We start from the raw sequence: 57,491 nt of genomic DNA on the forward strand, positions 1-57,491 counted from the left end.
CGTTCGGCAAAGAAGGCGGACATGGTTCAACCTCATCGTGCGTAATTTGTATATACATATACAGACGTTTGCCTGCCCGGTAAACTCCGGCAAGCTAGCACCCCTCTTTTGCAGAACAAGGAACCGCCGTGCCGACTCCGCCTGCCAAACCGCCGCTGGCCGCAAACATGGGTGACAGTCCGGCGCCCTTGTACGCCCGCGTGAAACAGATGATCACCCAGCAGATCGACAGTGGAAACTGGCCGCCGCATTACCGCGTGCCGTCGGAAAGCGAACTGGTCAGCCAATTGGGTTTCAGCCGCATGACCATCAACCGTGCCCTGCGTGAGATGACCGCCGACGGCTTGTTGGTGCGCATGCAAGGCGTCGGCACCTTCGTGGCCGAGCCCAAGAGCCAGTCGGCGTTGTTTGAAGTGCATAACATTGCCGACGAGATCGCCTCCCGTGGCCATCGCCATACGTGCAAAGTCATCACCCTGGAAGAGGAGGCCGCCGGTTCCGAGCGCGCCCTGGCCCTAGACATGCGCGAAGGCCAGAAGGTGTTCCACTCGCTGATCGTGCATTTCGAAAACGACATCCCCGTGCAAATCGAGGACCGTTTCGTCAATGCCCTGGTGGCCCCGGACTACCTCAAGCAGGACTTCACCCTGCAGACGCCCTACGCCTACCTCAACCAGGTTGCGCCGCTGACCGAAGGCGAGCACGTGGTTGAAGCGATTCTCGCTGAAGCGAGCGAGTGCAAGCTGCTGCAGATCGAGCGGGGCGAGCCGTGCCTGTTGATTCGCCGCCGTACCTGGTCGGGGCGTCAGCCGGTAACCGCCGCGCGCCTGATTCACCCCGGTTCCCGTCATCGTCTGGAAGGTCGGTTTCATAAATGAGTGACTTGAAGGTTTTACGCGCCGCGGATTACCCACGTATGCCGTGGAAAAACGGCGGTGGCAGCACCGAAGAAATTACCCGAGACGCTGGCACCGGCCTGGACGGTTTCGGCTGGCGTCTGTCGATTGCCGATATCGCGGAGTCGGGTGGTTTTTCCACGTTCGCCGGTTACGAACGCGTCATCAGCGTCTTGCAAGGTGACGGCATGAGCCTGAGCGTCGATGGCCAGGTCACGCGGCCTCTGCATCCGCTGGCCCCCTTTGCGTTCAACGGCGAAAGCCATGTGCATTGCACGTTGCTGGGCGGACCGATTCGCGACTTCAACCTGATCTATGCGCCGCAGCGTTACCGCGCACGGGTGCAATGGATGGGGGGCCAGCAGCGGTTTTTCAGCGAGGCGGGGACAGTGCTGGTGTTCAGCGCGGCCCCGGGGTTGGCGATCAAGATCGGTGAGTCCACCGTTGACCTGGGCCTCTACGACTGCTTGCAACTGAGCGGTAACACCGAGCTGCTGGACATCTCCACCCACGGCCAATGCTGCGTGATTGAGCTGACTGCCCATTGATTTCCGGCTAACACACTCTTTGTGGCGAGGGAGCTTGCTCCCGCTCGGGTGCGCAGCGCCCGTCGCTTCTTGGGGGCCGCTTCGCGGCCCAGCGGGAGCAAGCTCCCTCGCCACAAAAAGCCTCGCCCTCGCTGTTCCCTCTTCGCGCACCAACTTGTTACCAAACGCCCCAGTGTGGCGCAGAACCACGCTTTCATGACCTGCCTGCCTCCTTCCAGAATCCCCCCTTCAGAAATTTCATCGGGCTAGAAAACCGCTCAAAATCGGGGCTTTCAGCCATTCCAAACGTCATTCTGAAACATATCCTCAATAAGTTGGCCGCTTGATTGCATATGCTTGTACATACAAGTAAAGACGTATGCGTATGAGTCCCCCATGCTCAACGTAACGTGCCTGGAAATCGCGCCCATTGCCTGGGCTGGTCTGGATTGATCGCTGAGGAGTTCTTGCTGTGACCGACGCTACCCGCAAACCCGAAAAATACCGTGACGTTGAAATCCGTGCCCCACGCGGTAACACCCTGACCGCCAAGAGCTGGCTGACCGAAGCGCCGCTGCGCATGTTGATGAACAACCTCGACCCGGAAGTGGCCGAGAACCCCAAGGAACTGGTGGTTTACGGTGGCATCGGCCGTGCGGCGCGCAATTGGGAGTGCTACGACAAGATCGTCGAGAGCCTCACCCACCTCAATGACGACGAAACCCTGTTGGTGCAATCCGGCAAGCCGGTGGGCGTGTTCAAGACCCACAGCAACGCTCCTCGCGTGTTGATCGCCAACTCCAACCTGGTGCCGCACTGGGCCAGTTGGGAACACTTCAACGAACTGGACGCCAAGGGCCTGGCCATGTACGGCCAGATGACCGCCGGCAGCTGGATCTACATCGGCAGCCAGGGCATCGTCCAAGGCACCTACGAGACCTTCGTCGAGGCTGGTCGCCAGCATTACGACGCCAACCTCAAGGGGCGCTGGGTCCTCACGGCCGGCCTGGGCGGCATGGGCGGTGCGCAGCCGTTGGCCGCGACCCTGGCTGGCGCCTGTTCGCTGAACATCGAATGCCAGCAGGTGAGCATCGATTTCCGCCTCAAGACTCGTTATGTCGACGAACAGGCCACCGATCTGGATGACGCTCTGGCCCGTATCGAGAAATACACCGCAGAAGGCAAGGCGATCTCCATTGCGCTGTGTGGCAACGCCGCCGAAATCCTGCCGGAAATGGTCCGTCGCGGTGTGCGCCCGGACATGGTCACCGACCAGACCAGCGCCCACGACCCGCTCAACGGTTACCTGCCGGCCGGCTGGACCTGGGATGAATACCGCGCCCGCGCCAAGACTGAACCTGCTGTTGTGGTCAAAGCGGCCAAGCAATCGATGGCTGTCCACGTCAAAGCCATGCTGGCCTTCCAGAAAATGGGCGTGCCGACCTTCGACTACGGCAACAATATCCGTCAGATGGCCCAGGAAGAGGGCGTCGAAAATGCCTTCGATTTCCCAGGGTTCGTGCCGGCGTATATCCGTCCGCTGTTCTGCCGTGGCATCGGCCCGTTCCGCTGGGCGGCGCTGTCGGGTGACCCGCAGGACATCTACAAGACCGACGCCAAGGTCAAGGAACTGATCCCCGACGACGCCCACCTGCACAACTGGCTGGACATGGCCCGCGAGCGCATCAGCTTCCAGGGGCTGCCAGCGCGTATCTGCTGGGTCGGCCTGGGCCAGCGTGCCAAGCTGGGCCTGGCGTTCAACGAAATGGTGCGCAGCGGCGAATTGTCGGCGCCTATCGTGATCGGCCGCGACCACCTGGACTCCGGTTCCGTGGCCAGCCCCAACCGCGAAACCGAAGCCATGCAGGACGGTTCCGATGCCGTGTCCGATTGGCCGTTGCTCAACGCCTTGCTCAACACCGCCAGCGGCGCGACCTGGGTGTCGCTGCACCACGGCGGCGGCGTCGGCATGGGCTTCTCCCAGCATTCGGGCATGGTCATTGTCTGCGACGGCACCGACGAAGCGGCCGAGCGCATTGCCCGTGTGCTGCACAACGATCCGGGCACCGGCGTGATGCGCCATGCCGATGCGGGTTACCAGATCGCCATTGATTGCGCGAAAGAGCAGGGGCTGAACCTACCGATGATTACCGGGTAGGAGCTGGCGAAGCCTGCGATCTTGTGATCTTGATCTGTCGCTTGCGACTCAATCGGCCAGGACAAGATCGCAGCCTCGTTGCACTCGGCAGCTCCTACAGGGGCGTTATCCAACACCCAGAACAATCCACAGAGGTTGAACCATGGCCGTCACCCGCACACGCGCAAGTAGCAAGCCGTTGATCGAGAAACGCTCGATCGACTACATCCCGGAAGCGGAGAGACACGGCCGATTGTTGAGCCAGTTCACCCTCTGGATGGGTGCCAACCTGCAAATCACTGCCATTGTCACTGGCGCATTGGCGGTGGTGCTGGGCGGTGATGTGTTCTGGTCGTTGATTGGTTTGCTGATCGGCCAACTGCTCGGCGGTGGTGTCATGGCGTTGCATGCCGCGCAAGGGCCCAAGCTTGGCCTGCCGCAGATGATCTCCAGCCGGGTGCAGTTTGGTGTGTACGGCGCGGCCATCCCGATCGTGCTGGTGTGCCTGATGTACCTGGGTTTCACCGCAACGGGAACCGTGCTTTCCGGCCAGGCGCTGGGCCAGTTGTTTGGCGTCAGCGACAGCGTCGGCATCCTTGTTTTCGCCAGTGCCATCGTGCTGGTCACGGTGCTCGGCTATCGGGTGATTCACTTCATTGGCCGTGTCGCCAGCGTCATTGGTGTGATCGCCTTTGTTTACCTGTTCGCTCGCCTGATGAGCCAGACGGACGTTGGCGCACTCCTGCAAATCCGCCATTTCAGCTGGAGCAGTTTCCTGCTTGCGGTGTCGCTCGCGGCTTCCTGGCAGATCGCCTTCGGCCCCTACGTAGCGGACTATTCGCGTTACCTGCCGAGCAAGACGTCCTCGGTGAAAACCTTTTTTGCCGCAGGCGCAGGTTCAGTCATCGGCGCGCAGGTGGCGATGATCCTCGGCGTGTTTGCCGCCGCCTCGGCCAATGGGCAGTTCGCGGGTCACGAAGTGGCCTACATCGTTGGCCTGGGTGGTACCGGTGCCACCGCTGCGCTGCTGTACTTCAGCATCGCGTTCGGCAAGGTCACTATCTCCACGCTGAACTCCTACGGCAGCTTCATGTGCATTGCCACCATCATCAGCGGCTTTCGTGGTCACCTGAACGTCACGCGCTTGCAGCGTCTAGGCTTCGTGCTGGTCATCGTCGGCGCGGCGACCCTGATCGCGCTGCTCGGTCAGCACTCGTTCCTCGGTGCGTTCAAGTCTTTCATCCTGTTCTTGCTGGCGTTCTTTACGCCTTGGAGCGCGATCAATCTGGTGGACTACTACTGCATCACTCGCGAGCGCTATGACGTGCCGGCGCTGGCCGACCCGAACGGTCGCTACGGTCGTTGGAATGCCCTTGGTATCAGCGTCTATGTCTTCGGTGTACTGGTTCAACTGCCGTTCATCGCCACCAAGTTCTATACCGGTCCGCTGGTGGAAGCCATGGGTGGTGTGGATATTTCCTGGATCATCGGCCTAGTGGTCCCGGCGGGGCTGTATTACGTCGCCGCCAGGAAGTGGCACAGCGCAGTACCCGATCAATTGATCCTGCCGATCGAGCAGGACGCGGTTGACGCACAACCGAGCAGGGCGGGTCGCATCCGAGCGGCCTGATGGGATGTTGACAGGGCTGGATGCCTCTTGACTGCCGTAAGCCAATTCACTGATTAGGAGCGTCACATAATGAAATCGAACAAGACCCTGCTGACCACATTGCTTTGCATGGGCCTGCTGGCCAGTGCCGGCGCCACGCAAGCGGCGGGTTGGTGCGAGTCGGGCAAGCCGGTGAAATTCGCCGGTCTGAACTGGGAAAGCGGCATGTTGCTGACCGACGTCATGCAAGTGGTGCTGGAAAAAGGCTACGGCTGCAAGACCGACAGTCTGCCAGGCAACTCCATCACCATGGAAAACGCCTTGAGCAGCAACGATATTCAGGTGTTCGCCGAAGAATGGGTCGGTCGCAGTGAAGTCTGGAATAAGGCCGAGAAGGCCGGCAAGGTCGTCGGCGTCGGCGCCCCGGTGGTGGGTGCTATCGAAGGCTGGTATGTGCCGCGCTATGTGATCGAGGGCGACGCCAAGCGCAAGCTCGAACCCAAGGCGCCGGGCCTGAAGAACATCGCTGACCTGGGTCAGTACGCCGCTGTGTTCAAGGATCAGGAAGAGCCGTCCAAGGGCCGCTTCTACAACTGCCCGGCCGGCTGGACCTGCGAGCTGGACAACAGCGAAATGCTGAAAAGCTATGGCCTGGAAAAAACCTACACCAACTTCCGCCCCGGTACCGGTCCGGCCCTGGATGCGGCGGTGCTGTCGAGCTACAAGCGCGGCGAGCCGATCCTGTTCTACTACTGGTCGCCAACCCCGCTCATGGGTCAGGTGGACCTGGTGAAACTGGAAGAAAAACCGGGCGTGGACAAAAGCGTGACCATCAAGGTCGGCCTGTCCAAGACCTTCCACGATGAAGCGCCGGAGCTGGTGGCGGTGCTGGAAAAGGTCAACCTGCCCATCGATATCCTGAACCAGAACCTCGGGCGCATGGCCAAGGAGCGGATCGAGTCGCCGAAACTGGCGAAGATCTTCCTGAAGGAACATCCTGAAGTCTGGCACGCCTGGGTCAGTGAAGACGCGGCCAAGAAAATCGACGCGGCTCTGTAGGTCGAATCCCCCCCGGCCAGCCCTAGGGCTGGCCGGGACGTTCACTGCATCCACTTGATCGAGAGTCTCTTATGTTTCCCGAAAGCTTTACCTTCTCCATCGCCGACTGGGTCAACAGTTGGGTCGACTCCCTGGTGACCAACTACGGCGATGTGTTCCGGCACATCTCCGACACCTTGCTGTGGGCCATCGTCAACCTCGAAGGCCTGCTGCGCCTGGCGCCCTGGTGGCTGATGCTGGCCATCGTCGGCTGCATTGCCTGGCACGCCACCCGCAAGGTCGCGACCACGGCGGTGATTGTCGGCCTGTTGTTCCTGGTGGGCGCGGTGGGCCTGTGGGACAAACTGATGCAGACCCTCGCCCTGATGCTGGTGGCGACATTTATTTCGGTGTTGATCGGCATTCCGCTGGGCATTCTCTCGGCCCGCAGCAATCGCCTGCGTTCGGTGTTGATGCCGTTGTTGGACATCATGCAGACCATGCCGAGCTTCGTGTACCTGATTCCGGTATTGATGCTGTTTGGCCTGGGCAAGGTCCCGGCGATTTTCGCCACGGTGATCTACGCCGCGCCACCCTTGATTCGCCTGACCGACCTGGGCATTCGCCAGGTGGACGGTGAAGTGATGGAAGCCATCAATGCCTTCGGGGCCAACCGTTGGCAACAGCTGTTCGGCGTGCAACTGCCTCTGGCCCTGCCAAGCATCATGGCCGGGATCAACCAGACCACCATGATGGCCCTGTCGATGGTCGTCATCGCTTCGATGATCGGCGCCCGTGGCCTGGGCGAAGATGTCCTGGTGGGCATCCAGACCCTCAACGTCGGGCGCGGCCTGGAAGCCGGGCTGGCGATCGTGATTCTCGCCGTGGTCATCGACCGCATTACCCAGGCCTATGGTCGTCCTCGGCATGAGGTGAGCAAATGAACAACGCAGCCATCAGCAAGATCGAAGTCAAGAACGTCTTCAAGATTTTCGGCAATCGCTCCAAGGAGGCTTTGGAGCTGATCCGCCAGAACAAGACCAAGGACCAGGTGCTGGCCGAAACCGGTTGCGTGGTCGGTGTGAACGACCTGTCGCTGAGTATCGGCACTGGCGAGATCTTCGTGATCATGGGCCTGTCCGGCTCCGGCAAATCCACCCTGGTGCGGCACTTCAACCGGCTGATTGACCCTACCAGCGGCGCGATCCTGGTGGACGGCGAAGACATCCTGCAACTGGACATGGACGCCCTGCGCGAATTTCGCCGCCACAAGATCAGCATGGTGTTCCAGAGCTTCGGCCTGCTGCCCCACAAGAGCGTGCTGGACAACGTCGCCTACGGCTTGAAAGTGCGCGGCGAGAGCAAAGAGGTGTGCGCCGAGCGGGCGTTGCACTGGATCAACACCGTGGGCCTCAAGGGCTACGAGAACAAGTACCCGCACCAGCTCTCCGGCGGCATGCGCCAGCGAGTGGGCCTGGCCCGTGCCCTGGCGGCGGACACCGATATCATTCTGATGGACGAAGCCTTCAGCGCTCTTGATCCGCTGATCCGCGCGGAAATGCAGGACCAGTTGCTGGAGCTGCAAAAGACCCTGCACAAGACCATCGTCTTCATCACCCACGACCTCGACGAAGCCGTGCGCATCGGCAACCGCATCGCGATTCTCAAGGATGGCAAGCTGATCCAGGTCGGCACACCCCGAGAGATCCTGCACTCGCCGGCGGATGAGTATGTCGATCGGTTTGTGCAGCGCAGGGCTGCGGTGGTGTAAGGCCGGACGCAGTTGTGGCGAGGGAGCTTGCTCCCGCTGGGTGGCGCAGCCGCCCCAAAAATCTTGTGAGCGCTGCGCACTCAAGCGGGAGCAAGCTCCCTCGCCACGAGGGCCATGCCTTAAGCCAGGTGTGATGCTGAGATGAATTTTTCATGAGGTTGAAGATGTCCCAGGCTGAAAAAATCGTAATCGCCGACGCTCCGTTGCGTTGGCAGGATGTGGTCGCCGTCGCCCGCTTCGGCGCGCCTCTGGAGTTGTCGGCCCAGGCCTGGGCGCGGATCGACAATGCCCAGGCCATCGTCCAGCGCATCGTCGCAAGCGGCGAGCGCGCCTATGGCGTCAACACCGGCCTGGGTGCCTTGTGCAATGTCTCGCTCAAGGACGAACAGCTCAGCCAACTGTCGCGCAACACCTTGCTCAGCCATGCCTGTGGCGTCGGCGCGCCGCTGGCCGATGAACAGACCCGGGCGATTATCTGCGCGGCCATCCTCAACTACAGCCAGGGCAAATCCGGCATTCATCGCCGGGTGGTCGAAGCCCTGCTGGCGCTGCTCAATCGCGGCATCACCCCGCAAGTGCCCTCCCAGGGTTCGGTGGGCTACCTGACCCACATGGCCCATATCAGCATCGCGCTGTTGGGGGTTGGCAATGTCAGCTATCGCGGGCAAATCGTGTCGGCGCAACAGGCTCTGGCCGCAGAGGGCTTGCAACCGGTGCAACTGGGGGCCAAGGACGGTTTGTGCCTGGTCAACGGCACGCCGTGCATGACCGGCCTCAGTTGCCTGGCCCTGGCCGATGCGACGCGGCTGCTGCAATGGGCCGACGTGATCGGCGCCATGAGTTTCGAGGCCCAACGCGGGCAGATCGCGGCGTTCGATGCCCAGATTATCGCCCTCAAGCCGCACCCTGGCATGCAACAGGTCGGCGTCAACTTGCGGGCACTGCTGGACGGCAGCGAAGTCATCGCTTCGAGCCTGGGCATTCGCACCCAGGATGCGTTGAGCATCCGCTCGATTCCTCAGGTCCACGGTGCCGCTCGCGACCAACTGGCGCATGCCCGGCAACAGATTGAAACCGAACTCAACGCCGCCACCGATAACCCGCTGTTGCTGGGCACGCCGGAGAGCTTCCGGGTCATGTCCCAGGCCAACCCCCACGGTCAGTCGGTGGCCTTGGCCGCGGATCTGCTGGCGATTGCCATGGCCGAAATCGGCTCCATCGCCGAACGCCGGCTCGACCGCTTGATCAATCCTCACGTCAGCGGCCTGCCGGCGTTCCTGGTGGCCAACCCCGGGGTGAACTCGGGGATGATGATCGTGCAATACGTCGCCGCGTCGCTGTGTGCGGAAAATCGCCAACTGGCGCAACCGGCGGTGCTCGACAACTTTGTCACCTCGGGCTTGCAGGAAGATCACCTGAGCATGGGCACCAACGCCGCCCTGAAGCTGCACCGGGCGCTGGAAAACTGCACGCAGATCCTCGCCATCGAGTACCTGCTGGCCGCCCAGGCTTTTGAATTCCTCAAGACGCAACGCTTCGGTGCCGGCACCGACGTTGCCTGGAAACTGCTGCGCGAGCATGTGCCGGCCTACGATCAGGACCGTTGGCTGGCGCCGGACATCGCCAGCGCCGCCGCCCTGCTTAAAGATCCAGCCGTGCTGCACAACGCTTTACCGAATTTGAATTGATCAAAAAACCGCCAGCGTGCCAAGGCATCCACCGCCCAAAAGGCCAGGGTGACGGATAACGGAGCATTCCGGAGCGACTGGCGGGTGAAAACAAAACTCTCAAAAGGAGCAATACATGACTGCCTTAAACCTGATTCCCGGCCAATTGAGCCTGGCTCAATTGCGTGACATCTATCAGCAACCCGTGACCCTGAGCCTCGACGCCAGCGCGTCGGCGCAGATCGAGGCCAGCGTCGCCTGCGTTGAGCAGATCCTGGCCGAGAACCGTACCGCCTACGGCATCAACACCGGTTTTGGTCTGCTGGCCTCGACCCGCATCGCCAGTGAAGACCTGGAAAACCTGCAACGCTCCCTGGTGCTGTCCCATGCCGCTGGCGTGGGCGAGCCGATCAGCGATGCGCTGGTGCGGCTGGTCATGGTGCTCAAGGTCAACAGTCTGAGCCGGGGCTTTTCCGGCATCCGTCGGCAGGTGATCGATGCGCTGATTGCGCTGATCAATGCCGAGGTCTATCCGCATATTCCGCTTAAAGGTTCGGTCGGTGCGTCCGGCGATCTGGCGCCGCTGGCCCACATGTCCCTGGTGCTGTTGGGCGAAGGCAAGGCCCGTTACAAAGGTGAATGGTTGCCGGCTGTCGAAGCGCTGAAAGTGGCCGGCCTTGCGCCGCTGACCCTGGCTGCAAAAGAAGGATTGGCGCTGCTCAACGGCACTCAAGTGTCCACCGCGTTTGCCTTGCGTGGTCTGTTCGAAGGCGAAGACCTGTTCGCCGGTGCCCTGGCCCTGGGCAGCTTGACGGTAGAAGCCGTGCTCGGTTCGCGCTCGCCATTCGATGCGCGTATTCACGCCGCGCGCGGCCAGAAAGGCCAGATCGATGCCGCTGCCGCTTATCGCGATCTGCTGGGCGAGCGCAGCGAAGTCTCCGCGTCCCACCAGAACTGCGACAAGGTCCAGGATCCGTATTCCCTGCGCTGCCAGCCACAAGTGATGGGCGCCTGCCTGACCCAGTTCCGCCAGGCCGCTGAGGTGCTGGTGATCGAAGCCAACGCCGTGTCGGATAACCCGCTGGTATTCGCCGCCGAGGGTGATGTGATTTCCGGCGGCAACTTCCACGCCGAACCGGTGGCAATGGCCGCTGACAACATGGCCCTGGCAATCGCCGAAATCGGTTCCCTGAGTGAGCGGCGTATTTCGCTGATGATGGACAAGCACATGTCGCAACTGCCGCCATTTCTGGTGGCCAATGGCGGGGTGAACTCCGGCTTCATGATCGCCCAGGTCACCGCTGCTGCCCTGGCCAGCGAAAACAAGGCGTTGTCCCATCCCCATTCGGTGGACAGCCTGCCGACTTCGGCCAACCAGGAAGACCATGTGTCCATGGCTCCTGCCGCGGGCAAGCGTCTGTGGGAAATGGCCGACAATACCCGTGGGATCCTGGCGGTTGAGTGGCTCGCTGCCTGTCAGGGATTGGACCTGCGGGGAGGCTTGAAGACCTCCGCGAAGCTGGAACAGGCTCGCAGCCTGTTGCGCGCAGAAGTGCCGTTCTATGAAAAAGACCGATTCTTCGCGCCGGACATCAATGCGGCGAGCGAGTTGTTGGCCAGTCGTTGCCTGAATGAACTGGTCACGGCGCAGTTGCTGCCGAGCCTGTAAGAACCTCATCGCGAGCAGGTACAGATGATGTTTGATCAGCTTCGATACCTGTGGGAGCGGGCTTGCTCGCGAAAGCGGTGGGTCAGCTTGCATCAATGTCGAATGTGCCGCCGTCTTCGCGAGCAAGCCCGCTCCCACAGGGGCTGCGCAGTCCTTGTGGGAGCGAGCCTGCTCGCGATTCGATCTTCAATAATTCGAGGAAACCGGGATGAAAACCCTCTGGCAAAACTGCCACGCCGCCACCATGGCCCAGGGCGTCTACTCGATCATCGAAGACGCCGCCATCGTCACCCACGGCGAGCTCATTCAATGGATCGGCCCGCGCGCCGAGCTGCCGGCCGGTGACTACCCGGCCGTCAACAACCTCAACGGCGCCTGGGTCACTCCGGGGCTGATCGACTGCCACACCCACACGGTGTTCGGCGGTAACCGCAGCGGCGAATTCGAACAGCGCCTGCAGGGCGTGAGCTACGCCGAGATTGCAGCGGCCGGCGGAGGTATCGCCAGCACCGTGCGCGCTACCCGGGCGGCCAGCGAAGATGAACTGTTCAGCAGCGCCGCCAAGCGCCTGAAAAGCCTGATGCGCGATGGCGTGACCACGGTGGAAATCAAGTCAGGCTACGGCCTTGACCTCGCCAGCGAACGCAAGATCCTGCGGGTCATCCGTCGTCTCGGTGAACAACTGCCGGTCAGCGTGCGCAGCACGTGCCTGGCGGCCCACGCCTTGCCGCCGGAATACGCTGATCGCGCCGATGACTACATCGAACACATCTGCACCGAAATGCTTCCGGCTCTGGCGGCCGAAGGGTTGGTGGATGCGGTGGATGCCTTTTGCGAGTACCTGGCGTTTTCCCCGGCGCAGGTCGAACGGGTGTTTATCACCGCCCAACAACTGGGTCTGCCGGTGAAGCTGCACGCTGAACAATTGTCGTCGCTGCACGGTTCAAGCCTGGCGGCCCGTTATCAGGCGCTGTCGGCCGATCATCTGGAATTCATGACCGAGGACGACGCCAGGGCCATGGCCGAATCCGGCACGGTGGCGGTGCTGCTGCCGGGGGCATTTTATTTCCTGCGCGAAACCCAGCTGCCGCCCATGGATGCCCTGCGCAAGCACGGCGTGAAGATCGCCGTGGCCAGCGACCTCAACCCCGGCACGTCGCCGGCGCTGTCGTTGCGCTTGATGTTGAACATGGCCTGCACCTGCTTTCGCATGACCCCCGAGGAGGCCCTGGCTGGGGCGACCCTTCATGCGGCCCAGGCCCTGGGCATGGCCCGGACCCACGGTTCGCTGGAAGTGGGCAAAGTGGCGGATTTTGTCGCCTGGCACATCGACCGCCCGGCCGACCTGTCGTACTGGCTCGGTGGCGATCTGGAAAAACGCGTCGTGCGTCACGGCGTGGAAATCGATTAAGGAGAACGGTTGTGGAGAAGGTCCTGAATTTCAAGCAAGGGCGCGTGCCGCTATTGATCAGCATGCCCCACGCCGGCCTGCGTCTGACTCCGGCGGTGCAGGCGGGTTTGATCCCCGAGGCCCAAAGCCTTCCGGACACCGACTGGCACATTCCTAAGCTTTACGAGTTCGCCGTCGAACTGGGCGCCAGCACCCTGGCCGCTGAATATTCACGGTTCGTGATCGATCTGAACCGCCCTGACGATGACAAGCCAATGTACGTTGGCGCTACTACCGGTTTGTATCCTTCGATTCTGTTCGATGGCGTACCGTTGTTTCGCCAGGGGCTGGAGCCGTCCGCCGCGGAGCGGGCGACTTATCTGCAACAGATCTGGGTGCCTTACCATCAGGCCCTGCGGCAGGAACTGGCGCGGCTCAAGGCCGAATTCGGCTATGCCTTGCTGTTTGACGCCCACTCGATCCGCTCGGTGATCCCACACCTGTTCGACGGCAAGTTACCGGACTTCAACCTGGGCACTTTCAACGGCGCCAGTTGCGACCCCGCATTGGCCCACCAGCTCGAAGCCATCTGCGCCCGCCACGGCGAGTTCACCCATGTCCTCAACGGACGCTTCAAGGGTGGGCACATCACCCGGCACTACGGCAACCCTGCCGAGGACATCCACGCGGTGCAACTGGAACTGTGCCAGAGCACCTACATGGAAGAGTTCGAGCCGTTCAACTACCGTGCGGATCTGGCGGAACCGACCCAGGTGGTGCTCAAGGAATTGCTGGAAGGCTTGTTGGCGTGGGGGCGGCAGGCCTACAAACATTAATCTGTGGTGAGGCAGCTTTTGTGGCGAGGGAGCTTGCTCCCGCTCGAGTGCGGAGCGCTCGCAAAATTTTGGGGCCGCTGCGCAGCCCAGCGGGAGCAAGCTCCCTCGCCACAACAGCCTTCATTGCAACAACCCGTCGCCACCGTGCAAAACCGAGTCGCCACAGGTCACCTTTACCCCCTCGACGCTGCGTAATGTTCCGGTCACGGTGCACCAAGACACCGACCTACAATAATCGCTGCCGCACGAGACCTTCCCGATGAAAAGACTGTTCAAACGCTGTCTGTCGATCCTCTGCGGTACCGCCATATTGAGCAGCGGGGCAATGGCCGCTGAGCCTACGTCCTGCCAGACCGTGCGCATGGGCGTGGTCAACTGGACCGACGTGATCGCCACCAGTGGCATGGCTGATGTGTTGCTCACGGGGCTGGGTTATGAAAGCAAACAGACCAGCGCCGTGCAGCAGATCATCTTCGCCGGCATCCGTGACAAGCGCCTCGATATCTTCCTGGGCTACTGGAAACCAGCGATGGACAACAACATCGCTCCGTTCCTGGCGGCCAACCAGGTGAGAGTCCTGGACCAGCCAAGTCTTGCCGATGCCCAGGCCACGCTGGCAGTGCCGGACTACGTGGCCGCAGCGGGCCTCAAGACGTTCGCTGACATCGCCCGGTTCAAGGAGCAGCTCGGCGGAAAAATCTACGGCATCGAGCCGGGCAGCGGTGCCAACACCACCATCAAGACCATGATTGAAACCAATCACTTCGGCCTCAAGGACTTCAAGCTGATCGAGTCTGGTGAGGCCGGGATGCTGGCGGCGGTGCAGCGGGCGGTGAATCGCAAGGAGTTCGTGGTCTTCGTCGGCTGGACCCCGCACCCGATGAACATCAATATGAACATCACCTACCTGACGGGCAGCGACGACGTCTACGGCCCGAACGAAGGCGCCGCGACGGTCTCCACTGTGACCGCGCCGGACTACGCCCAGCGCTGCCCGAATGTGAGCCGGTTGCTGGATAACCTGACATTTACGGCGGCCCAGGAAAGCCAATTGATGGTGCCGATCATGGCGCGCAAGACGCCTCAGGAAGTTGCTCGGCAATGGTTGCGCGAGCATCCTGAGGATTTGCAGCGGTGGCTGGCAGGTGTCACCAGTTTCGACGGCAAGGATGGCGTGGCGGCGGTGCAGGCCAGTCTCAAGAACTGATGCAATCCAGAGGGCAGTGAGTAATTTTGTGGCGAGGGAGCTTGCTCCCGCTCGGTTGCGCAGCAACCGCCAAAAAAAGCGAGGACTGCTTCGCAGCCCAGCGGGAGCAAGCTCCCTCGCCACAAAAGCCTCCAAGCTACACCTTAGCGATCCACGGCAAACCATAATGGCCTACTCACTCTCCCAGGCGATGTCAGCCTTCATCGACAAAACCCTGAGCTTCAACAGCCCGGACAACAGCCTCTCCAGCCAGCGCCAGGCCTACAGCCAAATGTGCCGGGCCTTCACCCCGCCGTGCCCGGAAGCGCTGGCGGTCGAGGATTTCGAGCTGGCCGGCGTGGCCGTGCGGGCTTACTGCCCTCGGAGCGCGCCGCCGGCCGAAGGCTGGTCATGCATCCTTTATCTGCACGGTGGCGGCTGGGTGGTGGGGGATCTGGACTCCCACGACTTCATCTGCATGGAACTGGCCGCAACCCTCGGCGTGCTGGTCATGGCGGTGGATTATCGGTTGGCCCCGGAGCATCCGTTCCCGGCGGGTTTCGAAGATTGCGTCACGGTGTGGCATCACCTGGCAGCCAGCCCCTTTGCCATCGACCCTCGCCGTCGGGTGGTGGCCGGTGACAGCGCCGGGGGCAATCTCGCTGCCGCGTTATGCCTGGCCTTGCGCGATGCCGGGCAAGCGCTGCCACGGGCCCAGGTGCTGATTTATCCCGCCCTCGGTGGCCCGGCCCATCTGCCCTCGCGGCGCGAATGTGCCGATGCACCACTGTTGAGCAGCCGCGATCTGGACAGTTATCACGCCCTCTATCTGAGCGACACTCAACCGTCTTCCCTCGCCATGCCGTTGCTCGCCGATGACCTGAGCGGCCTGCCGCCAGCGCTGGTCGTCGTGGCGCAATGGGACCCGTTGCGCGACGACGGCGTCCTTTATAGCGAGCGACTGAACATCGCCGGGGTGAGCTCTTCCTTGTATGTCGGCGAGGGCCTGGTCCATGGTTGCCTGCGGGGCCGGGGGCTGGTGCCGGAGGTCGATCAGATGTATCGCACACTGCTGGCGTATCTGGCTGACACGCTTTGACTGTGCAGGGGACATGCTCATTCGGGTAATTCGGGTTTATGATGCCGGACGGCAGATTAAATAGAAGTCCCCCCAGGGATGACTCGACCCCTTACGGAGCGCGCAATGCAGACTTTGTACCCGCAGATCAAACCTCATGCCCGGCACGATCTGGCTGTCGATGACACCCACACGCTCTATGTCGATGAAAGCGGTTCCCCGGAAGGCCTGCCGGTGGTGTTCATTCACGGTGGCCCGGGTGCCGGTTGCGATGCGCAGAGCCGCCGCTACTTCGATCCGAACCTGTACCGCATCGTTACCTTCGACCAGCGCGGCTGTGGCCGCTCCACCCCTCATGCCAGCCTTGAAAACAACACCACCTGGGATCTGGTCGAAGACCTGGAACGCATCCGCAAACATCTGGGCATCGAAAAATGGGTGCTGTTTGGCGGCTCCTGGGGCTCGACCCTGGCCTTGGCTTACGCCCAGACTCATCCCGAGCGGGTACACGGCCTGATTCTGCGTGGGATCTTTCTCTGCCGTCCGCAGGAAATCGAGTGGTTCTACCAGGCCGGCGCCAGTCGTCTGTTCCCCGATTACTGGCAGGATTACATCGCGCCGATCCCCCTGGACGAGCGCGACGACCTGCTCGGCGCCTTCCACAAACGCCTGACAGGTAATGACCAGATCGCTCAGATGCACGCGGCCAAGGCTTGGTCGACCTGGGAAGGTCGCACTGCGACTCTGCGCCCGAACCCGCTGGTGGTCGATCGCTTCTCCGAGCCGCAGCGTGCGTTGTCGATTGCCCGGATCGAGTGTCATTACTTCACCAACAACGCTTTTCTCGAACCCAACCAGTTGATCCGTGACATGGGCAAGATCGCCCATCTGCCGGGCGTCATCGTGCACGGTCGCTACGACGTGATCTGCCCGCTGGACAATGCCTGGGAGCTGCACCAGAACTGGCCCAACAGCGAACTGCAGGTGATCCGCGACGCCGGCCACGCTGCCTCGGAGCCAGGTATCACCGATGCGCTGGTGCGTGCCGCTGCGCAGATGGCCCGGCGCCTGCTCGACCTGCCGCCCGAAGAAGCATGAAGGGGCTGTTGCAACGGGTCCGCAGCGCCCGGGTCGAGGTCGCAGGGGAAGTCGTTGGCGCGGTGGACCAAGGCCTGCTGGTCCTGATCGCGGTCGAGCCCGAGGACACCCGGGCCAGCGCCGACAAATTGCTGCACAAACTGCTGAACTACAGGGTGTTCAGCGACGCTGATGGCAAGATGAACCTGTCTCTGGCAGATGTCGGCGGTGGCTTGCTGTTGGTGTCGCAGTTCACCCTGGCGGCGGACACCAAAAGCGGGTTGCGCCCGAGCTTTTCGACGGCCGCACCTCCGGCCTTGGGCGAGGAGCTCTTTGACTATCTGCTCGCCCACGCGAAACAGGTGCATGGCACTGTGGCATCAGGTAGATTCGGCGCCGACATGCAGGTGCATCTGGTTAACGACGGCCCGGTAACCTTCCTGTTACAGGTCTGAAAGCGTTTGAAACATCTTTTCGGTCCTGTTTCGAGGCAAAACAGGGAGTTTTCTCGATAAATACTTTGTTACCCCTGATGCGTTGTCACGCGGGCTACTAGATAATCGCGCGCTACGGGGGACCAGCGTTCGCTGGTCCATTTGACTTAGGTAGAGACTTGTCCTGGGCCGTTTGGGGAATCATTTTGTCCCATCGGAGTCGGAACAATGCTCGCCAACTTGGCAAGAGTGGCCTGCAGGTGCGGTTTTTCAATGCCGATACCTTGCAGATACTTTATCTGGCCGTTGGTTTTTTGATCTGTTTTCGGCGAGGGTTGCTCGTGATTGTTAGTCCCTGTAATGCACCAAAAATGACTGCCAAACGGTTTAGAAACGCTCTGGTAGCGGGCTCGGCCCTGCTGTGCCTGTTTGGCGCGGGCCAACTGTGGGCATTCAGCCTGGATGATGTATCGGCGAAGGCTCAAGAACTGGCCGGGCAAAAATTCGAAGCCCCGCGCAGCAATCTGCCGAACGAATTTCGCGAAATGAAATTCGCTGACTATCAAAAAATCCGTTTCCGCACCGAAAAAGCCGAGTGGGCCGATCAGAAGACGCCGTTCAGGCTGTCCTTCTATCACCAGGGCATGCATTTCGACACGCCGGTGAAGATCAACGAGATCACCGCGACCACCGTCGATGAAATCAAGTATGACCCGACGCGCTTCGATTTCGGTGACGTCAAGTTCGATCCCAAGTCCACGGAGAAACTGGGCTACGCGGGTTTTCGCGTGCTGTACCCGATCAACAAGGCCGACAAGCAAGACGAAATCATGACCATGCTGGGCGCGAGCTACTTCCGCGTCATCGGCAAGGGTCAGGTTTATGGCTTGTCCGCCCGTGGCCTGGCCATCGATACCGCCCTGCCATCGGGTGAAGAATTCCCGCGCTTTCGCGAGTTCTGGATCCAGCGTCCGAAGCCGACCGATAAGCACCTGGTGATCTTCGCCCTGCTGGATTCGCCACGGGCTACCGGCGCCTATCGCATGATCCTGCGTCCGGGTACCGACACTGTTGTCGACGTGAAGTCGCGCGTGTTCCTGCGAGATCGCGTCACCAAGCTGGGCATTGCTCCGTTGACCAGCATGTTCCTGTTCGGCGCCAACCAGCCGTCCAAGATCCTGAACTACCGTCGAGAGCTGCACGACTCCAGCGGCTTGTCGATCCATGCCGGCAACGGCGAGTGGATCTGGCGCCCGTTGAACAACCCGAAACACCTGGCTGTAAGCAACTTCTCGGTAGAAAACCCGCGTGGTTTCGGCCTGCTGCAGCGCGGTCGTGACTTCAGCCACTACGAAGACCTCGATGACCGCTACGACAAGCGTCCAAGTGCCTGGATCGAACCGAAAGGCGATTGGGGCAAGGGCTCCGTCGACCTGGTTGAAATTCCGACCGCTGACGAAACCAACGACAACATCGTTGCGTTCTGGAGCCCGGAAAAGCTGCCTGAGCCAGGTCAGCCGCTGGACTTCGCTTACCGCCTGCACTGGACCCTCGACGAAGCCAACCTGCATTCGCCGGACAGCGCCTGGGTCAAGCAGACCCTGCGTTCGACCGGTGACGTGAAGCAGTCCAACCTGATTCGTCAGCCGGACGGCAGCGTGGCTTATCTGGTGGATTTCGAAGGTCCTTCCCTGCAAGCCCTGCCGGAAGACGCCGAAGTGCGTAGTCAGGTGAGCGTCGGCGAAAACGGCGAGATCGTCGAGAATAATGTGCGTTACAACCCTGAAACCAAGGGCTGGCGCCTGACCCTGCGACTGAAGATCAAAGACCCGAAACAGTCCACTGAAATGCGCGCCGCGCTGGTCCGTCCACTGGTTCCGGTTGAAGCGCCGGCCGCGTCCCATGCGGTGACCACGACCCTTGCCAAAGCTGACAAGGTCGCCAGGCAGCAGAGCGATAAGGAAATCGCGCAAGAAAAAGAGCAGGAAAAAGAAGCCAAGGCCGATAGCGCGTCCACTGCCGCTGAGTCGACCCCAACCCCGCAGGAACCGGAACCGACTGAACAAGTCCTGACCGAGACCTGGAGCTATCAGTTGCCAGCCGATGAGTAATACTCCAGTACAGCCAGAGACGCTCAGCGAGTATCTGGCCCATTTGCCCATGACCGATGCGCAGCGCGCCGAGCTGGCGGGCTGCAAGTCTTTCAGCGAGCTGCACGAGCGCCTTTCGTCGTCGGCCTTCGATGCACCCACCGAAGCGGCGCAAGCCTCGGTGGGCCGTCGGCTGACCCTGAGCACCGCCGAAGAACTCGAAGACGCCGAAATGCTGGCGCTCGACGCCAGCGGGCGTGTCTGTCTCAAAGCCACGCCGCCGATTCGTCGGACCAAGGTGGTACCGGAGCCGTGGCGCACCAATATCCTGGTGCGCGCCTGGCGTCGCCTGACAGGTCGCACCAACCCGCCGAAGCCGCCCAAGGATGAGCGCGTGTTGCCGCACGCACGCTGGCGCACCGTGGGTTCGATCCGTCGCTATATCCTGCTGATCCTGATGCTCGGCCAGACCATCGTCGCCGGTTGGTACATGAAGGGCATCATGCCGTACCAGGGCTGGTCGTTGGTGGACCTGGACGAAGTCCTGCACCAGCCGCTGTTGCAGACCGCCACCCAGGTACTGCCCTATGCATTGCAGACCAGCATCCTGATTCTGTTCGGGATCCTGTTCTGCTGGGTATCGGCCGGTTTCTGGACGGCGCTGATGGGGTTTCTCGAGCTGCTCACCGGTCACGACAAGTACCGCATCTCCGGTGCCAGTGCTGGCAACGAGCCGATTCCCAAGGACGCCCGCACCGCGCTGGTGATGCCGATCTGCAACGAGGATGTGCCGCGAGTGTTCGCCGGTTTGCGTGCCACGTTCGAGTCGGTGGCGGCCACCGGGGACCTGGATCGTTTCGACTTCTTCGTACTCAGCGACAGTAACGAAACCGATATCTGCGTCGCCGAGCAGCAAGCCTGGCTGGATGTCTGCCGTGAAGCCGGGGGTTTTGGCAAGATTTTCTATCGCCGCCGTCGTCGTCGCGTCAAACGCAAGAGCGGTAACCTCGACGACTTCTGCCGTCGCTGGGGCAGTGACTACAAGTACATGGTCGTGCTCGACGCCGACAGCGTCATGAGTGGCGAGTGCCTGACCAGCCTGGTGCGCCTGATGGAAGCCACGCCGGATGCCGGCATCATCCAGACCGCGCCACGCGCCTCGGGCATGGACACGCTGTATGCGCGCATGCAGCAATTCGCCACCCGGGTGTACGGTCCGCTGTTCACCGCCGGTCTGCATTTCTGGCAGTTGGGGGAATCCCACTACTGGGGTCACAACGCGATCATCCGCATGAAGCCGTTCATCGAGCACTGCGCCCTGGCGCCGTTGCCCGGTAAAGGGGCGTTCGCCGGGGCGATCCTGTCCCACGACTTCGTCGAAGCCGCGCTGATGCGCCGTGCCGGCTGGGGCGTCTGGATTGCCTACGATTTGCCGGGCAGCTATGAAGAGTTGCCGCCCAACTTGTTGGACGAACTCAAGCGTGACCGTCGCTGGTGCCACGGTAACCTGATGAACTTCCGGCTGTTCCTGGTCAAGGGCATGCACCCGGTGCATCGCGCGGTATTCCTGACCGGCGTGATGTCCTATCTGTCGGCACCGCTGTGGTTCTTCTTCCTGGTGCTATCCACCGCGCTGCTGGCGGTGAACACGCTGATGGAACCGCAATACTTCCTCGAGCCACGCCAGCTGTACCCGTTGTGGCCGCAGTGGCATCCGGAAAAAGCCATCGCGCTGTTCTCCACCACCATCGTGTTGCTGTTCCTGCCCAAGCTGCTGAGCATCATCCTGATCTGGGCCAAGGGCGCGAAAGAGTTTGGTGGCAAGTTCAAGGTAACGATGTCGATGTTGCTGGAGATGTTGTTCTCCATGCTGCTGGCGCCGGTGCGGATGATTTTCCACACCCGCTTCGTGCTCGCCGCCTTCCTGGGCTGGGCCGCTACCTGGAACTCGCCCAAACGTGACGACGACTCCACGCCCTGGAGCGAAGCCGTCAAGCGCCACGGCCCGCAAACCCTGCTGGGCTTCTTCTGGGCCTTGCTGGTGATCTGGCTGAACCCGAGCTTTTTGTGGTGGCTGGTGCCGATCGTCGGTTCGCTGATGCTGTCGATTCCGGTGTCGGTGATCTCCAGCCGAGTGGGCCTTGGCTTGAAGTCCCGCGATGAAAGCCTGTTCCTGATCCCTGAGGAATACGCACCGCCACAGGAACTGCTGTCGACCGATCAGTACACCCATGAAAACCGTTGGCACGCGCTGAACGACGGTTTCATCCGCGCAGTGGTCGATCCGCAACAGAACGCCCTGGCCTTTGCGCTGGCCACATCGCGTCACGGCCAGGCCGAGCCGATCGAATGGCTGCGGATCGAACGGGTTCGTCACGCCCTCAAGGTTGGCCCGGCGGGCCTGAACAACAGCGAGCGACTGGCGCTGCTGAGCGACCCGGTGACCCTGTCCCGCCTGCATGAGCAGGTCTGGAGCGAGGGGCATAGCGAGTGGTTGGCGGCGTGGCGTGCATCGGTCAAGGCCGATCCCCACGCTCCGCTACTGCCGCTTCAGCCCGTGAGCGCACAGCCTCAACTGGCCTGACACGCAAAAAGCCCCGCTTCTGAAAGGAAGCGGGGCTTTTTGTTGGGGGCTGTTTGAGTATGCGAATACCGCCCGTGGTGAGGTCAGGGTTGTGTATGGACTTTGTCCAGCATCGATTCGCCAGGACCTGTGGGAGCAACGCTTGCTTCCACAGGACTGCGTTCAACCATTACGCCAAGCGTAACGATCCGCCGCTGAGCTTGATTGATGTCCTGATCCTGACGCTCCTAAGGTAGCCCCCACGACAGCGAACCCGTGGAGTGGTCATGACAACAACAATATCCCCCGACTCGCGCTGGACGCGGCGGCGTTGCGAAAAGCAGCGGCGTCTCGAGCTGGTGAAGGGGCTTGCCGACGGTGTGGTGTTGCCCACCGACAAGATCGTTGCGGCGCTGGAGGCGTTGATCCTTCCGGGCGATCACGTGGTGCTGGAAGGCAATAACCAGAAGCAGGCGGATTTTCTATCGCGCTCTCTGGCCAAAGTCGACCCGGCGAAGCTGCACGACCTGCACATGATCATGCCCAGCGTCGGCCGCTCCGAACACCTGGACCTGTTCGAACGCGGCATTGCCCGCAAGCTGGATTTTTCCTTCGCCGGCACCCAGAGCCTGCGCATCAGCCAGTTGCTCGAAGATGGCCTGCTGGAGATCGGCGCGATCCACACCTACATCGAGCTCTATGCCCGGCTGGTGGTGGACCTGATTCCCAACGTGGTGCTCTCGGCCGGGTTCATGGCCGACCGTGCTGGCAATATCTACACCGGCCCCAGTACCGAAGACACCCCTGCGCTGATTGAGCCGGCGGCGTTCAGCGACGGGATTGTCATTGTCCAGGTCAACCAGTTGGTGGACGACGTCAGCGACCTGCCGAGGGTTGATATCCCGGCATCCTGGGTCGATTTTGTGGTGGTGGCCGACAAGCCGTTCTACATCGAACCGCTGTTCACCCGCGACCCGCGCCACATCAAGCCGGTGCATGTGTTGATGGCGATGATGGCGATCCGCGGGATCTACGAGAAGCACAACGTCCAGTCGCTCAATCACGGCATCGGCTTCAACACCGCCGCCATCGAGCTGATCCTGCCAACCTACGGCGAGTCCCTGGGTTTGAAGGGCAAGATCTGCCGTAACTGGACCCTCAATCCCCATCCAACCCTGATCCCGGCCATCGAAAGCGGCTGGGTCGAAAGCGTGCATTGCTTTGGCACCGAACTGGGCATGGAAAACTACATTGCCGCGCGGCCGGACGTGTTCTTCACCGGTCATGACGGTTCGCTGCGCTCCAACCGCATGGTCTGCCAACTGGCCGGGCAATACGCGGTGGACCTATTTATCGGCGCCACTTTGCAGGTGGACGGCGACGGACATTCTTCGACGGTAACCCGTGGCAGACTGGCCGGTTTCGGCGGTGCGCCGAACATGGGCCATGACCCGCGCGGTCGCCGTCACGGCACACCGGCCTGGCTCGACATGCGCCACGGCGATGGCGAGGCGCCGCTGCTTGAGCGGGGCAAGAAACTGGTGGTGCAGATGGTCGAGACCTTCCAGGAGGGTGGCAAACCCACCTTCGTCGAAACCCTCGACGCGGTGGAGGTGGCGAAAAAAGCCGGCATGCCCCTGGCACCGATCATGATCTACGGCGACGACGTCACCCACCTGCTCACCGAGGAGGGCATCGCTTACCTGTACAAGGCCCGCTCTCTGGAGGAGCGCCAGGCAATGATCGCCGCCGTGGCCGGGGTCACAGCAATCGGTTTGCGCCATAACCCGAAAGACACTGCCCGTATGCGCCGCGAAGGCTTGATTGCCTTGCCTGAAGACCTCGGCATTCGTCGCACCGACGCCACCCGCGAGTTGCTCGCCGCCAAGAGCGTGGCTGATCTGGTCGAGTGGTCCGGTGGCCTCTACAACCCGCCCGCCAAGTTCAGGAGTTGGTAAATGCACGCCTTCAACCTGCAACCGAAAAAATTGTCCTTGGCCGAGCGCTTGGCGGATATGGCGGTGGACGCGCTGATCGACGAAGCCGACCTGTCACCCAAACCGGCCTTGGTGGATCGGCGCGGCAATGGCGCCCACACCGATCTGCACCTGGGTCTGATGCACGCTTCGGCATTGTCGCTGTGGCCGGCATTCAAGGAAATGGCCGACGCCGCCCTTGAATACGGCGAGATCGGCCTGCCGTTGCGCGAAGCTCTTGGGCGGATCGGCCGTGAAGGGGAAGCGGCGATGCTCGCTACCACCGACGGTGTGAACACCCACCGTGGCGCGATCTGGGCTTTGGGTCTGTTGGTGGCTGCGGCCGCACTGGAACCTGAGTCCAGCGTCGCCAGCGCCGTCACTTTACGTGCCGCTCGGCTGGCCTTGCTCAACGATCGCTACGCACCCAACCCCTTCAGCCATGGCGCCCAAGTGGCTCAACGCTATGGCGTGCGAGGCGCCCGGGAAGAAGCGCAACTGGCATTCCCGGCCGTCACCGGCCTGGGCCTGCCACAACTCAAGCGCAGTCGCGCGGCGGGGGCGGGCGAACAGAATGCCCGGCTCGATGCTTTGCTGGCGATCATGACAACGTTGGCCGACACCTGCGTGCTCTACCGCGCCGGTGAGCCCGGTTTGCAGGCCATGCAGCACGGCGCCAGAGCGGTGCTCGACGCCGGTGGCAGCGCCAGCCTGGGCGGTCGTCGCCAGTTGCATGCGCTGGACCAACAATTGATTGCCATGAACGCCTCGCCCGGTGGCGCTGCCGATTTGCTCGCCGCCTGCCTGTTCCTCGACCGAATCGAGCGCGGCGATGGCCTCTTCCCAGGAGTGTGCTGATGCAAACCTTATCCTTTGAATTTCCCGCCGGGCAGCCGCCACGGGGCCGGGCGCTGGTGGGCTGCGTCGGCTCGGGTGACCTGGAAGTGCTGATCGAGCCGGGCCTGGCGGGCAAGTTGACCATTCAGGTGCAGACCTCGGTCAACGGCAGTGAACAACGCTGGCAACATCTGTTCGCCCGCATGTTCGACGGCCAGATGCCGCCGGCCCTGGCGATCGACATCCATGATTTCGGTGCCACCCCTGGTGTGGTGCGGTTGCGCCTGGAACAGGGCTTCGAGGAGATCGGCCATGACTGACAGCGCAGCGTTGCTCAACAAACACAGCTTTGTCGAGCTGGGTGCCCGGCAACGGGCCAAAGCCTTGCTGGATAACGGTTCGTTCCGTGAACTGCTCGACCCCTTCCAGCGAATCATGTCGCCCTGGCTGCTGCGTCAGGGCGTGGTGCCGCAAAGCGACGACGGTGTGGTGATCGCCAAGGGCTTGCTCGATGGCCTGCCGGTGGTGATCGCGGCCATCGAAGGCGCGTTCCAGGGCGGCAGTCTTGGCGAAGTCGGCGGGGCGAAGATTGCCGGAGCGCTGGAGCTGGCCGCCGAGGACAACCGCAAAGGCATCCCGACCCGCGCCGTGTTGCTGCTGGAAACCGGCGGCGTGCGTCTGCAGGAGGCCAATCTGGGGCTGGCGGCGATTGCCGAGATTCATTCGGCGATTGTCGACCTGCGCCAGTACCAGCCCGTCATCGGTGTGGTGGCCGGCAGCGTCGGTTGTTTTGGCGGTATGTCCATCGCCGCCGGACTGTGCAGCTATCTGCTGGTGACCCAGGAAGCGCGGCTGGGCCTGAACGGTCCGCAAGTGATCGAGCAGGAGGCCGGGATCGACGAGTACGATTCCCGTGATCGGCCGTTCATCTGGAGCCTGACCGGCGGTGAGCAACGCTTCGCCACCGGGTTGGTGGACCGCTATGTGGCCGATGACGTGGCGCAGATCCGCGAGCACGTCAGCCAGTTGTTGCACTTGGGCGTACCCGCCCAGCATCGCAGCGGTCAGGCCGAGGTGTTCCTGCAACGTTTGGCCCGACTGGACACTGAAGTGCAAATCGAACCGGCCGCGGTTCGCCAGTTGTATCAGGGAGAACGCCCATGAATTCGTATTCGTTGAGAGGCTTGCGCTGGTTCGAGGCCTTGAGTGGCAACGCCACGCCATTGGAAGGCTTGCCGGCTTCGTTGAAAGTTGCTGACGTCACCCTGGGCGAGCAAAACGTGCGCCTGCTGGCGGTGGTGGCGGATCCCGACAGTCGCTTTCCCCGTGCTCGCAACGGCGAAGTCGGTTTGCTCGAAGGTTGGGGCCTGGCCAAAGCCGTGGACGAGGCTATCGATGCCGACCGCGATGCCCCCCACAAGCGCGCGCTGATTGCCATCGTCGATGTGCCGAGCCAGGCCTATGGTCGTCGTGAAGAAGCCCTGGGTATTCATCAGGCCTTGGCCGGTGCGGCGGACAGTTATGCCCGAGCGCGGCTGGCCGGGCATCCGGTGATCGGTTTGCTGGTGGGCAAGGCCATGTCCGGGGCGTTCCTGGCCCACGGTTATCAGGCCAACCGGTTGATCGCTTTGCGCGACCCGGGTGTGATGGTCCACGCCATGGGCAAAGCCTCGGCGGCGCGGGTGACCCTGCGCAGCGTCGAAGAGCTTGAGGCCCTGGCCGCCAGCGTGCCGCCGATGGCCTATGACATCGACAGTTTCGCCAGCCTCGGTTTGCTGTGGGAAACCCTGTCGGTGGAGCAGATCGAGCAGCCAAACGCGGCGGATCTGGCACGGGTCAGAGATTGTCTGCAACAGGCGATCAACGAAGTGGCAGACGCGCCTCGGGACTTGAGCAGCCGCCTCGGGGCGACGCATCGTGCGGCTTCCAGCACTGTTCGCCAATTGTTGAGAGCACAGTGGTGAGCACCTTTCTGGCCCACGACCTGCTGTGGGGGATGACTCCACAGCCGTTGCCTGCGGATGCGCCGGCGTGGGTCATTGACTCCCTCAGCCTTGGGCAACCGGTGGTGGTGCGGCGAGCGATCACCGCGCCGGGACACATTGCCGTGGGTGTGCGGGGAGTTTCGCGGGAACAGCGTTATGCCACGTCGATGCCGGTGGCGGCGATCCAGCGCCGGGTGCGCCCCGAGGAGCTTTGCCATGTCGCATTGCGCCGTGACGTGCCGGCGTTGCAGGCGCTCGCGCAATTGCGGCCGATGCTGGATGCCAGCGGCTGGATCTGGGGTGTCAGCGGCAGCGCCGGATTTGAACTGGCCAGTGGCATCGAGGCGCTGCATGCGCGCAGTGACCTGGATTTGATCCTGCGCACACCGCAGCCGCTGGATCGTATTGAGGCCCGGGATTTGTTGGCGCAACTGGACGGTTCGACGTGCGCCGTGGATATGCAACTGCAAACCCCCTTCGGCGCTGTTGCCCTGCGCGAGTGGGCCGGCTCGGCGCGACGGGTGTTGCTCAAGGATAATCGTCAGGCACGTCTGGTGACCGATCCGTGGCAACCGTCGCTGGAGCAAGTGGCGTGAGCAGCCTCTTGGTATTCCCCGGCCAGGGTGCGCAGCGGGCGGGCATGCTCCAGGGCGTGTCGCCGCAACTGCTGGAACAGGCCGGTGAAGTGCTGGGCGAAAACGTACGACAGTTGGACAGCACCGAGGCGTTGCAATCGACCCGAGCCGTGCAACTGTGTCTGTTGATCGCGGGTGTCGCGGCAGCCCGGCAATTGCTGGAACAGGCACCTGTGCCGGATTACGTTGCGGGCCTGTCCATTGGCGCGTACCCGGCGGCGGTGGTGGCCGGTGCACTGGAGTTTGATGATGCATTGCGGCTGGTCAGCCTGCGGGGCGAACTGATGCAGCAGGCGTATCCGCGAGGCTATGGCATGACGGCGATAATCGGCCTTGAGCTGGCGACAGTGGAGGTGTTGCTCGCGCAGGTGCACAGCGCCATGACGCCGGTTTACCTGGCCAACATCAATGCCGATAACCAGGTGGTCATTGCTGGCAGTGACGAGGCCATGGGCATCGTCGCCGAGAAGGCACGCAGCCAGGGCGCCGCGAAAGCGTGTCGGCTGGCGGTAAGCGTCCCGTCCCACTGTCCGTTGCTGGAGGCCCCGGCCCGGGCACTGGCCCAGGCGTTTGCCGAGGTGCCGTTGAAAGCGCCCGCTTTGGGTTATCTGAGCGGCAGTCGTGCCCGGCCCGTGGTGAACACCGACGCCTTGCGTGAGGACCTGGCTTTCAACATGTGCCGTGTGGTGGATTGGCGCGGCACGGTGCAAAGCGCCTACGAGCGAGGCGTGCGGTTACAGATCGAACTGCCGCCCGGTGCGGTTCTGACGGGACTGGCGCGCCGGGTGTTCGAGCAGGGCACCGTCATCGCTTTCGACGGTGCGCGCCTGGACACCTTGCAGACGCTGCTCAGAGAGGAGGGACGCCGCCGACCCTAAACCACCGACTCAAGCTGGCGAAGCACAAAAACAACAACTTCGACGATGCACTTTGAGGACTACAACAATGATTATTTACGGTGTGGCGTTTTTGGCCTTTTGTACCCTGGCGGGTATTTTCATCGGTGAGCTGCTGGGCAAACTGATCGGCGTGCCGGCCAACGTCGGCGGTGTCGGCATTGCGATGCTGCTGTTGATCGGCCTGGGCAGTTACCTGAGCAAACGCGGCCTGTTCAAGGGCAAGTCCGAAGCCGGCGTGGAATTCTGGAGTGCGATCTACATTCCCATCGTGGTCGCGATGGCCGCTCAGCAAAACGTCTATGGCGCGCTCAAGGGCGGGCCAATGGCGATTCTGGCCGGGACCCTGGCGGTGGTGATTGCCTTTGCGATGGTGCCGGTACTGGTGCGCATCGGCAACAAAGGGCCTGAAACCGATGTTTCCGCTAAGACGGTTGGGTGATTGCCATGTACGAATCATTGATGAAAGTGATCACCGGCTACGGTCTGCTCAGTGGCTTTGCGATTGTCGGCATCACCATGTGGGTGTCGTACTGGATCAGCGACACGTTCACTAAGGGTCGCCTGCACGGTTCGGCCATCGCGATTCTTCTGGGGTTAGTGCTGTCGTATATCGGCGGTGCGATGACCGGCGGGCAGAAGGGTGTAGTCGACATTCCGCTGCTCTCGGGTATCGGCCTGCTGGGCGGCGCCATGCTGCGGGACTTTGCCATTGTCGCCACGGCGTTTGGGGTGAGTGTCGAGGAACTCAAGCGCGCGGGTTACGTCGGGGTACTGGCCCTGTTCGTCGGGGTGGCCACCTCGTTCATCGCCGGTGTCGGCGTGGCGATGGCCTTCGGTTACACCGATGCGGTGAGCCTGACCACCATCGGCGCTGGGGCAGTGACCTACATCGTCGGGCCGGTGACTGGTGCGGCGATCGGTGCCAGTTCCGAGGTGATGGCGCTGTCCATCGCCGCCGGTTTGATCAAAGCGATCCTGGTGATGGTGGCGACGCCGTTCGTGGCACCTTTGATTGGTCTTAACAATCCGCGCAGTGCGGTGATCTTTGGCGGGTTGATGGGCACTTCCAGCGGCGTGGCCGGCGGCCTGGCGGCCACCGATCCGAAACTGGTGCCGTATGGTTGCCTGACGGCGGCGTTCTATACCGCGCTCGGGTGTTTGCTCGGGCCTTCGCTGTTGTATCTGATCATGCGGGGGTTGTTGGGGTAAGGCTTTGAATCTTCGCTGAGCGGGCTGTCCTCATCGCGAGCAGGCTCGCTCCCACATTGGATCGGTGTTCACAATCCCGTGTGGGAGCGAGCCTGCTCGCGATGAAGGGGACTCGGTCTCAAGCCTGGCGATTGGCATACATCCGGCACTCAGCCAAAAGCGCGAGCAAATTCGGATCGCGCTCCTTGGCCTTCAGGAATACCACGCCAATGTGCTGCTGCAGCCGATACTTTTCCTGCAATGGGATCAGTTTCACCCGGTTTTCATACACCGCCGCAATCCGTCCCGGCAGCAACGCATAACCGACCCCGGAGCTGACCATGCTCAGCAGGGTGAAGATGTCGTTGACCTGCATCGCCACCTTCGGCTCGAACCCCGCCTGCTTGAACACCCGATTACCATCCTGATGAGTGGCGAAGCCCTGGGTCAGGGTGATGAAGGTTTCGTTGCACACTTCGGACAGGTCCACTTCACTGCGTTGGGCGAAGGCGGAATCGGCGGGCGTGGCGAGAAAAATGTCGTCTGAAAACAGCTCGATATGCTCACAGTCCGGATCGTTCACGCTGTCGTCCAGGGAGATCAGGATGGCGTCCACCTCCATGTTCTTGAGCTTGTACAGCAGGTCGATGTTCGAGCCCAGGATCAGGTCGATGTTCAGTTCGCTGCGGCGGATCTTCAGGCCCATGATCAACTGCGGTACGGTTTTTACCGTCAGCGAATACAGTGAGCCAAGCTTGAAACGCTCCGCGGAAAACCCGGCGGCCTCACGGGTCAGGCGCACGCTTTCGACCACGTCCTGAATCAGCTTCTGTGTGCGTTCTTCCAGCACGTAAGCGCTTTCCAGGGGCGTGAGGTTGCGGCCCTCGTGCTTGAACAACGGGCAGCGCAAGGCGCTTTCCAACGAGTGAATGGCCCGGTGTACGCTGACGTTGCTGGTCTGTAACTCGGCCGCCGCCCGCGCAAGATTGCCGGTGCGCATGAACGCCAGGAACACCTCGAGTTTTTTCAGGGTCAATTCTTCATCGATCAGCATGGGGTGGACTCTTATTCGTATCGCCCGATTGTGCCCTGTGGGAGCAAAGCTTGCTCGCGAAACAGGCGACTCGGTTTTTCAGAAACTGCGTTATCTTCATCGCGGGCAAACCTTACCCTCACAGAGAGCAAAACATTGCACTTTGTAGCGCCAGGCCTGAGCCTTGGCATCTGTTAGGGAATGTGAGGCGGGACTGGATGTATCACGGAGAGCGACTCAACGCCTGGACCCACCTGGTCGGGGCGGTGGCGGCTTTTATCGGAGCGGTGTGGTTGCTGGTAATTGCCGGGATGACGGGCGATGCGTGGAAAATCGTCAGCGTGGCGATCTACGGTTTCACCTTGCTGGTGCTGTACAGCGCTTCGACGGTTTACCACAGCGTGCGCGGGCGCAAGAAAGCAATCATGCAGAAGGTCGATCACTTTTCGATCTATCTGCTGATTGCTGGCAGCTACACGCCGTTCTGCCTGGTCACCCTGCGCGGGCCGTGGGGCTGGACCTTGTTTGGGATTGTCTGGGGGCTGGCGTTGATCGGGATCTTGCAGGAGATCAAGCCGCGCTCTGAAGCGCGCATCCTGTCGATCGTGATCTACGCGGTGATGGGCTGGATCGTGCTGGTGGCGATCAAACCGTTATTGGCCGCCTTGGGCAGCGCCGGCTTTGCCTGGCTGGCTTCGGGGGGTGTGCTGTACACCGTGGGCATTGTCTTTTTCGCGCTGGACCATCGGTTGCGGCACGCCCATGGCATCTGGCATTTGTTTGTGATCGCCGGCAGCTTGCTGCACTTTGTCGCGATCTTGTTCTATGTGCTCTGACCCATAACGCCGTAGCTCTACTGTGGGAGCGGGCTTGCTCGCGAACGCGGCGGGTCAGTCAACATTGATGTCACTGACAGATTGCATTCGCGAGCAAGCCCGCTCCCACAATGGGTCTTGAGTGCCAGCAGAATCTGCGGGGGTTAGAAATCCCCCCACAACTGCTGTGCCACGGCCAGTGCCACCACCGGTGCGGTTTCAGTGCGCAGCACGCGCGGGCCGAGTCGGGCGGCGTGGTAGCCGGCGGTCTGGGCCTGCTGGACTTCGGCCTCCGACAAACCACCCTCGGGGCCGATCAGGAAGGCCAGGCTCGACGGTCTGGCATGGCTGACCAACGGCTCGGCCACCGGGTGCAGCACCAGTTTCAGTTCGGCGTCGGTTTGCTTCAGCCAGTCGGCCAGCAGCAGCGGCGGGTGAATCACCGGTACGGTGGAGCGCCCGCACTGCTCGCAAGCGCTGATCGCCACCTGACGCCAGTGCAGCAGGCGTTTGTCGGCGCGTTCGTCCTTGAGGCGCACTTCGCAGCGCTCGCTGAAAATCGGTGTGATCTCGTTGACGCCCAGTTCGGTAGCTTTCTGGATCGCCCAGTCCATGCGCTCGCCCCTGGACAGGCCCTGGCCGAGGTGGATGCGCAGGGGCGATTCAACCTGCCCGGCGAATTGTTCGTCCAACTGTACAAGCACGCGTTTCTTGCCGACTTCGGCCAGGCTGCCGCGAAATTCCTGGCCAGAGCCGTCGAACACCTGCACCGCATCGCCCTCGGCCATGCGCAGCACCCGACCGATGTAGTGGGCCTGGGCTTCGGGCAATTCGTGAGCGCCGAGGCTGAGGGGGGCATCGATGAAGAAGCGGGACAGTCTCATTTCAAATCTCTGAAAAAGTTAAACCTGTGGTGAGGGGATTTATCCCCGCTGGGCTGCGAAGCAGCCCTAAAACCGGACATTCCGATACTTCAGGCAAATCGCGTTGTAAGCATTTGGGGCTGCTTCGCAGCCCAGCGGGGATAAATCCCCTCACCACACCAGTATTCCAACAAGAACACCGAGGTTTTAACCCGGATCCCGGAACCCCGGATGAAAGTCCTTCGGCACCGCCACGCTGACCTGGTCCCGGGTGGCGATGTCGATGCCCTCGCTGGCCACTTCAGCCAGGAAGTCGATTTGCTCGGGGGTGATGACATACGGCGGCAGGAAATACACCACGCTGCCCAGCGGTCGCAGCAACGCGCCGCGTTCCAGGGCATGCTGGAACACCGTCAGGCCGCGACGTTCCTGCCAGGGGTAAGCGGTCTTGCTCGCCTTGTCCTTGACCATCTCGATGGCCAGGACCATGCCGGTCTGGCGCACTTCGGCCACGTTCGGGTGATCGGCCAGGTGCGCGGTGGCGCTTGCCATGCGCTGGGCCAGGGCCTTGTTGTTTTCGATGACGTGGTCTTCTTCGAAGATATCCAGCGTCGCCAGGGCCGCCGCGCAGGCCAACGGGTTGCCCGTGTAGCTGTGGGAATGCAGGAAGGCGCGCAGGGTCGGGTAGTCGTCGTAGAACGCGCTGTAGACCTCATCGGTGGTCACGCACGCCGCCAGCGGCAGGTAGCCGCCGGTCAGGGCCTTGGACAGGCAGAGGAAGTCTGGGGTGATACCGGCCTGTTCACAGGCGAACATCGTGCCGGTGCGGCCGAAGCCGACGGCGATTTCGTCGTGGATCAGGTGCACGCCATAGCGATCACACGCCTCGCGCAGCAGCTTCAGGTACACCGGGTGATACATGCGCATGCCACCGGCACCCTGGATCAGCGGCTCGACGATGACGGCGGCCACGGTGTCGTGGTGTTCGGCCAAGGTCTGTTCCATCGCGGCAAACAGGTTGCGCGAATGCTCCTCCCAGCTCATGCCTTCAGGGCGGTGGTAGCAATCGGGGCTCGGCACTTTGATCGTGTCCAGCAGCAACGCCTTGTAGGTTTCGGTGAACAGCGGCACGTCGCCCACCGACATCGCCGCGATGGTTTCGCCGTGGTAGCTGTTGCTCAGGGTGACGAAGCGCTTCTTGGCCGGCTGGCCACGATTGATCCAGTAGTGAAAGCTCATCTTCATCGCCACTTCGATGCAGGACGAGCCGTTATCGGCGTAGAAACACCGGGTCAGACCTTTAGGCGTCATCTTCACCAGGCGCTCGGACAGCTCGATCACCGGCTGGTGACTGAAGCCGGCGAGGATCACATGCTCCAGTTGATCGACCTGGTCCTTGATGCGCTGATTGATCCGCGGGTTGGCATGGCCGAACACGTTGACCCACCAGGAACTGACGGCATCGAGGTAGCGCTTGCCTTCGAAGTCTTCCAGCCACACGCCTTCACCGCGCTTGATCGGGATCAGCGGCAGCTTTTCGTGGTCTTTCATCTGGGTGCAGGGATGCCACAGCACCGCTAGGTCGCGTTGCATCCACTGGTTATTCAGGCCCATATACAGTCTCCTCGAGGCGGCTCGCGGCGGGCGCGGGCAAAACAATCGCGCAAGCCTATGCAATGGCGGCCCTGGGGACAACCCATTGTGTCGTCCCGGCTACTTTGCACGAGTCGATAGACGTCGCTGGCGGCGTTTTGATGGCTGACGTATTCTTCGCCGTTCTCTAGAGCCTGTCTGGCTCAAACTGATTCCTGCGTTTTAATCCGGAGTTCGCTGAATGTCTGCTGGTTGGCTGCGCGCCTGTGCGCTGGTGGTGATGGGGCTGTTCAGCGTTTGTGCGCTGGCCAAGGACAAGCAACCGACGGTGATCGTCATCGGCGGCGGCCTGGCCGGACTCACGGCGGCCTACGAGCTGCAGAACAAAGGCTGGCAGGTAACCCTGCTGGAAGCCAAGCCAAGCCTGGGCGGTCGTTCGGGTATGGCCACCAGTGAATGGATCGGCAACGAAAAAACTCAGCCGGTACTGAACAAGTACATCTCGACCTTCAAGCTGAGCACCACACCGGCCCCGGAGTTCGTGCGCACCCCCAGCTATCTGATCGACGGCACCTACTTCACCGCCGCTGACCTGACGACTAAGCAACCGGCCACGGCCGAAGCCCTCAAACGCTACGAAACCACCCTGGACGACCTGGCGCGTTCCATTGAAGACCCACAGAATCCGTCGGCCAACAACACGTTGCACGCTCTGGACCAGATCAGCGTCTCCAACTGGCTCGACCGTCTGCAATTGCCGGCCACCGCGCGGCAGTTGGTGAACCAGCAGATCCGCACCCGCTATGACGAACCGTCGCGGCTGTCGTTGCTGTATTTTGCCCAGCAGACCCGGGTCTACCGTGGTGTGTCCGACCGTGACCTGCGCGCTGCGCGCCTGCTGGGTGGCAGCCCTGTGTTGGCCCAGGCCTTCGTCAAGCAACTGAAAACCATCAAGACCAGCTCCCCCGTCTCGGCCATCTCCCAAGACAAGGACGGCGTCACCGTCAAGGTTGGCAGCGTCGGCTATCAAGCTGACTACGTGGTGCTGGCCGTGCCGTTGCGAGCCCTGAACAAAATCCAGCTGACCCCGGCCCTGGACGCCCGGCATCAGGGCGCGATCAAGGGCACCAACTACGGCTGGCGCGACCAGATCATGCTCAAGTTCAAGACCCCGGTCTGGGACAGCAAGGCGCGCATGTCGGGTGAGATCTACAGCAACACCGGCCTGGGCATGATGTGGATCGAGCCGGCCATGAAGGGCGGCGCCAATGTGGTCGTCAACCTGTCCGGCGACAACGCCCGGGTGATGCAGGCCTTTGGTGACAAGCAGATGGCCGATCAGGTGCTGATTCGCTTGCACGCGTTTTATCCGCAGGCTCGGGGTGCCTTCACCGGTTATGAAATTCGCCGCTACAGCACCGACCCGTCCATGGGCGGCGCGTACCTGGCCTTTGGGCCGGGCCAGATCAGCAAGTACTGGCGCCTGTGGGAAATGCCGTTGCAGCGCGTAGCCTTTGCCGGCGAACACACCGACACCTTGTATCCGGGCACCCTGGAGGGCGCGTTGCGTAGCGGTCAGCGGGCGGCCAGCCAGGTTCAAGACCTGGCGGCAGGCAAATCGTTTGAACCGGCCAAGGTCGTGCCGGTGGCAGCGGCAGCAGCGGCCGGTGCGGTGGCGGCGAAGAAGGGCAATTTCTTCACCAACCTGTTTGGGGGCGACTCGGATAAGGAGCCGGTCAAGGCCGCCGCGCCGATTGCGCCTGCTCCAGCGCCAGCCCCGGTGCCAGCGCCTGCACCCGTTCAAGCGCCTGCACCGGTCGCCCCGGCCAAGGTTGAGCCGGCGAAGAAAGCAACGGTCAAACCAGTGGCCAAAAAGCCGGTGGCCAAGACACCGGCTAAAAAAACGCCAGTGAAGAAAGCCGCTCCGGTGAAGAAACCGGCGGCAAAGCCCGCTGCGACGCAGACCCAGGCGCAATAAAGGGCGGTGCCAGAAAAAGCGCGGTGAGTCAGCCGCGCTTTTTTTTGCCTGACAGATCGCATTCGCGAGCAAGCCCGCTCCCACAGGGTTATGCGTACGTAGACCAAAATGTGGGAGCGGGCTTGCTCGCGAAAGGGCCCTTTCCCACACCTGGTAAATCCCTGACACCCTGATATAACGCATCGTATTGGCTTTAATCTTTCCTTAACCCATCAAACCCAAACTCTTCATCGTATTTCTCGATATTTCAAAGCAAAAATTTCCGCTTTAAATCGATAGATAACTCGCTAGTCTTGGTCGCAGTTTTCACAGGATATGAGCAATGCAGCTACGCAACTCTTCTTCTCGCTATGGCTGGGTCAGCATCGTTTTGCACTGGGGCATTGCACTGGTGGTGTACGGGCTGTTCGCGCTGGGGCTGTGGATGGTCGGCTTGGATTACTACAGCTCCTGGCGTAAAGACGCGCCGGACTTGCACAAGAGCATTGGCTTGGTGCTGCTGGCGGTCATGTTGCTGCGGGTGGTCTGGCGGTTTGTCAGTCCGCCACCACCGACCTTGCCAACCTATGGCCGCCTGACCCGCGTCGGCGCCAAGCTTGGCCATAGCGCACTGTATCTCGGGTTGTTCGCCGTGATGATTGCCGGTTACCTGATTTCCACCGCAGACGGTGTCGGGATTCCGGTGTTTGGACTGTTTGAAGTACCCGCGCTGGTGTCCGGACTGCCCGATCAGGCAGACGTCGCCGGCCAGATCCACTTCTACCTGGCATGGGCGCTGGTAATTTTTTCCGGCCTTCATGCGTTGGCAGCATTGAAACACCACTTTATCGACCGTGACGCGACCCTCAAGCGCATGCTGGGACGCCAAGCCTGATGTTCAACCTCGACTCCAAAGGAATAGAAAGCATGTTGAAAAAAACGCTCGCCGCCCTGGCAATCGGTTCTGCCCTGCTGTCGGCCGGTCAGGCCATGGCTGCCGACTATGTGGTCGACAAGGAAGGCCAGCACGCCTTTGTCGACTTCAAGATCAGCCACTTGGGTTATAGCTACATCACCGGTACCTTCAAGGACATCGACGGCAAGTTCAGTTTCGACGCCGCCAAGCCTGAAGACAGCAAGATCGAGTTCAACGTGAACACCGCCAGCGTGTTCACCAACCACGCCGAGCGCGACAAGCACATCGCCAGTGCTGACTTCTTGAACGCGAGCAAATTCGCCAAGGCCACCTTCGTGTCCACCAGCGTCAAGTCCACCGGCAAGAACGCTGATGGCAAGGAAACTGCCGACGTGGCCGGTGACCTGACCCTGCTGGGCGTGACCAAGCCTGTCGTGGTCAAGGCCACCTTCCTGGGTGAAGGCAAGGACCCATGGGGCGGCTACCGTGCCGGCTTCGAAGGGACCACCAGCATCAAGCGTTCCGATTTCGGCAAGCAGAAAGACCTGGGCCCAGCGTCCGACGTGGTCGAGCTGTACGTTACGTTTGAAGGTGTTCAAGCGAAGTAACATTCGCGCCTGACAAAAAAACGCCCCTGATCCTGGAATCAGGGGCGTTTTTTATTGCCAATGTCTCAGCCCGAACAGCCAACACAGAACTCTTGTGGGAGCGGGCTTGCTCGCGAAGGCGGTGGGTCAGTCAATTCGATGCTGGCTGATGCACCGTCTTCGCGAGCAAGCCCGCTCCCACATTCAGATTTATAGCGTTCAAAAAAATGCCCCTGATCGCGAGATCAGGGGCATTTTTTACGGGCTGGAGAAACTCAGCGATTGCGGGTCAGCAGTGCCGGCTTCTCGCCCCGTGGACGGCTTGGCAGTTGGTCCAGCTGTTCAGGCGTCGGGAATCGATCGACCTTCGATTCCTTGTGCATGATCTTCGGCTGGTTGCCACGAGGGGCTTGCACGGCGGGTTCCTGACGAGGCTGATCGTCACGCGCCGGGCGGCGAGGGCGGGAGTCTTCGCGGCGGGCCTGACCGTCACGAGGCGCGCCGTTGCGCGGGCCGCTTCGCTTGGCCGGTGGGGTGCCGGTGGACGAGCCGTTGCTGTTGCGCGGGCCGTTCTGACGCCCCTGGGACTGGCCGCGGGGAGCACCTGCGCCCGCACCCTGTGCCGGAGCGCCCGGACGACGTCCGCGACCCTGGGCTGGTTTTTGCTGCGGCACGTAATCGACGCGGTTGCCGAAGTTATCGATATCGTCGTCCAGGAATTCGTCCGGTGCGCGATCGGCAGCGGCACGTGGTGCCGGGCGCTGCTGTTCACGGGCCGGGGTACCTTCGCGAGGCTTGTGCTCGCGGGCCGGGCGTTCGCCGCGACTGGTGCTGGCCGATTTTTCCTTGCCCTTGTCCTTGCCTTTGTCTTTACGGCCGCCGCCGCCACCACCGCCGCCATTTGGACCGTCACCGCGAGGGCCACGGGCATTGCGTGGGTTGCGCACGTCCGGACGTTCACGCACTTCAGGCTTCTCGGCCTCGATGGTACTGGCATCGAAGCCCATCAGGTCGCCATCGGCGATTTTCTGCTTGGTCATGCGCTCGATGCTTTTGAGCAGTTTCTCTTCGTCCGGCGCGACCAGCGAGATCGCTTCGCCCGAACGGCCGGCCCGGCCAGTACGGCCGATACGGTGTACGTAGTCTTCATCGACGTTCGGCAACTCGAAGTTGACCACGTGGGGCAACTGGTCGATGTCCAGGCCGCGGGCGGCGATGTCGGTAGCAACCAGAATGCGCACTTCACCGGCCTTGAAGTCAGCCAGGGCCTTGGTGCGGGCGTTCTGGCTCTTGTTACCGTGGATCGCCACGGCCGGCAGGCCGTGCTTGTCCAGGTACTCGGCCAAGCGGTTGGCGCCGTGCTTGGTGCGGGTGAACACCAGGACCTGTTCCCAGGCGCCGGCGGTAATCAGGTGCGCCAACAGGGCACGCTTGTGGCTGGCCGCCAGGCGAAACACACGTTGTTCGATGCGCTCGACCGTGGTGTTTGGCGGTGTGACTTCAATGCGTTCCGGGTTGTGCAGCAGCTTGCCGGCCAGGTCGGTGATGTCCTTGGAGAACGTCGCCGAGAACAGCAGGTTCTGACGCTTGGCGGGCAGGCGGGCCAGCACTTTCTTCACGTCATGGACGAAGCCCATGTCGAGCATGCGGTCGGCTTCGTCCAGCACGAGGATTTCCACGTGGGACAGATCGACGCTGCCCTGGCCGGCCAGGTCGAGCAAACGACCCGGACAGGCCACCAACACGTCGACGCCACGGGCCATGGCCTGGACCTGAGGGTTCATGCCAACGCCGCCGAAAATGCAGGCACTGACGAATTTCAGGTCGCGAGCATAGATCTTGAAGCTCTCGTGTACCTGGGCCGCCAGTTCGCGGGTTGGGGTCAGGACCAGGACGCGCGGTTGGCGCGGGCCGTGACGCTGGGATTTGTCTGGATGACCGTTGGGGAAAAGCCGCTCCAGAATCGGGAGGGCAAAACCACCGGTTTTACCAGTGCCTGTCTGCGCCGCAACCATCAGATCGCGACCTTGCAACACGGCGGGGATGGCCCGCTGTTGCACCGGGGTAGGCTGGGTGTAGCCGGCAGCCTCGATGGCGCGGACTAAAGCCTCGGAGAGACCGAGGGAAGCAAAGGACATGAGTAATCCTGTTTTAGTGAGGGCCTGGCCCAATGGGATAGTCTTGCCGGGCGCGAATGACGTTCAACAAAAAGACGTCATCCCGTCCGGTCCTGCCGAGTCTGGAAGGCAGGTCCGGACAGGGCTCGCGCGGGCTGGAAGCTGCGCTGTAGCGGTGTCGGGATGCCTTTTGCAAGACCGGGCGTCCGGGCGTGAGCCTGGCGGGAAGGCCGGAGTATAACAGAGCAAACGCCGCGCGCCGCTTTCCTGCTGCTCAACGGTTTATTTCAACGCTGCACCGGGCTGGACGGTTCGGTCCTGGCAGACGGAACGGCGCCATAGCGGGCGATCAGCTCGGCATAGGCCGGTTCGCGCTTGAAACGCTTGAGCTCGGCGCTGAAGCGCTGCACCAGCAGATCCATCCCGGCGTTGCGCCGCACCGCCAGGTATTGGCTTTGACGGCTCACAACCACGGGGTTTTCGGTGATCTGGTCGCCCAGTTGCATTTGCTTGAGTACGTGCCGACCCACCCGACGGTCGGTGATGAGCAGGTCAATCCGGCCCAGTTGCAACTTGCCGAAGTTGGCTTCATGGGTGGGTGCCGTCTCACGTTTGAACAGGGGCGATTCTCTGAAGGCCTGGCTGTACAGATAACCGGGCGACGTGCCCACGGTCAGGCCGCCCAAGTCGTCAAGGGTACGAAACGGATGGGGACGGGCGTTGGCGTAGAACATCACGAACTCCACGTCCGACAGCGGTTCGCTGGGGTAAAGCAGCATGGCGTCGCGTTCGTTGCTGTGGAAAATGTCCAGCGCACCGTCCGCCAGGCCCTGCTCAAGCATTGCCAGGCAACGCTTCCAAGGCAGCAGTTGCCATTGCACATCAATGCCCAGGCGCTTGAACACAATGGCGGTAGTTTCGTAGTCGAGTCCCAGGACCTGGCCGTTCTCTTCGTAGACATAAGGCGCCCAGGGCTCGGTGACAATGCGCAACTTCTCGGCCCGGGCATCCATGCTCAGGTACAGGAGGACAAAGGTGGTCAGTAACCGGGTGATGAAGGGCATGGCCTGAGGTTACGACGAGAGCTCATCAAATAGCTAGAGCCCTCTGGCCCGCGGCTTAATTGCCTTTTGCCTGCATTAGATGCCGATAGATGGCTTCGCGGCGTTCGCCCAGCACCCAGCGAATCAGTGGGTGGTTGAGCCATCGTTTGAGTTCATGGTCTTTCAATGGCTCTTTCAGGCGATCTTCAACGTTCTCCCTGGCCTTTTCCCACCAGACCGGGGCGCAGGCCTGGTCGAACGGGTTGGTGTGACGGTAGCAGCCGTAGAGAATTTCGCGCATGAATTGCCGTTTATGGCTGGGTAGCGCCACGGTAATCATTTTATAAGCCAGACGGCGCAATGTGGGCGGTCGGGGTAACGTTGCGGTGACTTGACGGGTTTCATCCAGGGCCAATTGGCACATGGGCGCGGCATGATGTTTGTCGAGCCAGGCCTTGGTTTTGGCGCGGAACAGCTGTTTGCGGCTCCAGTAATGGTGAATCAGGTCGGGACATTCGCGCACGTGCACCGAGCGATAGGCTGCAACCGAAAGGCAGAACTCTTCCAGCGTGTAGGCGCCGTTCGCCATGGGATAAAACTCGTCCATCAGGGCTATCGAGCGATCCAGAACTGATGCGTCGCTCCAATGAAGACCGATCACGCCTGAGTTCAGCAGCGGCATGTTGTCATCCGCCAGTTGCCGTCGTTGCAGGGCTTGCGCCAGCGCTACGTAAAGTACTGCATCCTTGTTGGCGCCATAGTTCAGATCTACCGCGTTGCAGAGCAGCGTGCCGGGCTGAATGCGCCGGAACAGCTCCAGAGGAGAGCAGTGGAAGAAGGTGTCGGTGTCGATCAGCAGTGCCAGCTCGACTTCCTCAAGCACCTTTTGCATGACGACATGCTTTGCGCGAAAGTGATAGCCGTGCGGCTCGATCCAGGTCTGACGGGTTTCGTTGTCGAGGTGGCGTACGCGCACCGGGAGTCCAGCGTAGGGCATGGGATTGTCGGTAAATACTTGGATGTCCAGTGCCTCACCCGGGCTCTCGCGCAGTCCGGCCAAGGCGCTGGCAATGCTGAACACGGCTTCTTGATGATAGGTCTCGGCCCCATAGACCAGATAAATGAGTTGTGGGGTCGTTAACCTTTGACCAATAGGCATCTACTGCATCCCTCCAGATATTTCAGGTAGAAAAAAGGCCTTGGGTTTTCGCCAAGGCCTCTTTGTACCGCCCAATTAAGACATTAACGCGGCAGTTTGAGGTTATTCCATACGGCGAGGCTGGGCTCGGCCTGATTCAGGGTATAGAAATGCAACCCCGGCGCCCCGCCTTGTAACAAGCGCTCACACATTTGTGTGATGACTTGCTCTCCGAAGCTTTGGATGCTGGATGTGTCGTCGCCGTAGGCTTCCAGCTGCTTGCGGATCCAGCGTGGGATTTCTGCCCCGCAGGCGTCGGAAAAACGCGCGAGTTTGCTGTAGTTGGTGATCGGCATGATCCCCGGCACGACAGGAATGTCGACCCCCATCTTGCGTACGCGGTCGACAAAGTAGAAGTAGCTGTCGGCGTTGAAGAAGTACTGGGTGATCGCGCTGTTGGCGCCGGCGTTGGCTTTGCGTACGAAGTTGAGCAGGTCGTCTTCGAAGTTGCGTGCCTGGGGGTGCATCTCTGGGTAGGCTGCCACTTCGATATGGAAGTGCTCACCGGTTTCTTCACGAATGAATTCAACCAGGTCGTTGGCATGGCGCAGTTCACCGCTCGCCATGCCCATACCCGAGGGCAGGTCACCGCGCAGGGCCACGATACGGGTGATGCCGGCCGCCTTGTACTGGCTCAACAGGCTGCGCAGATCGGCTTTGCTGTCACCCACGCAGGACAGGTGCGGGGCGGCGGGGATTTTGACTTCGCTTTCGAGCTGCAACACGGTGTTGATCGTGCGGTCACGGGTCGAACCGCCAGCACCGTAGGTGCAGGAGAAGAAGTCGGGGTTGTAGCTCGCCAACTGACGGGCAGTGGCGATCAGTTTTTCATGCCCAGCATCGGTCTTCGTCGGGAAGAACTCGAAGCTGTAGCGACGGTCTTGGGACATGGTCATATCCTTGGAAACTCGTAGGCCGGTGAGGCTTGCATAGCCCTTGCGGGAGTGGACTCATGTGGGAGCGAGCCTGCTCGCGATTGGCATCACCTCGGTCTGAGAGTCAGATCAAGGTGTCTGCATCGCGAGCAGGCTCGCTCCCACAGGTCCGCTCCACCAAGGAAGCAGCGCCGATCAGTAGCGATAAGCGTGCGGCTTGAACGGGCCTTCGACGGTCACGCCGATGTAGTCAGCCTGTTGCTTGGTCAGTTTGGTGACCACGCCGCCGAAACCGCGGACCATTTCCAGGGCCACTTCTTCGTCGAGTTTCTTGGGCAGCACTTCCACGGTCAGGCGCTCGGCTTTCTGGGCCGGCGACAGGTCGGCGTATTTCTGGCCGAACAGGAAAATCTGCGCCAGGACCTGGTTGGCAAACGAGCCGTCCATGATGCGGCTTGGGTGGCCGGTGGCGTTGCCCAGGTTCACCAGGCGGCCTTCGGCCAGCAGGATCAGGTAGTCATCGTTCTGTGGGTCGAAGCTGCCGGTGCCGGTGCGATGCACCTTGTGGACCTGTGGCTTCACTTCTTCCCATGCCCAGTTCTTGCGCATGAAAGCGGTGTCGATTTCATTGTCGAAGTGGCCGATGTTGCAGACCACAGCGCGCTTTTTCAGGGCCTTGAGCATGTTCGCGTCGCAGACATTGACGTTACCGGTGGTGGTCACGATCAAGTCGATCTTGCCCAGCAGCGCTTTGTCGATGCTTGCTTCGGTGCCATCGTTGTTACCGTCGATGAACGGCGAAACCAGCTCGAAGCCGTCCATGCAGGCCTGCATGGCGCAGATCGGGTCGACTTCGGACACCTTGACGATCATGCCTTCCTGGCGCAGCGACTGGGCCGAGCCCTTGCCCACGTCACCGTAGCCGATCACCAAGGCCTGCTTGCCCGACAACAGGTGGTCGGTGCCGCGCTTGATGGCGTCGTTGAGACTGTGACGGCAGCCGTACTTGTTGTCGTTCTTGCTCTTGGTCACCGAGTCGTTGACGTTGATGGCCGGGATCTTCAGTTCGCCCTTGGCCAGCATGTCCAGCAGGCGGTGTACGCCGGTGGTGGTCTCTTCGGTCACGCCGTGGACGTGGTCCAGTACGGCTGGGTATTTCTTGTGCAGCAGTTCGGTCAGGTCGCCGCCGTCGTCAAGAATCATGTTGGTGGCCCATGGCTGGCCATCCTTGAGGATGGTCTGCTCCAGGCACCATTCGTATTCCTCTTCGGTCTCGCCCTTCCAGGCAAATACCGGGATACCGGCAGCGGCAATGGCGGCAGCTGCCTGGTCCTGGGTCGAGAAGATGTTGCAGGACGACCAGCGTACTTCGGCACCCAGGGCAACCAGGGTTTCGATCAGCACGGCGGTCTGAATGGTCATGTGGATGCAGCCGAGGATCTTCGCGCCCTTGAGCGGTTGCTCGCCGGCGTATTTACGACGCAGACCCATCAGGGCTGGCATTTCGGATTCGGCGATGATGATTTCGCGACGACCCCAGGCGGCCAGGGACATGTCGGCGACTTTGTAATCGGTAAAATCTGCAGGCGTGATAACAGCGCTCATGAAGAGCCTCCATTCGTAATGTATGCGAATGGGCGCCGTTGTGCGTTTAGTGTCCGTCGGGGTGCCCCGTACAAACAACGCCCCATCCGAGCCTGACAGGTCGAACCTGCTGCAGCGCCCCTCGGACAGGTGGCGGGAACGGTCCAAAGCGTGGACCGAGGTAAAGCGGTGGCGATTATAGCGGGCTAATCGGATCTTCCAAAGGGTTTCTGTCGGCAAATCAAAATTGCCGATGAGCGTTATTAGAGCCTCGACATAGAGCCACGCTGCCCGGTCTGCCATGATGCCGGCATCCATCGGCCAGACGCTCAGGAGTGAACATGAATTTCCACACCCGCAAGTGGGTCAAGCCCGAAGACCTCAACCCCAACGGCACGCTGTTTGGCGGCAGTCTTTTGCGCTGGATCGACGAAGAAGCGGCGATCTATGCCATTGTCCAGCTCGGCAACCAGCGCGTGGTGACCAAATACATCTCCGAAATCAACTTCGTCAGCGCTTCGCGCCAGGGCGACATCATCGAACTGGGCATCACCGCCACCGAATTCGGCCGCACCTCCATCACCCTGACCTGCGAAGTGCGCAACAAGATCACCCGTAAAAGCATCCTGACCGTGGAGAAGATGGTCTTCGTCAATCTTGGGGAAGATGGCCTGCCGGCGCCGCACGGCCGGACCGAGATCAAGTACGTCAAGGATCAGTTCCAGGACGATATTGCCGGCGCGTGAGCTCGGCGGTGTCTCCAATCGCGAGCAGGCTCGCTCCCACATGGACTTGCGGGTGTCTATCGCCAATCCTTTGTAAGAGCGAGCCTGCTCGCGATGGCGATTCCAAAGTTTGCGTGAACAAAGGCCCGCTACTGAACAGCGCCGCACGCTGCGTGTCGTAGGTACATCACGCTACCGGTTCAGGAGCTCCATGGACACTCGCAAAGACGGCAAGACCCCTGATCTTTCGGCGCAGGAAAAGCACGAAGTCGACCGCAATCAGCCACCGCGGGCCGCGGTACTGCATGAAATTATCCGTACCCAGGGCAATCAGGAACTGGAGCGCAGTGTCGCCGCGCTTTGGTGGTCGGCCCTGGCCGCCGGGTTGACCATGGGCCTGTCGCTGATGGCGATGGGGCTGCTCAATTCCCGCTTGCCTGAGGGCGAGGCCTTCAAGGTGATCGCCAGCTTCGGCTACTGCGCCGGTTTTCTCGCGGTGATTCTTGCCCGCCAGCAACTGTTTACCGAAAACACCTTGACCGCTGTGCTGCCCATCATGAGCAAACCCACCTTGGGTAACTTCGGCCGTCTGTTCCGGCTCTGGGGCGTGGTGCTGGTGGGCAACCTGTGCGGAACCTTGCTGGTGGCCTATGTGATGCTGCATCTGCCGATTTTCGACCGGCGCACCGATATGGCTTTTCTGGAGATCGGTCGCAAGGTCATGGAAAACGACACCGGCCAGATGTTCGCCAAGGGCATCATTTCAGGCTGGATGATCGCCACCATGGTCTGGATGATTCCTTCCATGGAGAGCGCCAAGATGTGGATCATCATCCTCATCACTTACCTGATGGCGCTTGGCGATTTCACCCACATTGTCGTCGGCTCTGCCGAAGTGTCCTATCTGGTGTTCGCCGGCCAGCTGTCGTGGGAGGACTTCTGGATGGTGTTCGCCGCGCCGACCTTGGCGGGGAACATCATTGGCGGCAGTTTCATCTTTGCGCTGCTGAGTCATGCCCAGGTGCGGAGCGAGACCGGCCAGCCTAGTCGGCCACACCCACCAGGGCGTCCTGACGACGCTGACGATAAATAAAATACAGCGCGGTCAACACGGTCAGCCCGCCCACCAGAGCGCCGGTCCATGGCAAGTCCGCCAGGTCGGCGCCGCTGGCCACCACCAGACCGCCAATCCAGGCGCCAGCTGCGTTACCAAGGTTGAACGCGCTCTGGTTCAGGGTCGAGCCCAGGTTCGGCGCTTCTTGGGCCTGGTCGATGATCAGCAATTGCAGGATCGGACACAGTGCAAAGGCGAACACACCCCATAGGACCAGGGTAATAGCCGCTGGAACCACCGACCGGCTGGTCTGGCTGAACGCGGCCAGCACCAGCACCACCGCCAGGGCCATGGCTACCAGCGAAGGCAGCAGGCGCCGGTCCGCCAGCCGTCCGCCGAGGAAACTGCCCGCTGTCAGGCCGACACCGAACAGCAGCAGCATGAGCGTGATGCCGTGGGGGCTGACACCCGTGATGTCCTGCAGGATCGGCGCGATGTAGGTGAACACGCTGAACAGGCTGGTGGAGGCCAGTACGCTCATGCCCAGGGCCAGCAGCACGTTGGCCTTGCCCAGCACCCTGAACTCGCTGGCCAGATTGGCCTTCTCCATGGGGATTTCCCGGGGCAGCCAGACCCATTGGGCAAGGGCGGCAATGATCCCGATGACCGATACCGCCCAGAAGGTCGAGCGCCAGCCGGCGTACTGCCCCAGCGCCGTGCCCAGCGGTACGCCTAGCACATTGGCCAGGGTCAGCCCTGTGAACATCATTGCAATGGCCTGGGCCCGTTTGTTCGGCGCCACCAGTCCGGCTGCAACCACCGAGCCGATACCAAAGAATGCCCCGTGGCACAGTGCGGTGATGACCCGGGCGGCCATCAGCGTGGCGTAGTTCGGCGCCAGGGCGCAGAGCACGTTGCCGACGATGAACATCAGCGTCATGCCCAGCAGCGTTGCCTTGCGCGGCATGTTGGCGGTGCCGATGGCCAGGATCGGCGCGCCGAACACCACGCCCAGGGCATACCCGGTAATGAGCAGCCCGGCCTGGGGAATGCTCACGGCCAGATCACGGGCGACATCGGGCAACAGCCCCATGATGACGAATTCGGTGGTGCCGATGCCAAAAGCGGCGACGGCCAAAGCAAGCAAGGCGAGTGGCATGCGCAAGGTCTCTGTCTGTAGTCTTGACGCTCTGATCAGGCATACGCATGCCGATGCGCCGGTTCGGATGAAGCGGGGCAGCAGCAAAAATTATTGGAATTGGTTTATGCGCAACTGAGTGCGGCGTGGTCGTTTGCAGTATAAACGGCCGCTGATGGATGGCGAATCAATTCTCTGGACGCAATAAGGAGCGTGCTGTGCTGGCAACGGCCTTGGTATTGGTCGCCGCGCTGTTGCATGCGGCATGGAATACGCTGATCAAGTTCAGTGGCGAGCGTTTGCTGGTGGTGGCGTGCATGGACAGCGTCGCGTTGCTGTTCGTGGTCCTGGCGCTGGGCTTTGTGGCGTTGCCACCGCTGGAGATCTGGCCGTGGATCCTCGCCTCGGCGGCATTCGAGTTGTTGTACCGCTATCTGTTGATCCAGGCGTACCGGGTGGGTGACCTGGGGCTGGTCTATCCGCTGATGCGTGGTCTGTCGCCATTGGTGGTGCTGGCTTTGACGTTGATCTTCGCCGGGGAAGTGCTGACGACCCAGCAGATCATCGGCATCTTGCTGATCCCGTTCGGCATGCTTTGCCTGTTGTGGCAGGGCGGTGGTGGCGAGCGGTTGCCCTGGTCGATGTTGCCGGTGGTGGCGCTGATCGGCCTGTGCATCGGCTGCTACACCTTTATCGACGGCCATGCCCTGCGACGCTGGCCCCTGCCACTGGATTACCTGGTCTGGGTGACGCTGCTCAGTGCCTGGCCATTTCCGTTGCTGGCGCTGGTGCGCAAACGACCCGCGTTCATGTTGTTCTGGCGTGAACAATGGCGGCTGGGGTTGGCGGTCGGATTTTGCGTACTGTTGAGCTACGCTTTGGTGCTGTGGGCCATGCAACTGGGCTCGATCGCCGAAGCGGCGGCGCTGCGGGAGATCAGCGTGATCCTGGTGGTGCTGTTTGGCATGCGCTACCTGAAAGAACCTTTTGGCCGGCCGCGGCTCTTAGCCTGCGCTCTGGTGCTGATTGGCATGCTGGTGATGAAACTCTGACCAGCACCCCGATTTTCGATTTCTATAACACTCAAAGAAGGAACTGCTTCATGACGGTTGCCCTGTGGTGCATTTTGATTGCCTTTCTCCTGCCTTACCTGTGCATTGCGATCGCCAAGGCCGGTGGTAAATACCGGTTGCGGGATAACCACGACCCTCGGGACTTTCTGGACTCGCTCGAAGGAGCCCCTCGGCGTGCATACGCCGCGCAACTGAACAGCTTTGAAATCGCCCCGTTTTTCGCCGCTGCCGTGATCGTCGCGCACCTGGCCGGCAATGCCGAGCTTGTGACCATCAACGTGCTGGCGGTGCTGTTTATCACCAGTCGTCTGCTGTACATCATCTGCTACCTGGCGGACTGGGCGATCTTGCGTTCGCTGGTGTGGTTCGTGGGGGTAGGGTTGGTGTTGAGTTTCTTCTTCGTTTCGGTCTGAGCCTGGCGGTTGAATTCCGTTGCCTGTGCTGGCCCTATCGCGAGCAGGCTCGCTCCCACAGTTGATCTCCAGTGGACACATGTTTTGTGTACGACTAGATCCAATGTGGGAGCGAGCCTGCTCGCGATAGCGGTGACTCAGCTACATAGATGTTGGACGTGTCGCGCTCTTGCTTTGCTTTGCTTTGCTTTGGATCTTGATCTTGATCTTGATCTGGTCGCCCCGTTAACCACGCTGGCCGAACGCAGGCATTGCGTAGGGGGCACCTCGGCATGGATGCCGAGGTAGCCGCGCTGGGCCATGGATGGCCCTTCGCGGCGGGCCCCCGGAGCAATGCCGGAGTGAGGGCATGCCGAGCCCTAGCGAGGCACCGAGTGGTGGGGCAAAGCGTTTTTGGTTACTTTTGGCGCTTTTCCAAAAGTGACCCGCTGTAAGAGCGGAACCATAAGCAGCCGTTACCGCAGAAACGGATATACACCCCCTCTAAAAGTAAGGTCCTAGGAGATTTCCTTCAAGTTGTAGCGGTGTTGGTGAACTTGTCCGGCTTCGGGCTCGTGGCTAGTCTGGGTTTGTCACTGAAAAAACGGTGACACGGACGTGCAAGTCCGAAGAAACTGTTTAGGATGCGACGCTACATCGCTCAGGGGCTTCTTCTGCCCACTGGCTTTATGGCGGCTGCACGCAGGAGATCCTCGGATCTGCTGGGTGTCCTAAACAGGCCCGGTCTTGCACACCTGCGTACGGCCGCCACCCCCATTCGCGTGCAAGCGAACGGTGACGGTTTCCACTTAACTGTTTAGGAAATCTCTAATGTTCAAAGTAACTCCGAATCCGCCAGAAAACCCTGGCAACATCTTCGGCAAATCCTCGAAATCCAAAAAACTCGACGAAGCCGCCGAGCGCGCCCTCGACTATTACCTCAATCCCAAACCCACCGACGAAGCACCCGGCCAAGCATCAACGGCGCAACTTTTCATGGTCGCCCCGAACATCGACACCGAAACCCTACTGGCCAACGCCTCCGAAGACCTGCTGTCCATCAGCGCCATCGCCGCCGACCTGGCTGATGACGTCGACGGCTCGCGCCGCAGCGTGATCCTGGCGATTAGCCGGATGGCCGACGGGGTGCATTTGTTGGTGGAGCGGGCAATGGATCGGCTTGAGGTTCAAGCGTCGGGCTGACATCTGTGGTGGATTGAAAACCGCCTTCGCGAGCAAGCCCGCTCCCACACCGGATCTGTGTCAAACCGAAATATCGAGACAACACCATCTACTGTGGGAGCGGGCTTGCTCGCGAAGGCGTCGGCACATCCAACATCATCGCAAACTGACCCACCGCTTTCGCGAGCAAGCCCGCGCCCACATAAGAACTGCGTGACGGCAATATCTGCGACTTACCCCATCCCCTGTGTGCGAGCCTGCTCGCGATGGGGCCAGTACCATCAATCCATTTCTCAAGGATTGGCGCTGACCGTATTGGCAACCTGTGGCACCTGCGGCAATGCCATGCCCTTGGGCCACAGCATCCAGATCTGCCCCTGTTGCTTCATATCCCCGGCCAGGTTGCCCGCTGCTTCACCGGTGCCCCAGAACAGATCCGCCCGTACTTCGCCGGCAATTGCGCCGCCGGTGTCCTGGGCCGCGACCGGCCGGTTCAATGCACTGCCGTCAGGGCGGGTGGTGGATAACCACAACAGGCTTCCCAGGGGAATCACCTTGCGATCCACCGCCACGCTGTAGCCGGCGGTCAGCGGCACATTCAGTGAGCCCCGTGGCCCTTCGTTGCTGTCGGGGTTACGGTTGAAAAACACGTAGCTGGGGTTGCTGCCCAGTAACTCGGGAATCCGGTTCGGGTTGGCTTTTGCCCAGGCACTGATGGTGCCCATGGTCACCTCTTCTTTCTTCAGTTCGCCCTGTTCGACCAGCCAGCGCCCGATGGGCCGGTAGGGGTGGCCGTTCTGGTCGGCATAGCCGATGCGCAACTGGCGGCCGTCATCAAGTCGAATCCGGCCCGAGCCCTGGATCTGCAGGAATTGCAGGTTCATCGGGTCTGTCAGCCAGGCGATCACCGGTGCCTTCACCCCGTTGGTTTCGATGGTGGCCGCGTCGTCGTAGGGCTTGAGCACCCGGCCTTCGAGGCGGCCGCGCAGGCGCTTGCCCTTGAGTTCGGGGTAGATACTGTCCAGCGACACGATGATCATGTCTTCCGGCACCCCGTATACCGGGATGTTGGCGGCGGCAGTCTGGGTGAGGCTGCCGGGGTAGACCGGTTCGTAGTAACCGGTAATCAGACCGTTGGGGCTGTTGTCACCCGAGCGCAGGCCGTAGACATCCAGGTTCTGCTTAAGAAAGTTGCGCACATCCACGGCGGTCAGCGGCACATTGGCCGCCGCCGCGCAGGTGCCGCCCCACACCGCATCGGCCTTGAGCCGGGTGCAGGCGCTGCGCCAGGAGCCAAAGCCCGCCAGCAGGTCTTCATCGGATACCGATGGCAAGGCTTCCCACGGTGCGCTGACATAAGTGGCAACGGCGTGGGTCTTGGGCTCTTCGGCTTTGTCGCCGCGGTTGCAACCGGCCAACAGCGCGATAAGCGGTAGGGTCAACGCCAGGCCTTTGTGCCAGGTCTTGAAACTGTGCATGAGATTTCCTTGCCGGTCGTGCGAACGCTCCAGGCGTCCAGACAACCCGTATTGATAATAGGGCTATTGGTCTTTGCCGATGACCCGAGGATACTAACCGCCGTTTCCTGCTCCGAGGCCAAGATGTTTGTAAAACGATTTTCCATGGCCGTGCTGGCCTGCCTGATGTTGTCCGCCTGTGGCGGTGTCGATCCCAATTCCCCGCTGGGCCAACGCAAAGCGATCTTCAAGCAGATGCTCAAGACCAACGAAGAGCTCGGTGGCATGCTGCGCGGTCGTATCCCGTTCGACGGCCCGCGCTTTGCCGAGGGCGCGGTGCAACTTGATCAACTGTCCCGCGAGCCGTGGAAACATTTCCCGCAAGTGCGTGAAGAAGACCACACCAGTGCCCGGGATGAGGTCTGGCAAAAACAGGCGCGTTTCCAGGAACTGGCCCGCAGCCTTGAAGCGGCCACCGGTGAGTTGGTAAGCGTCAGCAAGGTCCAGCCCTACAGGGCCAGCAACCTGGGACCTGCGGTGCAGAAGGTAGAGGATGCGTGCAGCGCCTGCCATAAAGAGTTTCGGGATTATTGAGTAGGAGCAGCTGCAAGCTGCAAGTGTCGGGCTTTAGGCTTGCGGCTTAAAACTTGCCGCTTGCCGCTTACTTATCCAACTCGTCCACCGCTTCCTGCAATTCTTTGCGAGAAGCCGCCAGTTTGTCCTTGCGTTTGTTGATCCGCTGCGCGTCGCCTTTTTTCATGGCCTTTTCCAGGTCGGCCTGACGCTGGCTGACCTCGTGCTTGGCTTCAAGAACCTTGTTTTCGCGTTCCTTGCGCAGGGAGGCGTCGGTGCAATGGGTGGTGACTTGGTTCAATGCCGTTTCCAGGCCGGCTTGCTGGTCTTTGTTGCCGCGGGACTTGGCCAGCTCGATTTGATTGATGATGCCCTGACGCTTGGCTGCGCAGCCGGTGAGCTCCGGTGTTTGCTCGGCTGCCATCAGGGGGGCGGCCATGGCGCTGCATAGCGTCAGCAGTGCGATAGGGGACAGAAAATTCATAGCAACTCCGTGAAAACTCGCGAACGGTTGGTATAGATGCGCTGTTGGAGCGCACGTTTACCCCTTGGGTTCAACTGTGGGACCTGGATTAAAAACCGTCGACCCCGGCACCCTTTAGTACTTCACTCAACGCCAGCACCTGTGGGTCGCGAAAAAAAGCCCTCAGTTGCGCAGCGCGTCCCGGGCCGATACCGGCTTCGGCTTGCCAATGTTCGATGTCGCGCTCGGCAAGCACCTGCCATGGCCCCTCCAGGCGGACCTCGCCGGTGGGTGGCAGGCCAAGGGCCTTGAGCCACTGCCCAAAAGGACGTTGCCGGGCGCTGTGCAGGCTGTCGAGCAAGCGGGCGCTGCTGCGTTCGCCGAAGCCGGCAATGTTAGCAAGCTCGTCGGCATCAAGGGTCATCCAATCCAGCAAACCATTGAGTCGACCGGCCGCCAGGAGTTTTTCCCAGGTGCCCGGGCCGACATGGGGCAGGGCTAATCCGTGCTTGCCGCTGAGCCAGCCCAGGCGCGCCAGGAACTGGCTTTCGCAGCCGGGTGTCGGCTGCCAGCAACTTAAAAAGTGATAATCGGCTGCCGCTGGGGCGTTCACGTCCTGGCGCTCGACACTGCGCAGCACGACGCTGTCCAGGCGTGGAATGGTCAGCCCGGCCAGGCTGATGGCGACCCGGTCGCCAGGACGGATGTCCATTTGCTCCCAGCGTTTGAGGGAGCTGACGCTCACGCGGCGGATTCGTCGGTCGTCGAGCATCGCAGGTTCAAGTTCCAGTACGGGCGTGATGCGCCCGGTACGACCGATCTTGAAGCGCACGTGGCGCACCTCGGCCAGGGCCTGGGCATAGGGGTATTTCCAGGCCACGCTCCAGAACGGCGCCCGGGCCCGCCAGCGGTCAGCAGGTGGGCGGCGGCTTTGGCGCAGGACGACGCCATCGCTGGCAAATGGCAGTGGCGTGCGATACCAGTGGTCGCGCCACTGCTTGACGTCGGCCAATGCCTGGACGGGTTGGCTGTAGCCGGTGGTGTCGGCAAAACCAAGCGCTTTGAGGGTCGCCTCCCGTTCGGGCAGCGTGGCCGGCCCTTCAGGCCAGTCCCAGACAAACAGACCGATGTCCGCCCCCTCCTGCGCGGTCAAATTCGTGCGCGCCATCAGCCCCGCCACGGTCGCCCGGGCATTGAGACTGCCGTTGCTGGCCTGGACATGAGCAATCAGCCGCCAGTACAGCTCACCCTGAATGACCAGGTCCAATGGCTGATGCAACCGTTGCGGGATGGCGTTGATTTTGTGCGCAGCCCAGGTCCAGTCTTGCCCCTGGACACCATCACCGCGGCTGATCGCCTGATGCAGGCGCCCTCCGCGATAGATCAAGGTCACGGCCACGCCATCGACTTTCGGTTGGACCCAGAGGTCTTCTCGACCTTGCAGCCATGCCTTGACCGCGTCGGCATCCTTGAGTTTGTCCAGGCCGGTGTGTGCAACCGGGTGTGGCACTTTCCCGCCCGCGGTGCGCAGGGGGAAACTGGGTGCCACAAGATCAAAGCAGTCGCGCCAATGGCCCAGCTGGATGCGGGATTGATCGTAGAGCTCATCGGCTACCAGTGATCGGCCGAGACGGTGATAGCTGTCATCCCATGAGTCGATTCGCTGTTGCAGGGCGGTGATTTCTGCCTGGGCGCGTCCGAGGGGCCAGTCGGGACAAGGCGCGGCGAGGACGGGAGAAGTGATGAATATGAAGCAGGCCCATAGGCGTGATAGCGGCAGCATCGAAGCATCCTTGCTTGGTGGTGTGCTTGAAGGCTAGTCACTGCCTCAGAAGCTGCGAGGCTGGGAGCGTTACCGGATTTTGCAGGGGCCGATGGCGAAGTCGTGGCGGTACAGTGCAGGGTGATTTGGTTGCGCAACTGTGCCTTGAACCCATTAGGGGCGAGCGCAGAATGGGTGCTCGATCCGCTCTGCCAGGCGTGCATCCCTATGGACCTGACGACCCTTGCTGTTTTCATCCCGGCCTGCTTCGCGCTGAACATGGCGCCGGGGCCGAATAACCTGCTGTCCATCAGCAACGCCTCGCGTTATGGCTTCGTCCGGGCGTGCAGCGGTGGCATTGGCCGGTTGCTGGCGTTTGCACTCATGATTGCCCTGGCAGCAGTGGGGTTGACCGCTGTGCTGCATACCTCGGAGCTGTTGTTCCTGGGGATCAAGTTCGTGGGGGCCGCTTATCTGTTCTATCTCGCCGTGCAATTGTGGCGGGCGCAGCCAGAAGCTGGCGCTGAAGCGGCGGTCACTTCGATGAGCGTGACTCGCCTGGCGCGCCAGGAGTTTCTGGTAGCGATCGGCAACCCGAAGGCGATTCTGTTGTTCACCGCCTTTCTGCCGCAGTTTGTCGACCGCGCCAGCACTGTCACCCAGCAGTTCGCCGTGCTGGGCGGCCTGTTCCTGGCGCTGGAGTGCATCGCCATCGGATTGTATTGCTACATGGGGATTTACGCGCGGCGGCTGTTTGCCCGGCCGAGCGGCAAGCGTCTGTTCAATCGCCTGTGTGCGGGGCTGCTGGCCAGTGCGGCTTCGTTTTTGCTGGTGGCGCGACGGTCTTGAGTTCGATGGTTCTATTGGTGCCTGAGAGAGGGTGGGCTTGTGGCGAGGGGATTTATCCCCGCTGGGCTGCGCAGCAGCCCCAAAATGGTCAAGCATGGTTAACCGGACACACCGAGGCAATTGATTGGGGGGGGCGCTTCGCAGCCCCGCGGGGATAAATCCCCTCGCCACAGGAGCGGTGCCTGACTTTATTTTTTTGATAAAAAAGCCCCTGGCGACTGGGTCGCCAGGGGCTTTTCGTACCAGCGGGTCTTACAAGCCGGCAGCGGCGCGCAGGGCGTCGGCGCGGTCGGTTTTTTCCCAGGTGAAGGTGGTGAAGGTATCGTCACCGACCGTCTTGGTTTGCGGCGTGCGACCGAAGTGGCCGTAGGCTGCGGTGTCCTGGTACATCGGGTGCAGCAGGTCGAGCATGGTGGTGATGGCGTACGGACGCAGGTCGAACACTTCACGAACCAGCTTGATGATCTTGTCATCGCCGATCTTGCCGGTGCCGAAGGTGTTCAGCGAGATCGAGGTAGGCTGAGCAACGCCGATGGCGTAGGAAACCTGGATCTCGCAGCGCTCGGCCAGGCCGGCGGCCACGATGTTCTTGGCCACATAACGACCGGCATAGGCCGCCGAACGGTCGACCTTCGATGGATCCTTGCCGGAGAACGCGCCACCGCCGTGACGGGCCATGCCGCCGTAGCTGTCGACGATGATCTTGCGACCGGTCAGGCCACAGTCACCTACCGGGCCACCGATGATGAACTGGCCGGTCGGGTTGATGTGGAACTGGGTGTCCTTGGACAGCAACTCGGCAGGCAGTACGTGCTTGACGATCAGCTCCATCACGCCTTCGCGCAGGTCTTTGTAGGACACTTCAGGGTTGTGCTGGGTCGACAGTACGACGGCATCGATACCGACAACCTTGCCGCCTTCGTAACGGCACGTCACCTGGGACTTGGCATCCGGGCGCAGCCAAGGCAGCAGGCCGGATTTACGGGCTTCAGCCTGGCGTTGAACCAACTGGTGCGAGAAGGTGATCGGTGCGGGCATCAGCACGTCGGTCTCGTTGCTGGCGTAGCCGAACATCAGGCCCTGGTCGCCGGCACCCTGGTCTTCAGGCTTGGCGCGGTCAACACCCTGGTTGATGTCGGGGGACTGCTTGCCGATGATGTTCATCACGCCGCAGGTCGCGCCATCGAAGCCGACGTCGGAGCTGTTGTAGCCAATGCCCAGGATGACGTCACGGACGATCTGTTCCAGATCGACCCAGGCTGAAGTGGTGACTTCGCCAGCGATGATCGCCACGCCCGTTTTCACCAGAGTTTCGCACGCCACGCGGGCGAACTTGTCTTCAGCAATGATGGCGTCCAGCACCGCATCAGAAATCTGGTCGGCGATTTTGTCCGGATGCCCTTCAGACACGGACTCGGAGGTGAAAAGGGAGTATTCGCTCATCTCGATGTTTTCCTACAAGTTACCGATGGTGAGTGTCGCCAGCCGGTCGCTGAAAATGGCGGACCTGGATCTGGAAACCATTACGTAAGCCCACATAGAGGCTTTCCCCGGGCACGAGGCCCGCAGCGGTGGCCCAACGGGCCAGATCGTCCTGTTCAAACCCCAGCCAGAGATCACCGCAGGCCTCCTTGGCCCAACTCTGGTTGTGGCTGCATAACTCTGTCACTAACAGGCTACCGCCCGGTTGCAGCAAATCGGCCATGTGCTTGAGCGCATCGGCCGGCGCGGCGAAATGGTGAAGCACCATGTTCAATACAACGCAATCGGCCTGCAGGCTCACACCATTCAAGGCATCGGCCAGTTGCAGGCTGACATTAGCCAGTGTTTCACGTTCGCACACCTGGCGTGCCAGCTCGAGCATGGCCGGGCTGTTGTCCAGCGCCGTCACTTGGCTGAAACGCCGGGCCAGCTCCGGCAGAAACGCACCGTCGCCAGGGCCGACTTCAATGGCCGTGGCGGTGGGCTCGAAGCCCAGTTTGTCGAGCAGCGCCACGACGCTTTCACGGTACTGCGGCAACCCGGCAATCAGGTCCTGCTGGGCGCGAAACTTCTCGGCCACCCGGGCGAAAAAATCCTGGCTGGCGGCGGCTCGCTGCCCGTGTACCTGGGCGATGCGGGCCTGCACGTCTGTCGGCAGGTCCAGCTCATCCACCTCTTCGAGCAACGCGGCATGCAGCTTGCCGCCCAGCAGATCGGTATGGGGCAGGGCGCGGCGGTAAAAAATCGCATTGCCTTCACGACGGGTCGCCACCAAGTCTGCCTGGGCCAGGACCTTGAGGTGGTGGCTCATGCCGGATTGACCGATGCCGAAGATCTGCGCCAGTTCCAGCACGCCGAACGAATCGTTGGCCAAGGCGCGCAATACATTGAGCCGCAGCGGATCGCCGCCGGCCTTGCAAAGGGCCGCCAGCTCATCGCAATCGTCATGGCGAATGGAAGGCACGCGTAAATTCATAGGGCGGCAGTCTAGTGAGGGGTATGGATCACCGCAAGGTCAATATCAAAAAGTTTTGATATTGCTCGATAAATGGCACTTCCCGAGGTGTGCTTGGCTCTACAATCCATCAGCGGAAAGGTTTCACCTGGCGAATGCGACTTTATCCACCGGAAAAAAGCCTCTGGATGACTATCTGTCATTGCCCCGGGGCGGGTGGGTGAGGGAAAATGCTCGCCTTTTTTCGGTTCCACCATTCAAAACCCAGGAGATCAGCGATGCCCAGCCGTCGTGAGCGTGCCAATGCCATCCGTGCA

53 protein-coding genes and 1 riboswitch (2 of these 54 cut by a window edge) are annotated in these 57,491 nt (G+C 61.4%); of the genes, 38 read left to right on the forward strand and 15 right to left on the reverse strand.

The window, feature by feature from the left end; genetic code table 11:
* A protein-coding gene (locus BMY45_RS22035; RefSeq protein WP_092401465.1) for a formimidoylglutamate deiminase crosses the window boundary here: on the reverse strand, positions 1–23 show its 5' end (the start). It extends 1,342 nt beyond the left edge of the window; the window shows 23 of its 1,365 coding nt (coding positions 1–23); it begins with the start codon at positions 21–23; the stop codon falls past the left edge of the window.
* 144 nt (positions 24–167) lie between these two features.
* Between BMY45_RS22035 and hutC the strand changes: the two genes are divergently transcribed.
* The 26 genes from hutC to madM all read left to right on the forward strand — a co-directional run bounded on the left by hutC (position 168) and on the right by madM (position 29,509).
* Positions 168–878, forward strand: coding sequence for a histidine utilization repressor (gene hutC / locus BMY45_RS22040; RefSeq protein ID WP_171061303.1), 711 nt, complete (start codon positions 168–170; stop codon positions 876–878).
* Positions 875–1,444, forward strand: coding sequence for a HutD/Ves family protein (locus BMY45_RS22045; RefSeq protein ID WP_092401469.1), 570 nt, complete (start codon positions 875–877; stop codon positions 1,442–1,444). Before hutC ends, BMY45_RS22045 begins: the two co-directional genes overlap by 4 nt.
* A gap of 451 nt (positions 1,445–1,895) precedes the next feature.
* Entirely contained in the window at positions 1,896–3,581 is a 1,686-nt protein-coding gene (gene hutU / locus BMY45_RS22055) for a urocanate hydratase (RefSeq protein WP_092401475.1), read from the forward strand.
* 142 nt (positions 3,582–3,723) lie between these two features.
* Complete coding sequence (locus BMY45_RS22060) at positions 3,724–5,190, forward strand: purine-cytosine permease family protein (protein ID WP_092401478.1); 1,467 nt, start codon at positions 3,724–3,726, stop codon at positions 5,188–5,190.
* A 69-nt stretch (positions 5,191–5,259) separates the two neighbouring features.
* The gene (locus tag BMY45_RS22065; protein WP_092401481.1) at positions 5,260–6,228 is read left to right on the forward strand and encodes an ABC transporter substrate-binding protein; all 969 of its coding nucleotides are present in this window, start codon (positions 5,260–5,262) and stop codon (positions 6,226–6,228) included.
* A 71-nt stretch (positions 6,229–6,299) separates the two neighbouring features.
* The gene (locus BMY45_RS22070) at positions 6,300–7,151 is read left to right on the forward strand and encodes an ABC transporter permease (RefSeq protein WP_092401484.1); all 852 of its coding nucleotides are present in this window, start codon (positions 6,300–6,302) and stop codon (positions 7,149–7,151) included.
* Positions 7,148–7,978, forward strand: a complete 831-nt coding sequence (locus tag BMY45_RS22075) for a quaternary amine ABC transporter ATP-binding protein (RefSeq protein WP_092401487.1) — start codon at positions 7,148–7,150, stop codon at positions 7,976–7,978. The genes BMY45_RS22070 and BMY45_RS22075 overlap by 4 nt, the downstream gene beginning before the upstream one ends.
* Before the next feature lie 164 nt (positions 7,979–8,142).
* Positions 8,143–9,666: a histidine ammonia-lyase gene (hutH, locus tag BMY45_RS22080; protein WP_092401490.1), complete on the forward strand. Its 1,524-nt coding sequence runs from the start codon at positions 8,143–8,145 to the stop codon at positions 9,664–9,666.
* 115 nt (positions 9,667–9,781) lie between these two features.
* Positions 9,782–11,314 (forward strand): histidine ammonia-lyase, encoded by a 1,533-nt coding sequence (gene hutH, locus BMY45_RS22085; protein WP_092401493.1) that lies wholly within the window; start codon positions 9,782–9,784, stop codon positions 11,312–11,314.
* Positions 11,315–11,522: 208 nt separating this feature from the next.
* Positions 11,523–12,725, forward strand: a complete 1,203-nt coding sequence (gene hutI / locus BMY45_RS22090; protein ID WP_092401496.1) for an imidazolonepropionase — start codon at positions 11,523–11,525, stop codon at positions 12,723–12,725.
* Positions 12,726–12,736: 11 nt separating this feature from the next.
* Complete coding sequence (gene hutG, locus BMY45_RS22095; RefSeq protein ID WP_092401499.1) at positions 12,737–13,540, forward strand: N-formylglutamate deformylase; 804 nt, start codon at positions 12,737–12,739, stop codon at positions 13,538–13,540.
* Positions 13,541–13,799: 259 nt separating this feature from the next.
* Positions 13,800–14,747: a choline ABC transporter substrate-binding protein gene (locus tag BMY45_RS22100; RefSeq protein WP_092401502.1), complete on the forward strand. Its 948-nt coding sequence runs from the start codon at positions 13,800–13,802 to the stop codon at positions 14,745–14,747.
* A gap of 163 nt (positions 14,748–14,910) precedes the next feature.
* The gene (locus BMY45_RS22105) at positions 14,911–15,825 is read left to right on the forward strand and encodes an alpha/beta hydrolase (protein ID WP_177193379.1); all 915 of its coding nucleotides are present in this window, start codon (positions 14,911–14,913) and stop codon (positions 15,823–15,825) included.
* Between the two features lie 105 nt (positions 15,826–15,930).
* Positions 15,931–16,902, forward strand: coding sequence for a prolyl aminopeptidase (gene pip / locus BMY45_RS22110; protein WP_092401505.1), 972 nt, complete (start codon positions 15,931–15,933; stop codon positions 16,900–16,902).
* Entirely contained in the window at positions 16,899–17,336 is a 438-nt protein-coding gene (gene dtd / locus BMY45_RS22115; RefSeq protein ID WP_092401508.1) for a D-aminoacyl-tRNA deacylase, read from the forward strand. The genes pip and dtd overlap by 4 nt, the downstream gene beginning before the upstream one ends.
* A 350-nt stretch (positions 17,337–17,686) precedes the next feature.
* Positions 17,687–19,426 carry a glucan biosynthesis protein G gene (locus BMY45_RS22120; protein ID WP_189674127.1) on the forward strand — a complete coding sequence of 580 codons (1,740 nt, stop codon included), beginning with the start codon at positions 17,687–17,689 and terminating at the stop codon, positions 19,424–19,426.
* Positions 19,419–21,989: a glucans biosynthesis glucosyltransferase MdoH gene (mdoH, locus tag BMY45_RS22125; RefSeq protein WP_092401511.1), complete on the forward strand. Its 2,571-nt coding sequence runs from the start codon at positions 19,419–19,421 to the stop codon at positions 21,987–21,989. Before BMY45_RS22120 ends, mdoH begins: the two co-directional genes overlap by 8 nt.
* A 266-nt stretch (positions 21,990–22,255) precedes the next feature.
* Complete coding sequence (mdcA, locus tag BMY45_RS22130) at positions 22,256–23,926, forward strand: malonate decarboxylase subunit alpha (RefSeq protein WP_092401514.1); 1,671 nt, start codon at positions 22,256–22,258, stop codon at positions 23,924–23,926.
* Entirely contained in the window at positions 23,927–24,802 is an 876-nt protein-coding gene (locus BMY45_RS22135) for a triphosphoribosyl-dephospho-CoA synthase (protein WP_092401517.1), read from the forward strand. It abuts the gene before it with no gap.
* Positions 24,802–25,101 (forward strand): malonate decarboxylase subunit delta, encoded by a 300-nt coding sequence (locus BMY45_RS22140; RefSeq protein WP_047226946.1) that lies wholly within the window; start codon positions 24,802–24,804, stop codon positions 25,099–25,101. Before BMY45_RS22135 ends, BMY45_RS22140 begins: the two co-directional genes overlap by 1 nt.
* On the forward strand, positions 25,094–25,945 hold the full coding sequence (locus tag BMY45_RS22145; protein WP_092401520.1) for a biotin-independent malonate decarboxylase subunit beta: 852 nt from the start codon (positions 25,094–25,096) through the stop codon (positions 25,943–25,945). Before BMY45_RS22140 ends, BMY45_RS22145 begins: the two co-directional genes overlap by 8 nt.
* Positions 25,942–26,745, forward strand: a complete 804-nt coding sequence (gene mdcE, locus BMY45_RS22150; RefSeq protein WP_092401523.1) for a biotin-independent malonate decarboxylase subunit gamma — start codon at positions 25,942–25,944, stop codon at positions 26,743–26,745. Before BMY45_RS22145 ends, mdcE begins: the two co-directional genes overlap by 4 nt.
* Positions 26,739–27,362: a malonate decarboxylase holo-ACP synthase gene (locus tag BMY45_RS22155; protein ID WP_177193378.1), complete on the forward strand. Its 624-nt coding sequence runs from the start codon at positions 26,739–26,741 to the stop codon at positions 27,360–27,362. Before mdcE ends, BMY45_RS22155 begins: the two co-directional genes overlap by 7 nt.
* Complete coding sequence (gene mdcH, locus BMY45_RS22160) at positions 27,359–28,279, forward strand: malonate decarboxylase subunit epsilon (protein ID WP_092401526.1); 921 nt, start codon at positions 27,359–27,361, stop codon at positions 28,277–28,279. The genes BMY45_RS22155 and mdcH overlap by 4 nt, the downstream gene beginning before the upstream one ends.
* 67 nt (positions 28,280–28,346) lie before the next feature.
* A complete protein-coding gene (madL, locus tag BMY45_RS22165; protein ID WP_047226951.1) occupies positions 28,347–28,739 on the forward strand; it encodes a malonate transporter subunit MadL in 393 nt (130 codons plus the stop codon).
* Positions 28,740–28,744: 5 nt separating this feature from the next.
* The gene (gene madM / locus BMY45_RS22170) at positions 28,745–29,509 is read left to right on the forward strand and encodes a malonate transporter subunit MadM (RefSeq protein WP_092401675.1); all 765 of its coding nucleotides are present in this window, start codon (positions 28,745–28,747) and stop codon (positions 29,507–29,509) included.
* Positions 29,510–29,627: 118 nt separating this feature from the next.
* On the opposite strand, the gene BMY45_RS22175 is transcribed toward madM, so the two are convergent.
* Positions 29,628–30,542 carry a LysR family transcriptional regulator gene (locus tag BMY45_RS22175; RefSeq protein ID WP_092401529.1) on the reverse strand — a complete coding sequence of 305 codons (915 nt, stop codon included), beginning with the start codon at positions 30,540–30,542 and terminating at the stop codon, positions 29,628–29,630.
* Positions 30,543–30,739: 197 nt separating this feature from the next.
* Between BMY45_RS22175 and BMY45_RS22180 the strand changes: the two genes are divergently transcribed.
* A complete protein-coding gene (locus BMY45_RS22180; RefSeq protein ID WP_092401532.1) occupies positions 30,740–31,357 on the forward strand; it encodes a PAQR family membrane homeostasis protein TrhA in 618 nt (205 codons plus the stop codon).
* A gap of 143 nt (positions 31,358–31,500) precedes the next feature.
* Here the strand turns inward: BMY45_RS22180 and BMY45_RS22185 are convergent, their stop codons facing one another.
* Together BMY45_RS22185 and BMY45_RS22190 are read right to left on the reverse strand one after the other, a co-directional pair.
* The gene (locus BMY45_RS22185; RefSeq protein ID WP_092401535.1) at positions 31,501–32,220 is read right to left on the reverse strand and encodes a 16S rRNA (uracil(1498)-N(3))-methyltransferase; all 720 of its coding nucleotides are present in this window, start codon (positions 32,218–32,220) and stop codon (positions 31,501–31,503) included.
* Between the two features lie 186 nt (positions 32,221–32,406).
* Positions 32,407–33,813: an adenosylmethionine--8-amino-7-oxononanoate transaminase gene (locus BMY45_RS22190; protein WP_092401538.1), complete on the reverse strand. Its 1,407-nt coding sequence runs from the start codon at positions 33,811–33,813 to the stop codon at positions 32,407–32,409.
* Positions 33,814–34,033: 220 nt separating this feature from the next.
* Between BMY45_RS22190 and BMY45_RS22195 the strand changes: the two genes are divergently transcribed.
* From BMY45_RS22195 to BMY45_RS22205, 3 genes are all read left to right on the forward strand, one after another.
* A complete protein-coding gene (locus BMY45_RS22195; RefSeq protein WP_092401541.1) occupies positions 34,034–35,770 on the forward strand; it encodes a flavin monoamine oxidase family protein in 1,737 nt (578 codons plus the stop codon).
* A 322-nt stretch (positions 35,771–36,092) separates the two neighbouring features.
* Complete coding sequence (locus BMY45_RS22200; RefSeq protein ID WP_092401543.1) at positions 36,093–36,644, forward strand: cytochrome b; 552 nt, start codon at positions 36,093–36,095, stop codon at positions 36,642–36,644.
* 32 nt (positions 36,645–36,676) lie between these two features.
* Positions 36,677–37,273 carry a YceI family protein gene (locus BMY45_RS22205; RefSeq protein WP_092401546.1) on the forward strand — a complete coding sequence of 199 codons (597 nt, stop codon included), beginning with the start codon at positions 36,677–36,679 and terminating at the stop codon, positions 37,271–37,273.
* 254 nt (positions 37,274–37,527) lie between these two features.
* On the opposite strand, the gene BMY45_RS22210 is transcribed toward BMY45_RS22205, so the two are convergent.
* From BMY45_RS22210 to ahcY, 5 genes are all read right to left on the reverse strand, one after another.
* A complete protein-coding gene (locus BMY45_RS22210; protein WP_092401549.1) occupies positions 37,528–39,390 on the reverse strand; it encodes an RNA helicase RhlE2 in 1,863 nt (620 codons plus the stop codon).
* 266 nt (positions 39,391–39,656) lie between these two features.
* Entirely contained in the window at positions 39,657–40,433 is a 777-nt protein-coding gene (locus BMY45_RS22215) for a substrate-binding periplasmic protein (RefSeq protein WP_092401552.1), read from the reverse strand.
* Positions 40,434–40,488: 55 nt separating this feature from the next.
* On the reverse strand, positions 40,489–41,571 hold the full coding sequence (locus BMY45_RS22220; RefSeq protein WP_092401555.1) for a hypothetical protein: 1,083 nt from the start codon (positions 41,569–41,571) through the stop codon (positions 40,489–40,491).
* Positions 41,572–41,654: 83 nt separating this feature from the next.
* Positions 41,655–42,500, reverse strand: a complete 846-nt coding sequence (metF, locus tag BMY45_RS22225) for a methylenetetrahydrofolate reductase [NAD(P)H] (protein WP_047230426.1) — start codon at positions 42,498–42,500, stop codon at positions 41,655–41,657.
* A 180-nt stretch (positions 42,501–42,680) separates the two neighbouring features.
* A complete protein-coding gene (gene ahcY, locus BMY45_RS22230; RefSeq protein ID WP_092401558.1) occupies positions 42,681–44,090 on the reverse strand; it encodes an adenosylhomocysteinase in 1,410 nt (469 codons plus the stop codon).
* A 23-nt stretch (positions 44,091–44,113) separates the two neighbouring features.
* Positions 44,114–44,219: riboswitch (S-adenosyl-L-homocysteine riboswitch) on the reverse strand.
* A 191-nt stretch (positions 44,220–44,410) separates the two neighbouring features.
* Between ahcY and BMY45_RS22235 the strand changes: the two genes are divergently transcribed.
* Together BMY45_RS22235 and BMY45_RS22240 are read left to right on the forward strand one after the other, a co-directional pair.
* On the forward strand, positions 44,411–44,815 hold the full coding sequence (locus tag BMY45_RS22235; protein WP_092401561.1) for an acyl-CoA thioesterase: 405 nt from the start codon (positions 44,411–44,413) through the stop codon (positions 44,813–44,815).
* Positions 44,816–45,005: 190 nt separating this feature from the next.
* Positions 45,006–45,887 (forward strand): formate/nitrite transporter family protein, encoded by an 882-nt coding sequence (locus tag BMY45_RS22240; RefSeq protein WP_092401564.1) that lies wholly within the window; start codon positions 45,006–45,008, stop codon positions 45,885–45,887.
* Here BMY45_RS22240 and BMY45_RS22245 read toward each other — a convergent pair.
* Complete coding sequence (locus BMY45_RS22245; RefSeq protein ID WP_092401567.1) at positions 45,838–47,007, reverse strand: MFS transporter; 1,170 nt, start codon at positions 47,005–47,007, stop codon at positions 45,838–45,840. The genes BMY45_RS22240 and BMY45_RS22245 overlap by 50 nt on opposite strands.
* Before the next feature lie 197 nt (positions 47,008–47,204).
* On the opposite strand from BMY45_RS22245, the gene BMY45_RS22250 reads away from it, so the two are divergent.
* From BMY45_RS22250 to BMY45_RS22260, 3 genes are all read left to right on the forward strand, one after another.
* Positions 47,205–48,038, forward strand: a complete 834-nt coding sequence (locus BMY45_RS22250; protein WP_092401570.1) for an EamA family transporter — start codon at positions 47,205–47,207, stop codon at positions 48,036–48,038.
* Positions 48,039–48,088: 50 nt separating this feature from the next.
* Positions 48,089–48,472 (forward strand): MAPEG family protein, encoded by a 384-nt coding sequence (locus tag BMY45_RS22255; RefSeq protein ID WP_092401573.1) that lies wholly within the window; start codon positions 48,089–48,091, stop codon positions 48,470–48,472.
* Positions 48,473–49,282: 810 nt separating this feature from the next.
* The gene (locus BMY45_RS22260; protein WP_092401576.1) at positions 49,283–49,654 is read left to right on the forward strand and encodes a DUF6124 family protein; all 372 of its coding nucleotides are present in this window, start codon (positions 49,283–49,285) and stop codon (positions 49,652–49,654) included.
* Positions 49,655–49,926: 272 nt separating this feature from the next.
* Here the strand turns inward: BMY45_RS22260 and BMY45_RS22265 are convergent, their stop codons facing one another.
* A complete protein-coding gene (locus tag BMY45_RS22265; protein WP_092401579.1) occupies positions 49,927–51,111 on the reverse strand; it encodes a murein transglycosylase A in 1,185 nt (394 codons plus the stop codon).
* A 123-nt stretch (positions 51,112–51,234) separates the two neighbouring features.
* On the opposite strand from BMY45_RS22265, the gene BMY45_RS22270 reads away from it, so the two are divergent.
* Positions 51,235–51,684, forward strand: a complete 450-nt coding sequence (locus BMY45_RS22270) for a c-type cytochrome (protein WP_092401582.1) — start codon at positions 51,235–51,237, stop codon at positions 51,682–51,684.
* Positions 51,685–51,751: 67 nt separating this feature from the next.
* Here BMY45_RS22270 and BMY45_RS22275 read toward each other — a convergent pair whose 3' ends face one another.
* Both BMY45_RS22275 and ligB read right to left on the reverse strand, forming a co-directional pair.
* Positions 51,752–52,147, reverse strand: coding sequence for a DUF1090 domain-containing protein (locus tag BMY45_RS22275; RefSeq protein ID WP_092401585.1), 396 nt, complete (start codon positions 52,145–52,147; stop codon positions 51,752–51,754).
* An 88-nt stretch (positions 52,148–52,235) separates the two neighbouring features.
* Entirely contained in the window at positions 52,236–53,909 is a 1,674-nt protein-coding gene (gene ligB / locus BMY45_RS22280) for an NAD-dependent DNA ligase LigB (protein ID WP_092401587.1), read from the reverse strand.
* A gap of 207 nt (positions 53,910–54,116) precedes the next feature.
* Here ligB and BMY45_RS22285 point away from each other — a divergent pair, with 207 nt between their 5' ends.
* Positions 54,117–54,737: a LysE family translocator gene (locus BMY45_RS22285; RefSeq protein ID WP_092401590.1), complete on the forward strand. Its 621-nt coding sequence runs from the start codon at positions 54,117–54,119 to the stop codon at positions 54,735–54,737.
* A 252-nt stretch (positions 54,738–54,989) separates the two neighbouring features.
* On the opposite strand, the gene metK is transcribed toward BMY45_RS22285, so the two are convergent.
* Positions 54,990–56,180 carry a methionine adenosyltransferase gene (gene metK, locus BMY45_RS22290; RefSeq protein WP_047230414.1) on the reverse strand — a complete coding sequence of 397 codons (1,191 nt, stop codon included), beginning with the start codon at positions 56,178–56,180 and terminating at the stop codon, positions 54,990–54,992.
* A 19-nt stretch (positions 56,181–56,199) separates the two neighbouring features.
* A complete protein-coding gene (locus BMY45_RS22295; RefSeq protein ID WP_092401593.1) occupies positions 56,200–57,195 on the reverse strand; it encodes an ArsR/SmtB family transcription factor in 996 nt (331 codons plus the stop codon).
* 257 nt (positions 57,196–57,452) lie between these two features.
* Between BMY45_RS22295 and tkt the strand changes: the two genes are divergently transcribed.
* Positions 57,453–57,491 carry the start of a transketolase gene (gene tkt / locus BMY45_RS22300; protein WP_092401596.1) on the forward strand. It continues 1,959 nt past the right edge of the window, so 39 of the gene's 1,998 nt are visible here — the first part of the coding sequence; its start codon is at positions 57,453–57,455; the stop codon falls past the right edge of the window.

It is taken from the genome of Pseudomonas sp. NFACC39-1 (assembly GCF_900110355.1).
Lineage (GTDB): Bacteria > Pseudomonadota > Gammaproteobacteria > Pseudomonadales > Pseudomonadaceae > Aquipseudomonas > Aquipseudomonas tehranensis.

Coding starts and splice junctions, on each gene's coding strand:
- BMY45_RS22210 (WP_092401549.1), bottom strand. CDS start 39,390: ATGTCCTTTGCTTCCCTCGGTCTCTCCGAGGCTTTAGTCCGCGCCATC.
- pip (WP_092401505.1), top strand. CDS start 15,931: ATGCAGACTTTGTACCCGCAGATCAAACCTCATGCCCGGCACGATCTG.
- BMY45_RS22275 (WP_092401585.1), bottom strand. CDS start 52,147: ATGAATTTTCTGTCCCCTATCGCACTGCTGACGCTATGCAGCGCCATG.
- BMY45_RS22070 (WP_092401484.1), top strand. CDS start 6,300: ATGTTTCCCGAAAGCTTTACCTTCTCCATCGCCGACTGGGTCAACAGT.
- BMY45_RS22245 (WP_092401567.1), bottom strand. CDS start 47,007: ATGCCACTCGCCTTGCTTGCTTTGGCCGTCGCCGCTTTTGGCATCGGC.
- BMY45_RS22265 (WP_092401579.1), bottom strand. CDS start 51,111: ATGCACAGTTTCAAGACCTGGCACAAAGGCCTGGCGTTGACCCTACCG.
- BMY45_RS22045 (WP_092401469.1), top strand. CDS start 875: ATGAGTGACTTGAAGGTTTTACGCGCCGCGGATTACCCACGTATGCCG.
- BMY45_RS22260 (WP_092401576.1), top strand. CDS start 49,283: ATGTTCAAAGTAACTCCGAATCCGCCAGAAAACCCTGGCAACATCTTC.
- ligB (WP_092401587.1), bottom strand. CDS start 53,909: ATGCTGCCGCTATCACGCCTATGGGCCTGCTTCATATTCATCACTTCT.
- ahcY (WP_092401558.1), bottom strand. CDS start 44,090: ATGAGCGCTGTTATCACGCCTGCAGATTTTACCGATTACAAAGTCGCC.
- BMY45_RS22240 (WP_092401564.1), top strand. CDS start 45,006: ATGGACACTCGCAAAGACGGCAAGACCCCTGATCTTTCGGCGCAGGAA.
- BMY45_RS22200 (WP_092401543.1), top strand. CDS start 36,093: ATGCAGCTACGCAACTCTTCTTCTCGCTATGGCTGGGTCAGCATCGTT.
- BMY45_RS22295 (WP_092401593.1), bottom strand. CDS start 57,195: ATGAATTTACGCGTGCCTTCCATTCGCCATGACGATTGCGATGAGCTG.
- BMY45_RS22145 (WP_092401520.1), top strand. CDS start 25,094: ATGACTGACAGCGCAGCGTTGCTCAACAAACACAGCTTTGTCGAGCTG.
- BMY45_RS22180 (WP_092401532.1), top strand. CDS start 30,740: ATGTATCACGGAGAGCGACTCAACGCCTGGACCCACCTGGTCGGGGCG.
- hutI (WP_092401496.1), top strand. CDS start 11,523: ATGAAAACCCTCTGGCAAAACTGCCACGCCGCCACCATGGCCCAGGGC.
- madM (WP_092401675.1), top strand. CDS start 28,745: ATGTACGAATCATTGATGAAAGTGATCACCGGCTACGGTCTGCTCAGT.
- mdcE (WP_092401523.1), top strand. CDS start 25,942: ATGAATTCGTATTCGTTGAGAGGCTTGCGCTGGTTCGAGGCCTTGAGT.
- BMY45_RS22185 (WP_092401535.1), bottom strand. CDS start 32,220: ATGAGACTGTCCCGCTTCTTCATCGATGCCCCCCTCAGCCTCGGCGCT.
- BMY45_RS22235 (WP_092401561.1), top strand. CDS start 44,411: ATGAATTTCCACACCCGCAAGTGGGTCAAGCCCGAAGACCTCAACCCC.
- BMY45_RS22140 (WP_047226946.1), top strand. CDS start 24,802: ATGCAAACCTTATCCTTTGAATTTCCCGCCGGGCAGCCGCCACGGGGC.
- BMY45_RS22075 (WP_092401487.1), top strand. CDS start 7,148: ATGAACAACGCAGCCATCAGCAAGATCGAAGTCAAGAACGTCTTCAAG.
- BMY45_RS22285 (WP_092401590.1), top strand. CDS start 54,117: ATGGACCTGACGACCCTTGCTGTTTTCATCCCGGCCTGCTTCGCGCTG.
- hutC (WP_171061303.1), top strand. CDS start 168: ATGGGTGACAGTCCGGCGCCCTTGTACGCCCGCGTGAAACAGATGATC.
- BMY45_RS22205 (WP_092401546.1), top strand. CDS start 36,677: ATGTTGAAAAAAACGCTCGCCGCCCTGGCAATCGGTTCTGCCCTGCTG.
- BMY45_RS22135 (WP_092401517.1), top strand. CDS start 23,927: ATGCACGCCTTCAACCTGCAACCGAAAAAATTGTCCTTGGCCGAGCGC.
- BMY45_RS22060 (WP_092401478.1), top strand. CDS start 3,724: ATGGCCGTCACCCGCACACGCGCAAGTAGCAAGCCGTTGATCGAGAAA.
- BMY45_RS22255 (WP_092401573.1), top strand. CDS start 48,089: ATGACGGTTGCCCTGTGGTGCATTTTGATTGCCTTTCTCCTGCCTTAC.
- BMY45_RS22100 (WP_092401502.1), top strand. CDS start 13,800: ATGAAAAGACTGTTCAAACGCTGTCTGTCGATCCTCTGCGGTACCGCC.
- mdcA (WP_092401514.1), top strand. CDS start 22,256: ATGACAACAACAATATCCCCCGACTCGCGCTGGACGCGGCGGCGTTGC.
- madL (WP_047226951.1), top strand. CDS start 28,347: ATGATTATTTACGGTGTGGCGTTTTTGGCCTTTTGTACCCTGGCGGGT.
- BMY45_RS22065 (WP_092401481.1), top strand. CDS start 5,260: ATGAAATCGAACAAGACCCTGCTGACCACATTGCTTTGCATGGGCCTG.
- BMY45_RS22215 (WP_092401552.1), bottom strand. CDS start 40,433: ATGCCCTTCATCACCCGGTTACTGACCACCTTTGTCCTCCTGTACCTG.
- BMY45_RS22190 (WP_092401538.1), bottom strand. CDS start 33,813: ATGGGCCTGAATAACCAGTGGATGCAACGCGACCTAGCGGTGCTGTGG.
- hutH (WP_092401493.1), top strand. CDS start 9,782: ATGACTGCCTTAAACCTGATTCCCGGCCAATTGAGCCTGGCTCAATTG.
- BMY45_RS22270 (WP_092401582.1), top strand. CDS start 51,235: ATGTTTGTAAAACGATTTTCCATGGCCGTGCTGGCCTGCCTGATGTTG.
- hutH (WP_092401490.1), top strand. CDS start 8,143: ATGTCCCAGGCTGAAAAAATCGTAATCGCCGACGCTCCGTTGCGTTGG.
- metF (WP_047230426.1), bottom strand. CDS start 42,500: ATGTCCCAAGACCGTCGCTACAGCTTCGAGTTCTTCCCGACGAAGACC.
- BMY45_RS22195 (WP_092401541.1), top strand. CDS start 34,034: ATGTCTGCTGGTTGGCTGCGCGCCTGTGCGCTGGTGGTGATGGGGCTG.
- BMY45_RS22175 (WP_092401529.1), bottom strand. CDS start 30,542: ATGCTGATCGATGAAGAATTGACCCTGAAAAAACTCGAGGTGTTCCTG.
- mdoH (WP_092401511.1), top strand. CDS start 19,419: ATGAGTAATACTCCAGTACAGCCAGAGACGCTCAGCGAGTATCTGGCC.
- metK (WP_047230414.1), bottom strand. CDS start 56,180: ATGAGCGAATACTCCCTTTTCACCTCCGAGTCCGTGTCTGAAGGGCAT.
- BMY45_RS22120 (WP_189674127.1), top strand. CDS start 17,687: ATGACTGCCAAACGGTTTAGAAACGCTCTGGTAGCGGGCTCGGCCCTG.
- dtd (WP_092401508.1), top strand. CDS start 16,899: ATGAAGGGGCTGTTGCAACGGGTCCGCAGCGCCCGGGTCGAGGTCGCA.
- BMY45_RS22220 (WP_092401555.1), bottom strand. CDS start 41,571: ATGCCTATTGGTCAAAGGTTAACGACCCCACAACTCATTTATCTGGTC.